The following is a 40496-nucleotide window of genomic DNA, read 5'->3' on the forward strand; positions in this document are numbered from 1 at the left end:
GGCAAATCCTTATTCATTAGAGTTGAACTACAGGTTTCAAGATAGACGTGGTTTATGTATTTTTCTTTTTTCGTATGAAACCACCCTGCTCTCCTACTTCTTTTTGAACTTTGGTTCAAGACAGGGAGAGATTCATCGAATCCATCATTGCTTGATAGCGACCTAACGCCATTAAAGGAAAGTATTGTTGATACAGATGATATTTAAGATAGAAATGACAAGGGAATCCAGTGCCTGTAAAGTCCGCCTCAAACCAAGTACCATCGGGTTGTTGAGTTGCAACTAGATAGCCAATTCCTTGCTCAATAGCCTCAAGCGCTAATTTACCAGTTGCTTCACCTGCTGCCAAGAGGCCAATTAAAGCCCAAGCGGTTTGAGATGCAGTACTATTTCCTTTTCCTTTAAGACTGGGGTCATTATAGCTGCGGCAAGTCTCACCCCAACCACCATCTGAGTTTTGACACCCTACTAACCAAGCTGCTCCCCATTCTATACTGAGTTTATGCTTTTGAGGATCAATCAATGCTAAGGCTGACAAAACGCCACTGGTGCCGTAGATATAATTTACACCCCAACGACCAAACCAACAGCCTTCGGTTTCTTGTTCGTGCAGAAGATAAGTAAGCGATCGCTCTAAATTATCACTATCAATTGCCAAATTACAAGCACCAAGCATTTCTACGACTCTAGCCGTAACATCTGCGGTATTTGGATCAATCATCGCTTTCAAGTCGCCATAGGGGATGGAGTTAAGCCAATCTTGATCGTTATCCAAATCAAAAGCAGCCCAACCGCCTGGTTTACATTGCATAGATGCAATCCAGTTTAACGCCCGTGCGATCGCAGCCTGCTTAATTTTTTCATTGGGGAGTTTCACCAAATGTAAAGCCATCACCACCACCGCCGAGTCGTCTACATCGGGATAAAAGCGATTGTCAAACTCAAAAGCCCAAGCCCCTGGTTTTCCCTGACGATTTTTTACAGCCCAATCTCCGTAATCTAAAATTTGTTTTTGTAATAACCATTCTCCAGCCTTCACCACAGCCGGATGATCTGGGGCAAAGCCAGATTCTACTAAGGCACGTATTGCCCAAGCTGTATCCCACACGGGTGAAATACAGGGCTGTACCCGATAACTATTTTCTGTTTCAATGACAAAGTTATCAATTGCTTGCAAACCCCGCTCCACAATCGGATCGCTTCGGTCATAATCTAGACACCGCAAAGCTAGCATTGAATTCAACATCGCCGGAATAATGCCGCCCCAATCGCCTGTCGCTTCTTGCCGTTCTAAAATCCATTTTTCGGCGGCTTTGATGCCTTCTTCACGAAAGGGGACTAAATTCAAGCTTTCTGCCCACTTGAATCCTTGATCGAGGGTGAGGAATAAATCTGTCCAATCCCCACTTTGGGGTAATTCCCACCGGACTCGATCCACACCTTCAGCGTATAGCTCATCTAGATTGATAGTTGGGTTGGTGATAAAAACAGGTTTGCGATCGCATACAATCAGTAATGGTACTGTACTGGAACGTGCCCAGCTAGACATCTCGTAGATATTAACTGGGAAAGTTTTGGGCAACAACATTATCCAAGGTGGTAGTGAGGGAATACCGCGCCAGTTGTAGCAGCCAATTAAGGCTAGGTGCAACTTAGTAAAAATTCGAGTTTTGCTGATCCCACCCCATTGGAGAATAAAAGCTTTCGCCCGAATCATCGCCGGATCGCTTGCTGGTACACCTAGCAGTCTTAGCGCCATGTAGGCTTCAACTGAAGTGCTAAGTTCTCCGCCATCACCGTAGTAAAGCTCCCAGCCACCATGCTGTCGTTGCTCTTGACGCAGATATGCTTCAACTTTGTGTAAAGGTCTGGTTTGGTCTGTTCCCCAAATCTTATGCAAAAGAACGGCTTCAGCAGTGATGGTGACATTAGATTCTAACTCTGCCCACCAATAACCTGCGGGATTTTGAATCGAAAGCAAATATTGTTGACTAGCTGCGATCGCCGTTGCGACTTGATTGACTTTTACCCTGTCTTGTGTTTGCATCAAATACTATTTAACCTCAACACCCAACACTATTGAATACGGCAATCCGATGAAAAATTTTTTTCCTTTATTGGTAGACATAGTATTGTGTCTGAGTCACTGAGAATTTGCAATAGGTCATGGGTGTAATTGTATTAGGATTGATGCTGTTATCCTTGACAATTTGGTTGGGATTACTATGTTTTTGGGGACAATTTTGGCGGACAGACCAGCAATTAGAGGTAGAGACGTTGTATACAACGTCTCTACAATCGTTACCTGTGGTTTGTGTGGTGGTTCCGGCGCGTAACGAAGCTGAATTAATATCAACTAGTTTGCGATCGCTCCTACTTCAAGATTATCCTGGTTCTTTCAACGTATTTTTAGTAGACGATCGCAGTACAGACGGTACAGCAAATTTTGCCGAAGGAGTTGCACACGCTGTCGGTAAACCCCAGCAAATGCATATTATCTCTGGCGTTTCACTACCTGCTGGTTGGTCGGGCAAACTTTGGGCAGTTGAGCAAGGTATAAAGAGTGCTAGTAAATTCGCACCTGATTATTTTTTTCTGACCGACGCAGATATCGAACATGATCCTAGTAATCTCCGGCGACTCGTTACGAAAGCTGTCCAAGAAGATTTAGACCTGGTTTCGGTAATGGTGCGACTCAGGTGTGAGAGCTTTTGGGAAAAACTTTTAATTCCGGCTTTCGTGTTTTTCTTCCAAAAACTCTATCCTTTTCGCTGGGTCAATGATCCAAACAATCCCACAGCCGCCGCAGCTGGGGGATCTATTCTAATCACCCGTGAAGCTTTAGAGCGAATCGGAGGCATTCAAGTGATTCGCCAAGCTTTAATCGACGATTGCGCCCTAGCTGGGGCTGTTAAGAAGAGTGGGGGACAAAGGGAAAAGGGGATAAACAATGTTTCCAGTCAAGGGCGTATCTGGCTAGGATTGAGTAGCTTGACTCGGAGTTTGCGTCCTTATGACTCGCTAGCGACAATTTGGGATATGGTTGCTCGTACTGCCTATACTCAACTCAATTATTCTCCATTACTCCTCTTAGGCACTTTAATAGGAATGCCTCTGATTTATCTAGTTCCGCCTGTGTGTGTAATTCTAGGAGCAGTTTGGGGCAATTGGGCGATCGCACTTACAGGTTTATTAGGATGGCTATTGATGACTTTTGCTTACTACCCGACGATCCGCTTTTATAAATGTTCTCCGTGGTTAGCTTTTAGCTTACCTGCGATTGCTTTTCTCTATACACTGATGACTTTAGACTCAGCACTCCGTCACTGGCAAGGGCGCGGCGGCGCTTGGAAAGGAAGAGTTTATCCCAACCCTTAACATTTCTGAAGTTTACTAAATTCCCTATTGCTCTGGGAGCAAAATTCGACTTGATCTTAATATCTACGGGTATTGTCCTTGACTGATCAACACTTGTCGAGAAAGCACCCGATTGGGAACATTAAATTGAAGTAACCTTGCAGTCCCTTGACCAATCTGAGTTTTTCCTTCTATCCTGGCATTTTCAAGATAAAAATGTTCATCCCAAACCAGACGGCGGGGATTAAACAATGGAACAATTTCTTAAGTAAGCTGGTCTATAGTAGCGAAATCAGAGCCTTTGTGACGGTTACAGGATAAACATGAAAGTGCCAAATTCTCAACAGTAGTTTCACCCCCATGTTTAACGGCAATAATATGGTCTACTTCATGGGTATAAATAGAAAAGTTTTGATGGATTTGGCAATATTCACAGCGTGCTGAAGCTCTCTGGATAACTAACCTACGAAGTTCCACAGAAATCAAATTAGAAGTCATGTTAGCTGATTGCAGAATAAGCTCGTGCTTTTAATAAAATCATCATCTGCTCTAGCTGCTCGTAAACATCTAATTCTGCTAATTCCATTTGATTGAGTGTTGCAGAGCGATTTTTTTCTAGTAATTCTTGTAGGCGGGTTTGAGATTGAAATGAAACTTTAAAATTAATAATTTCTTCTGGTTTTGGCCCCTTAATTAAAAAATCAATAACTTCTTGATAAACTGCTGGAATATTTGTACTCTCAGGGTTAACTGTTGGCTGAATAGTTATTGGTAGATTAACAACGTCTAGTAATCGCCAAAGCAATTCGGGTAAGCGATTTTGCAGAGGTTCTAAACGTTGAGCCAGTTCATCGGGAATTTGAATGGTGAATTCTGCCATTGGTGCTTTTGTTGCGATTTTGCACTCTTAAGAATATATATTGTATCCTAATTATAGCTTTCAAACCTACCTCTGCATCAGATGCCATTGCTTTGATACGGGCATCACACCCCAAGACTTAGCAGCACGTAGATTTTTTTGGGTCGCCCGCTTTATATTTCATCAGTGATTTGTCCTTCTCAAAAGTGGTCAAGTTATAAGGTAATAAAGCTAAAATTAAAGTAAGCCAAAAGTGGTTGATTTAAAAAAGTCATGACAACCGCAACATCAACAAATAATCCTGTTATTGTCCCCAAAAAGCTGCCTTTTCTGGAATCAATTTGTTGGCAGACAGCCAATGTCTATCGGTTTACTCCAGAAGAAATGCTGAGTCGCTACGAGCGTGGTTGGCAATATCGCAACCTATTTAATAATCTTGAAGGTGAAGAACTCAATTTTCTTCAGGAACTCGCCGGACGCTATAGATCCTGGTTGCAAGTTTATTTATGACCTCCAGATTTGAACACCATAATAAAATTCTCACAGTTCTTGAATGCTTAGATTCTGACATACTTAGGAAGGGTTCTGCTTACTTCGGCTTACCTCGACTTCGCTCGGCACAAGTCGCTCAGTACAAGTACTTCGGTGGCGGAACCCTTCTTGCATTTGAGTTTGAAGAATATCGCTGGAGTAAAGATGTTGACTTTATCGCATCTGTCGGTACAGAAGGCTACAAATACCTGCGGACAGTGGTATTTGATGGTGGGCATGAAGCATTATTTCATGATTTAAGTAAAATCCAAGTTGGACGTAGCACAACTGACCAATATGGAATTCGGATGATCGTTTTTGTAGATAATGTGCCGATTAAAACGGAAATTATTGCTGAAACTCGTTTTCAATTAGACCCACCAAGATATCCAAAGTGGTCACTTGTTCCCTGCTTAAGCTTCAATGACTGTTTTACCTCCAAGCTGCTGTCAAATTCTGACCGTTATGCAGATGACAGCGTTGAGGCAAGAGATTTAATTGATTTAGCAATTCTTAGGCTGCGATCGCCAATCCCTCAAGCATCAATTGAGAAGGCTGAAAAAGCATATCAGGTTATGCGCCCTTTGAAAAGAGCGATCACACTATTTCAGGGAAGACCAGATTACAGAGAGAAATGCTTTCTCAGTCTACAAGTCGATCAAGCTCAAATACCCAAAATTATCGATGGTATTGATTTACTCTCTACAGATTTAGGATTATCTCACACTCCAAGGGCTTTTCGAGAACAACATGATATCTTTGCTGATTTAGAAACACAAATTAAAAAACAAGAAGATTCTTAAAGAGGTCATGCCGACCCATGCCCTAAATCCTTGAAGCTGTTTGTTTAGTACTGGCGGGAACAACAGGCAATGGTTGAGCGGCTTTCAAGACTGCATCCAGCAACCCTGGAAACAGCATCTCTAAATCTTCACGCCGCAGTATGTTGATGTGATGTGTCCCTTCTTTCCGTGTAAAGACTATCCCAGACTCCCGCAAAATCTTAAAATGATTGGACATTGTAGACTTAGCGATCGCAAAATCAAACTTGGCACAGCATTGTTCCCCCTCAGTCGCCAGCAGCCGCACAATCTCTAGCCGCACTGGATCGCCCAATGCATACAACACTCCCGGCAAAGAAATATTTTTTCTATCTGGATGATAAAGAAATCTCATAGTTGCATTATCTCATCAAGTGGCATATATTTTTATTATTCGATATTATCGAATTATAGAATTAACTAGGAAGGCAATTTATGTCATCCATTACAAATGTCACAGAAGCCACATTCAAGCAAGAAGTCTTGGAAAGTGAAATTCCGGTCTTAGTAGACTTTTGGGCCCCGTGGTGCGGCCCTTGCCGGATGGTGGGCCCAGTAGTCGATGAAGTTGCTGCGGAATACGAAGGACAGGTGAAATTTGTGAAGCTGAACACAGATCAGAATCCGACTGTCGCCAGCCATTATGGAATTCGCAGCATTCCGACGCTGATGGTTTTTAAAGGAGGTCGGCAGGTTGATACTGTCGTAGGGGCAGTTCCAAAAACCACATTGAATAAGACCTTAGCACAGCATCTTTAATTTAAGTAAACGGGAGTGGGGAGTGGGGAGTGGGAGGCAGGGGGCAGGGGGCAGGGAGCAAGCGAGATGAGGGAGATGAGGAAGATGGGGAGCAGGGAGCAAGCGAGATGAGTTTTCCCCCTGCCCCCCGCCCCTCTGCCTCTTTTCCATGCCCCATTCCCAATTCCTGAATTCTGTTTCAACTAACGGGGAAAGAGCTAAATGGACTTGAAATTGTATGGTAAATCCGCGCTGGTGAGTGGCTCAACCGCAGGTATTGGTTTAGCGATCGCTCAAGGATTAGCTCAAGAGGGTGCATCAGTGATTGTTAACGGTCGATCTGAGGAAAGAGTAGCCCAAGCGATCGCTAAAATTCAACAAAGTATACCCGAAGCAAAAGTTTCTGGTGTTGTTGCTGACACAGGTACTGCATCAGGGGTAGAGCAACTTTTGCAAAAAGTTCCTCACGTTGATATCCTCATAAACAATGTCGGTATTTATGAGCCAAAAACCTTTTTTGATATTACAGATGAAGACTGGTTAAATATATTTAATGTTAACGTTCTCAGTGGAGTTCGTTTGAGTCGGCAATATCTGCAAAAGCAGCTAGAGCAAAACTGGGGACGGATAATTTTTATCTCTAGTGAATCTGCCATTCAAATCCCAGTGGAAATGATTCACTATGGCACAACTAAGACAGCGCAGCTTGCTGTTGCAAGAGGTCTAGCAGAAATGACAGTTGGGACTGGAGTTACAGTAAACTCCGTCCTACCAGGGCCAACCCGTTCAGAAGGAGTTGAAGACTTTATCACAAATCTGGCCAAGGAACGGGGTATTAGTCCCGATCGAGTTGAGGCGGAGTTTTTTCAAAATGTGCGTCCAAGTTCCTTGATTAAACGCTTTGCAACTAATGAAGAAGTAGCAGCGATCGTAGTTTATCTTTCTAGTCCCGTAGCATCAGCAACTAATGGTGCAGCTTTGCGGGTAGATGGTGGTGTTATTCGGTCGATTGTTTAGGTGTGGGACTGGGGAATAAGGGACAAATGACTAATGACTAAAATAATTTGGAGATATAACCAATGACTACTGATATCAACTTATTTTCTTCCTATCAATTAGGAAATTTGGAACTCCCGAACCGGATTGTGATGGCACCCTTAACCCGAAACCGGGCAAGTGAGGGAAATGTACCATACGAACTGAATGCTACCTACTACGCTCAACGTGCTTCCGCCGGACTGATTATTGCGGAAGCAACACAGGTAACTCCTGAAGGACAGGGCTATCCTGCTACGCCAGGAATTCATTCGTCAGAACAGGTGGAAGGATGGAAATTAGTAACTGATGCCGTACATCAGGAGGGAGGTAGAATTTTTCTGCAACTATGGCATGTAGGCAGGATTTCCCATCCTGACTTACAACCGAATGGAGTTTTACCTGTAGCACCTTCTGCCATTGCTCCTAAAGGTGAAGCATCAACTTATGAGGGGCCAAAACCATTTGTTACTCCCCGTGCTTTAGAAACTTCAGAAATACCGCAGATAGTAGAACAGTACCGTCAGGGAGCGGCAAATGCTCTAGCGGCTGGGTTTGATGGAGTAGAAATTCACTCAGCTAATGGTTATTTAATAGATCAATTTCTCCGCGATCGCACCAATCAACGTACAGATAAATATGGGGGTTCTATTGAGAATCGCGCTCGACTACTATTAGAAGTGACAGAGGCGGTAACTAGTGTGTGGGATTCTAACCGAGTCGGGGTACGTTTCTCTCCCAGTGGGACTTTTAACGATATAGGTGATTCCAATCCCTTGGAGACATTCGGTTATGCGGCTCAAGCGTTGAACCAGTTTAATTTGGCATATCTGCACATTTATGAGGCAACAGAGGCAGACATTAGACATGGTGGGATAATTGTACCCACCAGTCATATACGCGATCGCTTTACAGGTACACTCATCGTCAATGGTGGTTATACCCGTGAAAAAGGCGATGCTGTCCTGGCAAACAAAGCAGCAGATTTAGTTGCCTTTGGCACATTATTTATATCAAATCCCGATTTACCCCGCCGCTTGGCTTTGAATGCACCCCTAAATCAACCAAATCAAGCAACCTTTTATGGTGGCAGTGAAAAAGGATATACAGACTATCCATTTTGGTCAGCTGCTAATGAGGCGGTAGCTCAGGCATAATTCGTAATTCGTAATTCGTAATTCGTAATTATGACTCTTGCTGATGCGTGTCTGATGAAACTCGTTTGTTCTGAAATTAGGAATAATTTTTATTTTTGTTTCATGAATAAATAGAATCATTTGTATCCTAATTAGGAATTACGAATTATTTGGTCATAACTCAACTATCAGGAGAATCTCATGAGTTCCATCACCCAAACTCAACCTTTAGATGTACCAAGTGCGATCGCTAAACGTCGTTCAATCAAAACTTTTAAAGCAGACCCCATCACCCCAGAACTACTAAAGCAACTGGTAGAATTGACCGTGGCAGCGCCCAGCAGCTATAATATCCAGTCTTGGCAAATTATTCTTGTGCAAGATGAGGCGCAAAAGGCGGCATTATCAGCAGCTTCGTGGAATCAACAGCAAATTATCCAAGCACCTGTAACCTTTGTGTTTGCAGCCGATCCTAACGCAGGTGAACACAACTTAACCCCAATTATGGAGCAGGGACTCGAAACTGGAGCATGGAATGAAGGCACAGTAAATTACTTTAAAACCGCCGTCCCACAATTTCAAGCTGGACTAGGCGAAAAGCGACGCGAATATGCGATCAAAGATGCCATCATCGCCGCTACTCATTTGGTGTTAGCAGCAGAAAGTCTGGGATTATCCACTTGTTTTATGAACGGTTGGATTGAGGATAAAGTAAAACAAGTGATTGGTGCTGGGGATAATTCAGATTTAGCGATCGCTGTTGTTGTTCCTGTTGGCTATGCAGCCGAACCACGCTTAAATCCAGGTCGTTTGCCATTCTCTTATAACGTCTCTGTGGATAGAATCGGCAATCCTTATGCAGGGTAGCTTTTCTTAAATGGGGCATAAAGCAAGAGGTAAAAGAGTCGAGTTCTGAGCCTCATTAATGGAGTTCAAAAACTCATCGACGAAGCTCGGAGGTTCATCGACAAAGTTCAAAGACTCGTGAATGAGTCTTTAATATTCATTCACGAGTTCCATTTATACCTACTCGATAAATTATAGATATTGATCTCTGCTCCACCACTCCTAATACTATTCGGTTAAGACAAGAGACGCGATGAATCGCCGTCTCTACAATAATCAGTCTTTTGTAGAGACGGTGATTTATCGCGTCTTTGTGATAATTTATCGCTTAACCTGAACCTATTGCCACCACTCCCTACTCATCATGTCCCTAGCCTCCTTCCTAGCACGTCGTTCGTTTCACTATGGCTGGCTCGTTGCTGGTTTAACATTCCTAGCTTTGCTCGTTGCAGCCGGAATTCGCTCTGCTCCGGGAGTTTTTATAGTGCCTCTCGAACAGGAGTTTGGCTGGAGTAGAGCAACTATATCTTTGGCAATCTCCATTAATTTAGTACTTTACGGACTGATTGGCCCTTTTGCCGCCACGCTTATGGAGCGAATCGGCATTCGCCGGATGATGGTATTTTCACTTGCTATCATTGCTCTCGGTGTGGGTTTAACCACTTTGATGTCAGCATCTTGGCAGCTAGTTTTGCTGTGGGGTGTAGTTGTCGGTTCTGGTAGCGGAGTTATCGCCCTGGTTTTGGGGGCGATTGTTGTCAATCGCTGGTTTTCTGAAAAGCGGGGTTTAGTTCTCGGCATCTTAACCGCTAGTACAGCCACAGGACAACTGGTGTTTTTGCCCATGTTGGCCTCAATAGCCGATCGCTTTGGGTGGCGAACTGCGGCTTTAGCTCTTACTGGTGCAGCACTTCTAATTATTCCAGCGATCGCAGCCTTTATGCGCGATCGTCCGGCAGATGTCGGTTTGCGACCCTTTGGCGACAATACCGAAACTGTAGAAATATCACAGCCGAGAGCAAATTCCATCGCCTCTACCCTCAACGCTCTCTGGTTGGGAATGCATAAGCGCGATTTCTGGCTGTTATTTGGTAGCTTTTTTATCTGTGGCGCTAGCACAAATGGGTTAATTGGAACTCATCTGATTCCTGCTTGTATTGACCACGGTATCCCGGAAGTTAAGGCTGCGGGGCTTTTGGCAATCATGGGACTATTCGATTTTTTTGGTACTACTATGTCCGGTTGGTTATCTGACCGATGGAATAATCGCTACTTATTGTGCTGGTACTACGGACTGCGGGGTTTGTCTTTGATTTTCTTGCCCTTCAGTTTCAATTTTTCCTTCTATGGACTTTCCATTTTCGCCGTCTTTTATGGACTTGATTGGATTGCTACCGTACCACCGACAGTCCGTCTTGTTGCCAATGCCTTTGGTAAAGAAAATGTCGGCGTGATGTTCGGTTGGATTGTCGCAGGACACCAGCTTGGTGCAGCCACAGCAGCATTCGGAGCCGGAGTGTTGAGAACTTGGACGGGTAGCTATTTACAAGCGTTTATTTTATCAGGTATTCTCTGTTTGATTGCCGCAGTTGGTGTACTGCAAATTGGTCAAACTCCCACTAAGGGCAATTCACAGCTATCTTCAGTCACGCTCAATTCTTAATCTATAAATGAAATGTCTTAATCAGAATGGCACTAAGAAAAGCTCTAAGCTAGACAGAATAAGCACTACAGGTTTAAAATATGGCAACAACAGCTTTAATTGTCGGCGCAGGTAGTGGACTGAGTGCTTCTTTAGCCCGCCTATTTGCCAAAGAAGGATTCACGATAGCTTTAGCGGCTCGTCAAATTGAAAAACTCACTCAATTGACTAGTGAAGTTGGCGCAGTTAGTTTCGCTGCTGATGTTTCAAAGCCAGATGAAGTAGAACAATTATTTATTGATATTGATCATAAAATTGGTTCCCCGAATGTTGTCGTTTACAATCCCAGTTTTCGGGTGCGGGGGCCTCTTATTGATCTAGACCCTGCTGAGGTAGCAAAAACCCTAGATGTAACTGCTTATGGTGGCTTTCTCGTCGCTCAAGCTGCTACCAAAAGGTTTTTGAAACTTGGCGGTGGTGCTATATTTTTTACTGGAGCCTCGGCGAGTATTAAGGGTTATGCTAATTCTGCTCCCTTTGCGATGGGTAAATTTGCACTGCGCGGTTTGGCTCAGAGTATTGCTAGAGAATTAGCACCAAAGAATATCCATGTAGCACATTTCGTGATTGATGGGGCAATCCGTTCAGCAGTTCGCCCAGATCCAGTAGATAATCCTGATAGTACTCTTGACCCAGATGCTATCGCTCAAACTTATCTCAGCATTTTACGCCAACCCCGCAGTGCTTGGACTTATGAAGTAGAACTACGTCCTTGGGTAGAGAACTTCTAGCCTAGACTATTGTTACAACATTGGTTTTGCAGGTATGAAAATTGATTTTGGTGCAACTGCTGTTGATTACGCAAAACACCGCGCTGGCTTTCCCAGTTCATTATTTAACAAACTGTCTGAATATGGTATAGGTTTACCAGGGCAAAATATTGTTGACCTTGGTACAGGTACAGGAACACTAGCGCGGGGCTTTGCTGATAGGGGTGCTTATGTAATTGGCATAGATCCATCAGCATCACTTTTAGAACAAGCCAGACAGTTAAGCGAATCAGCCCAAATCAAAGTCGATTATCGAGTCGCAACTGCCGAGAATACCGAGTTACCAGATGCAAGTGCCGATGTAATCACTGCTGGACAATGTTGGCATTGGTTTGAGCGTCCCCGTGCTGTCCAAGAAATTACTCGGATATTGAGAAAAAATGGCTCAATTGCGATCGCACATTTTGATTGGATACCCTTAAAAGGTAATGTCGTTGAAGCCACAGAACAACTGATCAAGGCTCATAATCCCGCGTGGAATCTGGCCGGCGGTAATGGCTTGCATCCCTTGTGGTTACAGGATATTGGCGAAGTTGGATTCCGAGAAATCCGCACATTTTCTTACGATGTATTTGTATCTTATACACACGAAGATTGGCGGGGACGAATTCGGGCTAGTGCTGGCGTGGGAGCCAGCCTGACACCAGAAAAAGTAGAAGTATTTGACCAAGAATTGGCAACATTACTCGAAGCAAAATATCCCACACCAATCCTTCAGGTTCACCATAGAGTTTGGGCAGCGATCGCCAAATCACCGCTATAAACCTAGTCGCCCTTGATAGGTTTGATTCTAGCGATCGCTTGTAGTAACATTTTTGGCAGCCAAAAAAGATAACAATATACTTGTTTTGCCTGACTATAAAGCGAGAATAACTTTCCTTCACTCAATAAAGTATATGGCCGAACTGCTCTGAGAATTTCTGCAAATTTATCTTCAGTCGCAGTTTCAACTGAACCACTTACAGAATAACCTTGTAAATGCGGAGGTAAGCGCCAGTTAATTTTAGGATCTGGCTGATGTATTACAGGCTCAACATTTCCCCGCCATGCAACTCCCATAATTTGCATAGTTTGATACACCATTGTGTTCCATCCTTTCTCTTTGAAGTAGTCCAAGCCTTGTCCTACGTCAGGAGAAGCCAAATCATGAAATAAAATTAAAGCATCTGCTTCTGCAAATTGTTCGCAAATAATTGCATCATTGAGCGGAGCCGGTGCTTCGTGATTACCATCTATAAATATCAATGACCATTTATGTTGAAATTTATTTGCTATCTCTTCTACTTTTTCAGGGCTATATCCTGGTATTAGATTCACAGATTCCTTAACGCCTGCCGACTTTAGTGACTCTGTGACGCTTTCATGAAATAATTGTTCAGATAGCATCGGATCAATTACATCTAGCTCTACTCCTCCTAAAGCCAGATGACAAGCTGACCAACCCATCCAGCAACCTATTTCTAAAGCTTTTTTCCCCTGAAATTTCAAGGCTGTATTGTATAGAATATGAGCTTCATCTCTGCTCACAAATCCTACCTTCTGCCGTCGCTTATCCACGTACCAGTTATGAGTAATATCCCGCCGCAAATAAAGCCAAAAAGATTCATATTTATTGCCTAAAATTATATTAGGAAAATATGAATCTGGCTGGATAGTGGAAAATCCTGATGAAACATAATCTCCTTTTGGCAATAAGTTTCCTTCAATCACTTTTACTGTTTGTTCACTCATAAGTTACTCTCTAAGTATTTGAAATTCTAGGTTGTGGGGTTACAATTCAACTGGTCACGGCAAGAAGTCCGCCACCAACTTTCGGTTTGGTGGCAGGAGAAACGCCGCTCCTACACTAGGAACTAGGGACTAGGGACTAGGGACTGGGGACTGGGAATACATTCCAAAATTGGGGAGGGGTTAAAGACACGAACATAATTTTTCACTTCTTACTCAATCCCCAATCTCTTTTACTTTTCACAGTTTTTGCCCTCTTTTTTCAGATTTTGGGATAAATCCGAAAAAAAGAGATGTCTGCACCATTCACTTAAAAAGAATCGCACAATTTTAGGACAAATAACCATGATTGATCTTTATTATTGGACAACCCCAAACGGTCATAAAATTACGATTTTCCTGGAAGAAGTCGGCTTGCAATATACCATAATTCCTGTGAATATTGCGGCAGGAGATCAATTTAAACCCGAATTTTTGAAGATTTCTCCCAATAATCGCATGCCTGCGATCGTTGATCGTGAACCAGCAGATGGAGGTGCGCCGATTTCGGTATTTGAGTCTGGGGCAATTTTGCTATATTTGGCAGAAAAAACCGGGAAATTAATCCCGCAAGATTTACGCCAACGCACTCAAGTTTTAGAATGGTTGTTCTGGCAAATGGGCGGGCTGGGGCCAATGGCGGGACAAAATCATCACTTTAGCAGCTATGCTCCCGAAAAGATTGAATATGCCATTAAGCGCTACGTAAATGAGACGGGACGCTTATATGCAGTGCTGAATAAGCAACTAGCAGACAGAGAATTTGTGGCTGGCGATTATTCCATCGCTGATATTGCTGCTTATCCTTGGATTGTGCCCCATGAGATCCAAAGTCAAAATCTAGAGGATTTTGCTCATCTCAAGCGCTGGTTTGAGACAATTAAAGCTCGTCCGGCAACAATTCGCGCCTACGAGAAAGCAGAAGCATTTAAAACTCCAGCACTCGATCCAGATAAGTTACGAGATATGTTATTTAATCAGTCGGCGAAGACTATTCAACCTTGAGCGTTCTGGGCTTGAAGAAGAATCCAGAATTTAGAATGGGTGTAAGTAGGTTGGCGCAATTAAAGCTAACTGGCTAAGGCTGTCCTTTGTCACTTGTACTGAGCGACTTGTGCCGAGCGAAGTCGAGGTAAGCCGAAGTATTGGTCATTAGTAAGGGTTTTAAGCCTATTTATGTTTCGTAACTACTTGGGTTTTTCCGCACCAACTTACTTAGCTCATTCTAAATTCTGTTTGATAAAACAATAGGAGGATTGCGTGGGCTGGTTAGCACCGGAAGCAGGAGGTACAGCCGTTTCGCTGTTTATCTTTAGCTTTTTTGTTAGACAGGGAATCGGCGCAGCAGTATTTGGTAGGATTGTGGATAACTTCGGCTACATCTATTGTTTTATTCTGGTTGGTATAGCGATCGCTTTGCTCTCTGTTTGGCTAGTCAAGCAAAAGCAATACAGCGCTTGAAAGTCCGGTTAATCTTAGTTTTAATTCAAGACTTCCCGCATCCCCCGAAGTTCCGATCTTGTTAAAATGTATCGATGTCAAAAAAGCAACATCTCTTAAAGAAAAAACCCGGTTGGTCTTTGGATGAGCGAGATCCAAAGTTCATAGAATCTCTGATGCCTTTGTTGGGCTTTTTGTATAAGTACTATTTTCAAGTTCAAACTAGTGGCTGGGACAATATTCCATCCCAAGAAAAAGTCTTATTTGTCGGTTCGCATAATGGGGGACTCGCAGCTCCCGATATGGGAATGGTGATGTACGACTGGTTCAAACGATTTGGTGCAAAGCAACCCGTTTATGGTTTGATGCATCCCAAGGCTTGGCAGGTTAGCGAACCACTAGCGCAACTAGCTGCCAAGGCTGGAGCAATCATAGCTCATCCAAAAATGGCTTACACTGCTTTGCACTCTGGAGCTAGTGTGCTAGTTTATCCAGGTGGAGCCGAAGATGTGTTTCGACCGCATTATTTACGTAACAAAATCTACTTTGCAGGGCGACAAGGATTTATCAAGTTAGCGTTGCGGGAAAATGTGCCGATTGTACCTGTGATTTCCTGGGGCGCTCACGATACGCTGATTGTACTAGCTGACGGTTACAAAATTGTGCAGCAACTCCACGAATGGGGAATGCCTTGGCTGCTTGGGATTGATCCAGAAGTTTTTCCGATCTATCTCGGATTGCCTTGGGGATTAGCAATTGGCCCATTGCCCAATATTCCATTACCTGTGCCGATGTACACGCGGATTTGTCCGCCGATTGTATTTCAACGTTATGGCCCTGAAGCAGCTAGCGATCGCCACTATGTCAATGAATGTTATGAATTAGTTGTTAGTCAGATGCAACAAGAGTTAGATAACTTAGTTAAGGTAACTGCTGAGTCGAATAGTAGGTGAGGGGAAAGGGGCAGGGGGAAAGGGAGCAGGAGGTAGAAACTCTTTATATCTGATGGCGTGAGTCCTGCATTTTTGACCTCACTTACTTGCAATCTGCTGTAACTCCTAACTTTTGTAGAGACGCGATTAATCACGTCTCTACTCCTAATTATTTTCCTAGCCGCCGCTAACTGGTGGAATCAATACGACTTCATCCCCATCTTGTAATAGGGTATCTGGTTCAACAAATATTAAATTAATCCCGAAGCGGGTGATGTCTCGCCATTGAGAAAGTTCAGGGTGTTCGGTTATGAGGCGATCGCATACTGCTTTGACTGGCATACTATCGGGAAATTCCAGTACCAGTTCCGAAACCTTAAAGGCTTCTTGATAAGCAGCGAACAATTTGACGGTAACGGTGATTGCAGATGTAGACATACAATATACTTTGGCAGTACCAGCAAGTAGTTTAATACTTGACAAGCACCGTGAACTGTTGGGGTTAATTATACATTACTAAGTACATTATTTCATCAGTTCATAACGAAAATTGTCTGTATAAGAAGAATTCAGAAGTCTTGAACCAGAATTCAGCTTGATTTAAGTTATTTCATTCATTACAATAATTCTGTAAATATTTTTATTTAAAAGGGCGGGCAAGATGCCCACCCCACAATAATTACAAATTTTATACCTGTTAACAAACAACCAGATTCCTTAGCGACTGCTGCATAAAACTCGATCGCATTTTTAGTACAGCGTCCTTAAAGCTAATCTTCAACAAGTGTTTTTACCTTTTATCCACTGAATAATCTGATTTTCATGAAACACTAGGATCGTCAGCAGTTTTGATCTCTTTCAATATTCGTTCGACTTGGTTAACTTTTTCACTTCTATTCTGTGCTTTGAAAATATTTAAGGCTTTTTCTAGAGAAGATAGCGCCTCGTCTTTTTTATTTGTCTGCCACAATGCCAGTGCAAAATTAGTCAGGGCCTCGCCATAATTAGGATTGATTTCTAGAGCTTTTTTATATTCAGTCATGGCTTCTTCCCAGCGACTTTGGCTAGCATAAATCATACCGATCGCATTATAAGCTAGAGCGTATTTTGGTCTCAAACGAATGGCTTCTCGGTAGACGCTAATTGCTTCTTCTGATTTCTTTTGTTGAAAAAGCACGTTTCCTAATTGAAAGTGCCCAAAAGCATCTTCTGGGAATTTTTTAACGAATTTACGTAAATTTTCTTCTGCACCTTTAAAGTCTCCTTGATTATACAGAGCATTAGCTTGTTGGATTAGCTGCGATCGCTCTGGTGTATCTGTATCTGAAAATTGTGCTATTTTTTGCGGTTGTCTCTGTGCATCCTGTTCTGGCCTATGCAAAGAAACTTTTGCAGGAACCGCTAACACTAATGGTGATATACCCATTACAGCGATCATACTCAGCATCATGCAGCTAACAGGTTTAACAAATGTTGATTTGTGTTTGCGCTTCACCTTCATTGCCCTGAGTGCCTCAATAATGTCCTATTCTTATAATAATCTGAGGATGCATTAGTAAGTCTGCAATGCGCTAAGAAGTGTGTCAATATACTGACTGCACGGTGTCCTTAAAATTTTAGGGACGGGCGATTGCACCTCTTTCTTTTATAAGAATAAATTTGTATATTCATCCTTATGGATTATTTCTCTGGTCATACCAACTATTTACTCTGGAAATCATATTAGCTATTTCTTCGTCATCAAGTTTTTTTAGTTCCTTATTTTCATTAAATATTAAGCAAACATTATTTGACTCATTAATATTAGGCTCTAAGATCCATTTGTAATAAGCTTTATCATTATCTAATGTAAAGAAAAATAAGCAAACCGGAAATGGAAAATCTCTGAAAAAGTATGTATTTATATTGGTTTTTAATTTAATAATATCGTTATGCTGTATTAACCCAGATGTAGAAACTGTTGCTTTTACTTCTACACCAAAAAGTCTACCACTGGAAACACCATCTTTAGTAATTGTGATTAAAAAATCTAATCCTTTATCTAGTGTTGGCTGAGAAATAATCAAGTCATCCCGACGAGTTAAGTAAACAATGGCAAGAGATTCTGCCCGTTTTTCAATATACCAAGGTGCTGTGGTTTCCATAGTTTTATCTCCAATCTTGGTCAGCAAATTTTGAAACTAAATAACTAGTGTGGTATCTATTCCAAAAATCGTTAACTTCATGCCATAGAAGTTGTCGATTCTGTTTAATAATTTTAAATAGTGTAGAGACGCTCGACAGAGAATTAAGGCTTTCACCATTGGCAGAAACTATGTAACCTGTCTCTTGGATTTCATCAATACCAACTATATAAGTTGGTGCTGGATAAGATGCTAAACCAACTAAACTCTCTTGTCGTACTTTTACCTTAAGACGATTGAGTTTTTTAGTATAACCTTCTCTTGTTGTTTTGACTTGTACAAAAAAGTAAGGAACAGATTTTTCAGATCCTACTAACTCCACTATAAAATCAACGTGCTGCCATTTATCTCCTAAAAATTGCGGTTTGAAAATAGGGCCAGCATTAGAGTGAAATTCCGTCATTAATACTGTAAAAATTGCTTCGCCTCTTTGCCCTAGTGCATCCCTCATTTATATACCTATTTTAGTTTATTTAGCATAGGGTAGACTGTTTTGCCCACCCTAGATTATTAACGCTCTTTTATGACTCTGATGAAAGAAAAAATGTAGGTTGGGTTGAACTTTAGTGAAACCCAACAAAACCAAGGGTTTTTCGTGTTGGGTTTCGTCCCTCAACCCAACCTACTCGTAAATTTATCAAAGCCTTAAAAATCAAGGGTTCTGAATTTTTATTTAACGAGAGTAATAGAAGAGCCTTAAGAGTTGCTGTGTGTTAATTTGTTGTTAACATACTAGGCATGTGAGAAATTTTGAATTGTTTACGTGCCTTCTCGCAATTTATCTAACACGCTTCTATCTTCTAATGTTGAAGTATCACCAGATACCTCTTCCCCAGCAGCTAGATTCCGCAATAAGCGTCGCATAATTTTACCCGATCGCGTTTTAGGCAAAGCGTCGGTAAAGCGAATTTCTCCGGGACGGGCGATCGCACCAATTTCTTTGACGACGTGCAGTTTGAGTTCTTTACTCAGTTCTTCACTTCCCTGATAAGTGCCTTCTAAAGTCACAAAAGCCACTACTTCTTCACCTTTGAGTTCATCCGGTTTACCCACTACCGCCGCTTCTGCAACGGCTGGATGCGAAACTAAGGCTGATTCTACTTCCATAGTACCAAGGCGATGTCCTGATACATTCAGTACGTCATCCACACGACCCATTACCCAGAAGTAGCCGTCTTCATCGCGTCTAGCGCCATCACCAGCAAAGTAAGTGTAGTTACCATCTTGAGGCGGAATGTGTTCCCAATAGGTGCGGCGGAAGCGTTCTGGATCGCCGTAGACTGTCCGCATCATTCCTGGCCACGGATGACGCACCGCCAGATAACCGCCTTCGTTATTGGGTACGGTATTTCCTGACAAATCCACGACATCTGCAATAATTCCTGGGAAAGGAAGAGTTGCCGAACCTGGTTTAGTAGGGATTGCTCCTGGTAATGGTGTAATCATGATACCGCCTGTTTCGGTTTGCCACCAGGTGTCAACAATTGGACAGCGATCGCCACCAATTATTTTCTGATACCACATCCAAGCTTCGGGGTTAATGGGTTCGCCGACGGTTCCTAGCAAACGCAACGAAGACAGGTTTCGCGCATTGGGATGGTGTTCGCCCATTTTAATAAATGCCCGAATTGCCGTAGGTGCTGTATAAAAAATATTAACGCCGTATTTTTCAATGACATCCCAGAAACAGCCAGGATTAGAAGCACGAGGCGCACCTTCATACATCACCGTGGTTGCACCGTTGGAAAGGGGGCCGTAGACAATGTAACTATGCCCCGTAATCCAACCTACATCGGCGGTACACCAGTATACATCTGTATCTTGGAGGTCGAATATCCACTTGGTGGTAATATGGGTATATAAGTTATAACCCGCAGTTGTATGCACTACACCCTTCGGTTTACCTGTACTACCAGAAGTGTAGAGGACAAATAGCATATCTTCACTGTCCATCGGTTCGGCGGGACAATCTGCTGATACTCCTTTTTGTAAATCATGCCACCAATGATCGCGTCCACCCAACTGCATATAAGTTTCTTGTGCGGTGCGCTTGACAACGAGGACATTTTCGACGCTGGGAACAGCACCATCAGCTAAGGCTTTGTCTACCTGTTCTTTGAGAGGAACGATCGCATCTTTGCGCCAACCACCATCAGCCGTGATTACCAGTTTAGCTTGAGCATCAATTAAGCGATCGCGCAAAGCTTCGGCACTAAAACCACCAAATACCACACTATGGGGTGCGCCAATTCTCGCACAAGCTAACATGGCGATCGCAGCTTCGGGAATCATTGGCATATAGATTCCCACGCGATCGCCTTTTTGTACACCCAGTTGCTTCAATACATTGGCGAACTGGCAAACTTCTCGGTGCAGTTGGGCATAAGTGAGGGTACGCGAATCACCTGGTTCTCCTTCCCAAATCAAAGCTGCTTTATTTTTGCGCCAAGTCGTGAGATGTCTGTCAAGGCAGTTGTAAGAAATATTCATCTTACCGCCAACAAACCACTTCGCAAAAGGCGGTTGCCAATCTAGCACCGTGTCCCATTTTTGGAACCATTCTAATTCTGTTCCAGCCAAATCTGCCCAAAATTGTTGCGGATCGGCTTTAGCTTGATCATAGAGACGCTGATAGTCGCCTAAGCTTTTGATATGGGCATTCTGCGAGAATTCACTAGGAGGATGGAAGAGGCGGTTCTCTTGGAGTATAGATTCGATATTTGGTTCAGACATGGTTAGTTATGAGTGCGATCGCTATTATTACTAAAAACTATTCTTAGCTCAGTTGTGCTATAAGGTGTTTAGATTTTCGTTAAGCTAGGTAGAAATTGCCGAGTTATTTAGTTTACATTGCTTTTTATCTACCAAAAACAAGCAATCGAGAAATGTAAAGACGTTACGAGTCGTGAAGCGTAAAGCCCCCGTGTTTTTAACAAGTTCCTCGGGTTTAAGTCCCCCGGTTCTGTAACCAGTAAGTTTTGTGTTGGGGTTAAATCCCCATTACAAAACTTAATTACGAATTACGAATTACGAATTACGAATTATTTTAACCGAGGGATATAAGCGAACAGGATAAATTTATTTATCCATATCTTACCTAATACTGTAAGATAGGTTTATGGCAAAACTAGCACTAACAGTAAAACTTTCTTTTTACCGACTAAACCAAATAAAAGCACTTGAGTTTGAACATATGACAATGGTTAACACTCAAGTTGCTAACGATTTGCTATTAGTCGATAAAAAAGAACGTAAAAAGTTAACTAGTTCTGCTTTTCGTCATATAGAAATTGGTTCAGCCTGGATTAATCAAACAATCCGCAACACTAATGCTAAAACGAAAGTAAAGCATTTTAAGCGGATGTGGCTAGAAGTCAATAACCAAAACTTTGAAATATCCAAGCAAGGCAAATTCTACACCGTTGCTTTTAACTTGTTAAGAGGGCGGAAAGGGCGAATACCTCTTGATATTCATTCAGCTTCGCATACGGATACATTAGATAAGATTATTTCTGGAGCCGCTAAACTTGGTTCGCTGAAATTATGTAAATCTAAAAAGGGTATCTGGTATGTACTGATATCTGTATCGATGGACGTTCCCGATGCAGGTCAAGTCAAAGGTTGGATTGGAGTAGATAGAGGTCAAAATAATATTGCTGTTGCTGCATTACCCAAAGGGTTTGGTAGGTTTTGGAAGGGTGGTCGAGTTAAGGAATTGAGATGTCAGTTTCAACGCACTCGGTGCAAACTACAAAATGCTAAACAACTTAAGGAAGTAAAGCGACTAGAGCAACGTGAAAGCCGTATCATGACCCATATTAACCATGTCATTTCAAAGCAATTGGTACAGTTTGCCCAAGACTTTGGAATGGGATTACGGTTTGAAGATTTGTCTGGTTGCCGTCAAACAATGAAGCAAAAGAAAAAAACAAAATCTGATGCTGCCAATAACCGTGATAGTTGGGCATTCTATCAGCTTGAATTATTTACCAGATACAAAGCGATTCGTGCAGGTATACCAGTTGAGTCTGTACCAGCCCCATATACCAGTAAATCTGATCACCGCAATGGTGTATTAGGAGTACGGAATAGAGATTGGTTTCGGGGTTTTGATGGGTATAGGTGCAATGCTGATTGGAATGCTAGTCAAAATATTGGTCAATGGTTAGGTTTTTCATGCCCTCTGAGTCTTCAGAAACCTGTATTTGCAATGGCTACAGTTGATGCAGAGGGTGCGGTCAATGACAGTCCGTTAACTGGCGAAGCGTCTTAGCGGGTGGATTTATCCCCCGCTAAGACAACCGCTAGAATCGCAGTCAATAAATTGGCTGCGAGTGTCAAATTGCAGCCTATCTACCGCGAATGTTGCAAAATATAAGTAGTCTTGACAAATAACGCCTGAAACTATGACGCTCACCGTCGAAGCTAGTAGCCTATCTCTCAACGATGTTCATCGCTTCCTAAAACTGGAAGAACTTTCCAATGCCTCCTTCACTGATTTCTTAAATTTAGAATCGTTAACAGAGTTTGAACAAGAGGATTTATTGCGAATTAGAAACGATTTTCGTCGTTATCTATCAGCAGGTAAAATTTCTGAGGGGCTAGTTAAATTCTTAACGCTCGCACCCTTAATGCGGTTAGCTGGATTTTACGATGTGCCGATTCGGTTAACAATGGAAGATAGTATTGCGATCGCTGTCGAAGATGAAGACAGAAGAATTACCGGACGGATGGATATTTTAGCAATCAATAGTTTTCAAAGTAATATTGCACCGCCTTTTTGGGTTGTAGTAATTGAAACGAAAAATAGTGCGATTGAAGTTGGTGAGGGTTTACCTCAATTACTCACTTATGCTTTTAAGAGTTTAGAGCAACAACCATCTGTTTGGGGACTGGTAACTAACGGACTGCGTTATCAATTTGTTAATCTAAGACGTGACGAGCAGCCAAATTATCAGTTAATGCCATTATTAAGTTTAAACGAATCTCCAGATGCAATTGAGTTATTGCAAGTTTTCAAAGCCATCTGCAAGTTACCAAATTTTCAGTAAATAAATTGCGGAGCGATCGCTGATGTCTGAACCTGCTACTTTAGAATTAATCTCTGATAAGATTTCAGAGGAGGAAGTGATTTTTCCTCCTGGTGATATACTGAGTGACGAACCACCCTTGGAAAGTGACCTACATCGTGACCAAATCGATTTGCTGATTCGCCTACTTAAATTATGGTGGCGAGAAAGACAAGATTTCTATGCGTCTGGCAATTTGACGGTTTATTACAGTCCTAACCAGAAAAAATCAGAATATTTTCGTGGCCCAGACTTTTTTGTAGTTTTGGGAACCGAGAAAAAAGACCGTAAGAGTTGGGTAGTTTGGCAAGAAGACGGCAAATATCCAAACGTGATTGTGGAAATTTTGTCAAGTTCAACGACAGCAGTTGATAAAGGTTTAAAAAAACAAGTTTATCAAGATACCTTCCGTACACCAGATTATTTCTGGTTTCACCCTGTAACAATGGAACTTCAGGGATTTCATTTAGTTGATGGGAAGTATCAAGAGATTCAAGTAACTACTGATGGACGTTTGTGGAGCCAGCAGTTAGAACTTTATTTGGGGGTTTATGAAGGTAAATTAAGATTCTTCACTACTGAAAATCAATTGATATTATCATCAGAAGAGTTAGCTGAACAAGAACGTTTACGTGCTGAACTTGCAGAAGAACGCGCCCAACAAGCAGAGCAAGAACTTGCTCGATTGCAGGATTTATTACGCACACAGGGCATCGACTTAGAGAATATTTAATTACATCAGAAAATTAATTAAGTACACTTTCAAGTTAAAATCTAGTTATAGATGTGTAAAAAAGCGTTATCTTCTGAAAGTAGGGCATCGTTTGCAAGCAACAGAGATTAAGGATAAGCTAAAGTCACTTACCCTGCAAGCTTCCTCGGTAGATTATAATTTGGCGAGAAGATTAGATGAAATCAATCGTTGGGTAAAGAATATCAAGCCAGGTTCCCTGACTGCAAAACCATTTGTTATTGCATTTCTCTTAGAGGTAATTACGGATTCTACTATTTGGCTGATAATCAAATCCTTACCTTCGGAAGAAGAACAGAAAGCAAAGTTTGAGTTGATGACACCGATTGAGAGATATTGGTACGGTTATTTATTTCCTAGATGGATTAATGCAAGTGACTCCAAGTTTTATATTTGGAAACAAAAATTGATGGCAGGCGAATTTAATCAGGTTGATGATGATATCATTAAGTCAATAGCTCAAGATGTTGTTAGTCGAGAAGGTAGTTTTTGGCAGCGTTATATCGCCGACCTATCAATGGCAACAGACCTAATTGTTAGTAATCGTAACAATCAACCGCTTTGCATTCAAGTTACTAGTGTCTCTGAAGAACTTAATTACCAAAAGTACCAAGCTTGGCAAAATACACTGCGATCGTGGGAAATAGAGAGAGGATTGTTCTTAAGTTATAATCCCAAGGATGCTAATTTTGTCAACCAGTTAGTCAACGTGGCCCTGTATAACAGTGATTACCTTTCTGGTGGCAAATATTTAAAATTTTCATGAACTTTAAGGAATTTGATATTTCCGGTTTGTGTTCAGCCTACATACTTACTTGCTAATTACGGCTTTTATGGCTAACAAAAGAGAAACTCACTGCAACAATCAAGTGGATACATTTGCTGAAGCTTTAGCAACAGCGCGACAAATGCAGCAGAACTGGCTAACTTATGGAGTTAATTTTGTAAATTTTTACGTTGAAGATGTAGATGGAGACTGGCTAGAAACGTGGGGACATGACGAAATTTTAGGTAATTCTCAATTAGATACTATCAAAGAATTTTTGGTAAGTAATGATACTGTAGCTGTTAAAGTAAGACAGCATTTAGGAGAGCGATCGCTATTTGATTTTGCAGTAAACTTAGAAGAATCTTGGAGAATTTCTGAATCTAATGACAGGTTATCTGCTGTAAGACACCTCTTAGCTGGTGAAGAAAATAGTATTGATACAGATGACATCAGGTTCTTGAATTTAGTAAACAGTCTGCTGGTAAAGTTGGCAGAGATTTTGTGAGATTTTGAGTTGCGTAATGGTAGAGTAAACTTTGAACTTAAGGGTTTTCATGTTGCGATTGAGTGGCATATAGGCGATCGCTTTTTCAGACAATCTTTAATAATCTTTTAGATGTGCGATCTTTATGACTATTAGTAGTAAGGGTTGATCTTGAATCTGGTAAATAATGCGGTATTCACCCAAACGAACCTTATACAGCCGTTCGGTGTCCTTCAATGGATAAGCGTCTTCTGGACGTGGATTTAATGCTAGTTCTTCTAACTTTTGTGCTAGTTGTTGCTGCACCACTGAGTTTAATTCTGTAATTTTTTGCACAGACGAAGGTGCTAATGCTACTTGATAGCTCATATCCCTAGCTCCTTTTTAATGTCTTCAAAGGGTGTTGTCCCCACCCCTGCAATTTCCTCTAGTGTTTTATAAGCATCTCTGACATCAGCCTCATCTAACCTTGCTTCAATTAGCTCATGCATCTGCTCTGTTGAGGTAATTTCGATACCTGGTTCTTCTCTAAGTTTGTCCGTTAATGCATGAAAAGCTTCTTGATCGTCTCGATGTTCTAACACATAAGCTCTTAACTCTTGTTTGGTCATCGCTTGAAAATTTTTCCTAGTCATAAATATCTTACCCTCCCATTTGGCAATATTTCTACTTCAAAGCTTTGTCCAGCCAGAATGTAAATGCGTGTTGTCCGTTCATCTAATCTCACCAAGTGAATTGGTAGGTACATCTGAGTTAAATCCTGACACACCTTAAATAATTCAATTGCTTGTTCATTAGTTGGTTTCATTCAGCATTATTAACAAATTAAATTGTAGTAAATTGCTTGCAGACGCTATTTACTTTGTTTTATTTAGGTTGTATACGTATATTTTGGATAAAAATCTTACACAGTTTAAGCAATTATGACTAACGTTTAAGCGTTTGTTGCAAACGTTCAAATGTTTCTTATCAATGTTGCAACAATAGTTACTCAGCTTGAAGTAATAATAAGAAATACTTAAGCAGTTATTACAACTGTTCAATTTTTTCTTATCAATGTTGAAGCAATTGTTACTTACGTTGAAGTATATATAAGAAACGTTTAAGCAATTGTTACAAAAGTTAACTATTTTCTTATCAATGTTGAAGCAGTTGTGACTCCCGTTAAAACTTTGGTTTATAACGTTGAAAGTTTTCCCTTAGCTCGACTTTCACCAGAGAAACTGCATTAGCTTTTAACTCTCTGGAATCTAAACATTTGTTATTGTATCCATCAGTGAAGATGTCGCTGGATAAGGTAGGATACTTTGGAACCAATCACAGCTAGTGCGATCGCAACTCTCGCTTTTACTAAAGCATTTGAGACAACCATCGAGAAATTTACTGAAGCAGCCCTTGGTAAAATGGATGAGCTGCGAAAAAAGATTTGGGGTAAGTTACGGGGAAATCTGAAAGCTGAAACAGCCCTCGTTGCTGCTGAAAAAGGCTCGAAACCAGATTTAGATAAGGTTGCTGCTTACTTACAGATAATTTTACACGAAGAACCGGAGTTTGCTAAAGAAGTAGAAACACTGGCTCGTGAAATTGAGGCTGGTAAGATAGTTGACAAAAGCAATATGACTCAAATCAATCAAGACAATGCCAAGGGATGGCAAACTAAAGTTGAGGGTGGAACAGTTTATCAAGGCGATATTAACATTCATCATGCACCCCCTAATTCTTGAATTGAGCCATCATGAACCAAAGCAACCAGGATAATGCCAAGGGCTGGCAAACTCAGGTTGAGGGTGGAACAGTTTATCAAGGCGATATTAGTATCTACAATTCCCCTACTGGGCAGTTACACTCATCTCCTCCAAATAATATTCCTTATCGGGGTGTCGCCCACTTTGTCGGGCGGGATGAGAAACTTGTAGAACTACATAAAAAGTTGCAGCAAAATGACAACGCGGCAATTTTGGCTGTGGCTGCTATGGGAGGAATCGGTAAAACTGAACTGGCGACACAATACGCACAGCGCTATAAAAACAATTATCCCGGTGGGCTTTGCTGGTTAGATGCCAGAAAACCAAATTTAGCAGCAAAGATTGTGCAGTTTGCTCAGTTTTACATGAAACTGGAAGTACCGCAAACCTTATTGACTTCCCAGGAACAAGCAAAATGGTGCTGGCATAACTGGCAACCACAAACAGGGTTAGTCTTGGTAGTATTGGACAATGTTGACGATGAGACTAACTGGGAAAATTCTCGCCAAGTCCTGCCAACAGATAACCGCTTCTGTATATTGATGACAACTCGGTTGCGAAATCTCGGTTCAACAGTTCAACAAATAACTTTGGATGAACTCTCACCAAACGATGCTTTGAAATTGTTGACAGTTTTGTTGGGCGAAAACGATAGGCGAGTGCAACGGGAACCACAAACGGCAACAAATTTATGTCAATGGCTGGGATATCTGCCTTTAGGTTTGCAATTAGTCGGCGCGTATTTAGCAGAAGATCCAAACTTGTCTTTAGCAGAGATTTTACAGCGATTGCCAGCCCGACAAAAGTCTCAATTGGAAGCCGTATTTGAATTAAGCTGGCAACAACTCGATTATATGACAAAGTATGTCGGCGAGTTGTTGAGTTTATTTGCCCCAGATATCATTCCTTGGCAAATAGTTGAATCTGTCAGTCAGCAGCTAAATTGGGCAAAGGTAGATGTTGACGAGGCGAGAAAGCAACTTTATAAGCGCCATTTAATTCAAAGCGTCGCAGAAGGAGAAAGTTGCTATAAAATTCATCCTTTAATTAGGGAGTTTTTGCAGGGTAAATTGGTAGGGTTAAGCACAGCCGATGACCTCAAAAAAGCCTTTGCCGCAGCATTAGTAGAAATTGCTGAGAAAATACCTGAATCTCTCACCCTTGAGGATATCAAGTCAGTGCAACTGGCAATTCCCCATTTAACTGAAGTGGCACAAAATCTGATTGATGCTGTGCAGGATGAAAATTTATTTTGGGTTTTCACTAGCTTGGGCAAATTTTATGAAGGACAAGGTTTGTATACCCTAGCAGCACCTTGGTATGAGCAAGGATTCTCAACGGTGCAAACCCGTTTGGGAGAAGCACATCCCTCTGTTGCTGCCACCCTAAACAACCTGGCAAATCTCTACAAATCTCAAGGACACTACGACCAAGCCGAACCCCTGTATCTACAAGCTTTAGAACTTTTTAAACTCCTGCTGGGAGAAGCACATCCCCTTGTTGCCACCAGTCTGAACAACCTGGCATTACTCTACAAAAATCAAGGACGCTACGACCAAGCCGAACCCCTGTATCTCCAAGCTTTAGAATTGAGAAAACGCCTGCTGGGAGATGCACATCCCTCTGTTGCCACCAGCCTGAACAACCTGGCAGGACTCTACTATTCTCAAGGACACTACGACCAAGCCGAACCCCTGTATCTCCAAGCTTTAGAGTTGAGAAAACGCCTGCTGCAAAAAGCACATCCTGATGTTGCCGCCAGCCTGAACAATCTGGCATATCTCTACTATTCTCAAGGACACTACGACCAAGCCGAACCCCTGTATCTGCAAGCTTTAGAACTTTATAAACGCCTGCTGGGAGAAGCACATCCCCTTGTTGCCAGCAGCCTGAACAACCTGGCAAATCTCTACTATTCTCAAGGACGCTACGACCAAGCTGAACCCCTGTATCTCCAAGCTTTAGAAATTCGTCAGCAGGTGTTTGGGGTAAATCATCCCAATACGGTTACTGTTCGGCAAAATCTAGAAAATATTCAGGCTAAAAAGAGTGCTAACCGGAAAGTTAAGAACAATACTAACAATTCTTGGTGGCAGAAACTTTTAGGGTTATTTGAGTGAAGCAAAAGTTGTAATCGCCAAAATATCTTCAGATTCTAAATCGTCATAATCTGCCAATATTTCTTCAGCACTCATACCAGAACTGAGCAGTTCCAAAATAAACTCAACTGGATAACGAAGTCCTCGAATACAGGATTTATATTAATTCGTAATTCGTAGTTCGTAATTCGTAATTAATAAAGTTTTACTTAGTCTGGGTTTCAGGGGTTATATCTGTTTCATTATTTTCGTGAAATGGTATTACCGTGGCAGATATTTGGATTATGAGTAATGCGTTGTAGAAGTGCGTCCTTCATAAAAGAAATATTTATAAATTATGATGATATTTTTGTTCTCATATTTTAACCTAGTTTGGGCGTTTAGAGGATGTTTGAAAAGTTTTCTTATCGGTAACAAAACGTTGTAGATCCCCCTAAATCCCCCTTCAAAAGGGGGACTTTGATTCCGGTTCCCCTTTTTTAAGGGGGGCTAGGGGGGATCAGTTAGTGCCTAAAATCACAGCCAACCACTTTTCAAACAACCTCTTAAATCCCCTGCTTCTATCAAGCAGCGCGTTTTGTGTGGGGTCTAAATCCCGGCAACAAAACGTAATTGCGAATTGCGAATTGTTCTAATTCTAGATGCCAAATAACGACGACAAAAAAATAATTGTAGCTACAAATAAATACTTTTAACTTTTAATTTATTTTTTATTTAGGGGTTTACAAGTATAAAATTATACTTTAATATAAATAAGAAAGGCGATCGCCCTCTGCCAAGAATCTGCGATCGCCTTTCTGTAAACCCCCATTCTGGGAGACAATTACAATGATGGCACAAGTACAAAAGTTTGTAAAAAATCAGAAGTTCGCCCAATCAGAATTACAACAGTACTTAGATGGCGAAAACTTAAATACACCCATCCTTAATCAATCTTCTGAAAATCAATTACCGAAAAGAGAACCGATTAAACATCTATTAATAGGTTCTCCAAAAGCAGTTACTAGCACAATTCACTATCTGCAAGTGATTGGCTACGCCAGCACCGGCGATTGGAGTCCGCTATTACCAACCGCCAACCCAGGCGAGGTAATGAGTATTTTAATCCGTCAGATTTTAATGCAATAGGACATATCAAGATGGTGCGTTGCACTGCGCGACAACGCACCCTACTTGAACTTCACCTATCGTAGGGGTTTAGCATATTGCTAAACCCAAAAAGCAGTGATTTTAATCCAATGCGGTTCAGTTAAGGGTTATTGGTATAGATAATTGGTCTTTCAGGACGCGATAAATCGCTTCTCTACATCAGGTTTTTGGGCTTATCTGAACTGTATTGGATTTTAATCAGAATTCTAGATGCGAACTGACAGCAGTCCATTGCGATCGCATTGAGCAAGATGTTAAAACTTTGGGTGTATTGACTTATACGCAAATTACCCCACTGGCACTGCGATCGCATCCATTCAACCCCCTTCAAAATGCACCACAAGCACGTTAAGCTGAATTAGAGTAGCAATTTATTGCGCTTTTTAATATGCAAATCTCTGTTCTTGTCAAATTTTAATTTTTTCTGCTTGAGAAACCCGGAATGCTAGACCGAATTTTTGATTACCTCGACTTTCATTTCAGCCTTGAAGCCCTTATAGTTTTGCTGATCCTGGTGCTTTTAGAGGCGCTGTTATCTGCCGACAATGCGATCGCCCTCGCTGCGATCGCAAAAGGGTTGGAAGACAAGGAACTTGAGCGTAAAGCCCTCAACTTTGGTTTAGTCGTTGCTTATGTGCTACGAATCAGCCTGATTCTCACTGCCACTTGGGTGCAAAAATTCTGGCAATTTGAATTATTAGGCGCTGCTTATCTGCTGTGGTTGGTATTTCAACACTTTACCTCAGAAGAAACAAAAGACGATCACCATCACGGGCCGCGTTTTAATTCATTGTTGCAAGCGATACCTGTGATTGCATTTACAGATTTGGCATTTTCTTTGGATAGCGTGACAACTGCGATCGCAGTTTCTCAAGAAAAATGGCTAGTGCTGACGGGTGCAACAATTGGGATTATTACGCTGCGATTCATGGCGGGATTGTTTATCCGTTGGCTAGACGAATATGAAAACCTAGAAGACGCAGGCTATGTAACTGTAGCGTTCGTAGGCTTGCGCCTGTTGTTGAAAGTGGTGAACGATAATTTAGTTCCACCAGAATGGATCATGATTACTGCCATCTTCCTGATTTTAGGTTGGGGATTTTCTAAGCGTGTTAGCACTGAAGTGCCCGAATTAGAACCAGAGAAGAGCGAAGTCTCGAAGTGAGGGAGATGGGGAGCAGGGAGCAGGGAGCAGGGAGCAAGGGAGCAGGGGGAGATGAGGGAGACAAGGGGGACAAGGGGGAATTATTGAATAGTCTCTTCCTTGTCTCCCCCCTCTTCCTTGTCTCCCTTGTCTCTTTTCCATGCCCAATGCCCAATTCCCAATACTTCGACTTCGCTCAGTACAAGTGCCCCATGCCCAATCCCCACTCCCCTAATCCCTTACTCGTGCAACCAAGGGGTTATGTGTGGTTGCCAATTGACTAATTCTTCATCTTTAAACCATAGGGCTATTTCCTGTTGTGCGGTTTCTGGAGCATCAGAACCGTGAATCAAGTTGCGACCTATATTTATGCCAAAATCACCGCGAATCGTTCCCGGCTCGGATGTTAAGGGGTTCGTGGCACCAATAATCTTTCTGGCAGATGCAACGACACCATCACCTTCCCATACCATCGCTACTACTGGGCTAGAAGTGATAAATTCTACTAGACTACCAAAAAAGGGACGTTCCCGGTGAACACCATAGTGTTGTTCCGCCAGTTCTTTACTGACTTTCAGGAACTTTAAACCAACTAGGGTAAAACCTTTAGTTTCAAAGCGACGGATAATTTCCCCCACTAATCCCCGTTGTACTCCGTCAGGCTTAATTGCTAAGAATGTACGTTCCATTGCCATCTCCCAAAGCTTAATAAAGTTTTTATCTTGTCATTAGTCATTTGTCCTTTGTCATCTGTCATTTGTCCAAGGGTTTTGCACTCTTGACTAATACTTCGACAACGCTCAGTACAAGTGACCAATGACCAATGACCAATCAGAGTTTATCTCAGAAATTATCCTTGGGTACATATACGTTCCCAAATGAATGCGTTAAATTGTTAAGTCGTGGGCGAAAAACAGAGGTTAGGAAGAAATGGGTGTTGAGTCAACTGCTACATCTGACGAGGTGGTACAAGTACCGTCCAATGGACAAAAATCTGAAGTGAAAAATCATAAGCAAAAGAAACTTTTACCACCTAGTACTACCACAGGAAGTTTACCTCGCTCCTGGAAAATTGAGGATAGCGAAGCGTTATACCGTATTGAAGGTTGGGGACAACCCTATTTTTCCATTAGCGCTGCTGGTCACGTCACCGTGTCACCAAAGGGCGATCGCGGTGGTTCCCTAGACTTGTTTGAATTGGTTAACTCCATGAAACAGCGCAACTTGGGACTTCCGATGTTGATTCGCTTTTCTGATATTTTGGAAGACCGAATTGAACGGTTGAATGCTTGTTTTGCTAAAGCGATCGCCCGCTACAACTACCCTGGCGTATACCGGGGTGTGTTTCCTGTCAAATGCAACCAAGAGCGGCATTTGATTGAAGATTTAGTCAAGTTTGGCAAACCTCATCAATTTGGTTTAGAAGCTGGCTCCAAACCAGAATTAATGATTGCCCTGGCTGTCTTAGATACTCCAGGAGCATTGTTAGTTTGCAACGGCTACAAAGACCGAGAATACATCGAAACAGCAATGTTAGCCCAGAGACTAGGGCAAACACCAATCATCGTCTTAGAACAGATTGAAGAGGTTGATTTGGTAATTGATGCCAATCGCCAGTTAGGTATTAAGCCGATATTAGGAGTCCGTGCTAAACTCAGTACCCAAGGCATGGGACGTTGGGGAGCCTCTAGTGGCGATCGCGCTAAATTTGGTTTGACGATGCCTGAAGTCATTGAGGCTGTTGATAAGTTACGGGAAGCTAACCTGCTCGATTCTTTGCAGTTGATGCACTTCCACATTGGCTCACAAATCTCTGCCATTAATGTGATTAAAGATGCCATCCAAGAAGCCAGCCGCATTTATGTGGAATTGGCCATGCTGGGGGCGGATATGAAATACCTTGATGTTGGTGGCGGCTTAGGCGTAGATTATGATGGCTCCCAAACCAACTTCTATGCGTCGAAAAATTACAACATGCAGAACTATGCTAACGACATCGTAGCAGAGTTAAAAGATACCTGTGCAGAGCGCCAAATTACCGTACCAACACTGATTAGTGAAAGTGGACGAGCGATCGCTTCCCATCAGTCAGTGCTGATTTTCGACGTTCTGAGTACCAGCGATGTCCCCCTCGACGCACCAGAACCCCCACAAGAGGGAGAATCCCCAATCATTAATTATCTTTGGGAAAGCTACCAATCAATCAACCAAGAGAATTACCAAGAGTTGTATCACGACGCGGCCCAATTCAAAGAAGAAGCCATCAGCCGCTTCAACTTAGGAATTTTACGCCTCAGAGAACGAGCCAAAGCCGAACGGCTCTACTGGGCTTGTTGTCAGAAAATTCTTAACATCACTAGACAGCAAGAATACGTACCCGATGAACTAGAAGACCTTGAGAAAATCATGGCTTCCATCTACTACGTTAATATGTCAGTGTTTCAATCAGCACCAGATTGCTGGGCGATCGACCAGCTATTCCCCATCATGCCAATCCACCGCTTGGATGAAGAACCAATCCGGCGAGGAATTTTAGCAGACCTCACCTGCGATAGTGATGGTAAAATCGATCGCTTTATTGACCTGCGCGATGTCAAATCAGTTTTAGAACTACACACCCACAAGCCCGGAGAACCCTATTATTTAGGGATGTTCTTGAATGGAGCTTACCAAGAAATCATGGGCAATTTGCACAACCTATTTGGCGATACTAACGCCGTTCACATCCAATTAACGCCCAAAGGCTACCAGATTGAACACATCGTCAAAGGTGACACCATGAGCGAAGTAGTAAGCTACGTTCAGTACGACTCCGAAGATATGGTAGAAAACATTCGCCAGCGTTGTGAGAAAGCATTAGAAGAAAAGCGGATCACCCTAGCAGAATCTCAGCGATTACTGCAAACCTACGAGCAGAGTCTTAGAAGGTATACGTATCTAAATAGTTAAATTGGGAATTGGGAATTGGGCATTGGGCACTTGTACTGAGCGACTTGTGCCGAGCGAAGCCGAGGTAAGTCGAAGTATTGGGCATTGGAAAGAGACAAGATGAGGCGGGAGACAAGGAAGAGATTTATTCAATAATTCCCCCTTATCTTCCTTGTCCCCCTCATCTCCCTTGTCCATCTATCCCCCATGCCCCATGCCCCATTCCCCATTCCCTAATTCGCGTTTGTCCCCAGCAATTCCTCTATCGCTTGTCGCTCAACAGGGGTGTGAGATGGTGGTATCTGACGAGCATCGGTAATTAGCCAGTCTAAAGCAGCCGCTTGGACATCTATAGCGGCCCCAGTTTTATCTACGCAATAACGCCCAAACACTAGCTTATCGACTAACCTGACTCCTGGCCCTAAGCGCGACCATTCAAAAATCACGCTATTTTCTACTGTTGCGCCACTACATATCCAACAATTGGGGCCAATCATCGCTGGTCCGACAATTTTCGCTCCGTCTTCTATTCTTGTCATCCCACCAATGTAAACCGGGCCTGTGATATCCACTTTGTCCCAATTTACGGCGACATTTAAGCCAGTATAAATACCAGGGGCGACTTCATGACCAGGAATTTGTACATTTTTGATTTCACCCAGCAGTACACCACGAATCGCCCGCCAATAGTCTGGGACTTTACCAATATCTACCCATTCAAAGTCCATAGGAATGGCGTAGAAAGGGGCTTTGATTTCTACCAATTTAGGAAATAATTGGCTACCAATGTCATATTCAACACCAGAGGGGATGTAATTAAACACCTCTGGTTCAAAGATGTAAATACCTGTGTTGATGTTGGTGCTGAGGGCTTCTTCAGTTGAAGGTTTTTCTTGGAAAGCTTTGACACGACCATCTTCGTCAGTCACAACCACACCATAGCTAGAAACTTCTTCCTTGGGGACAGATTTTGTAATAATAGTAGCGATCGCCCCTTTAGCTTTATGCCATTTAACCGCCGCAGTTAAATCTAGGTCGATCAACGCATCACCGCACAATACCACAAAGGTATCATCAAAAAACGGTGAGAAGTCTTGGATGCGGCGCATCCCTCCAGCAGAACCGATTGCTTCCCCTACCAGTTTACCGTCATCATCAATTTTGCCTTCAAAGGAATAGGCAATCTGCACCCCAAACCGTTGACCATCACGGAAATAATTTTCTATTTCCTCAGCCAAATGACTGACGTTGACCATAATCTGGTCAAATCCATGTTGGCGTAACAGTTCTAGCAAGAACTCCATCACTGGCTTTTGCAGGATGGGAATCATTGGCTTGGGAATTGTATAGGTAATCGGACGCACACGAGTACCTTTGCCAGCCGCGAGAATCATGGCTTTCATAAAAATTTATTCCTCAACCACAAGCCAGTTTACTTTCATCGAGTGATACTTAATCATCAGTTTTTATTTCTGCTCTAAGTCATCCCCAAAACAGGGATAACAGGAATTTAGCGGTTATTACAACCATCTATATACTTAGATGACAAGCGATCGCTTATCTTTTCAATTTACTCGGATTTTGAGACTGAATCAAAAATCTGTAAATTATCTGTAGGGCTACTTTTCGCTTTTTTAGTTCATCGACTGCTCAAAAGGTTTACTGGTCTTAGCTGAATCTGTAAGTAGCCGAACTTTAATCTCATGGTAAAACTCCTCTTGAAATAGCTCTACTTTCGATTGAGCCGAAAGTAGTAGTAGCGCCCAGAAAACGCTAACTAAATGACTGTGTTTAGACTCATGTCCAGACCCATTTTGGTTGAGAATCTTTGTCTGAGTCCACAATTCTACAAGTTGTTCTAAATTCAACCAATTTTGTTCTGAATTTAGCTCTCTGGACGATAAATTCAACACTTGTTCGAGTTCTCCAGCTACTTCTGTCAGATTTTCTTGGTGAGCTAACTCCAGCGCCTCCCGCATACTTTGAACACTAGGCAAACGTCTCGGACGGATAGGTTTGCTAACTTTTTCTACTAGTTTTAGCTGGTTTGCCATAATCTGCAATTGCTTAATTAACTCTTGCAGAGTCACCCGGCGCTTTGGTGGCGGCATTGCCGATGCACGACGACGCAATTGCCGTTCTAATGGTAAACGAGGGCCATGATGTGATATTCCGTCTTCATCTTCCAGCATGGCATCAGCTAATACACCATCTTGAATATTTCCTACTGTTGACAATTGCATCAATGTATTAGCTTTGAATAATACCAGCATTGATGCTGATAAAAATGCCTGTCCAGATTGAGACAAATCCGCTTCATAGCCTCTTCCTATTGACTCCGGTGCCATCAGTTCTAAGTAACGGTCAATCACCTCAATTACTTGGACATCCCAAGGGTCAATTTCTCCTTGTTCAGCTTGGTAAATCAGGAGTGTGATTGTTTCTAATAGCTCGGAAGCTTCCATCAACGGGTTCTAAGTTAATTAATGAGAATCGAAAGACTATAAATTCAACAGTAAACTCATTGACTCTTGGCAAAGCGTGTACTTTAGACATTCGCTTGTGCTTCTTTTAATTAGGAATTGCCTGCTGGCAGTATCCTCTGAAATTTGTAATCAATCACCATTGTGAATTGTGAGATCAGAATGTGCAACTTTTGATATTGGGGATTGGGGATTGGGCACTTGTACTGAGCGACTTGTGCCGAGCCTGTCCTGAGCGTAGCCGAAGGGCGGAGCCGAGGTAAGCCGAAGTATTGGGCATGGAAAAGAGACAAGGGAGACAAGGAAGAGGGGGGAGACAAGGAAGAGACTATTCAATAATTCCCCCTTGTCCCCCTTGTCTCCCTCATCTCCCCCTGCTCCCCCCAGCTAAGAGCTCCCCTGCCGTCCTAATCAGGGGGCGGGTCATGAGCAATGGTGACAGTTGATACAAAATCACTCGGTTTGCCGCTCTTAATCGCATCAAAAGTGCCTTTAATAGTACCAGCAATGGGAACAGCAACCAGCGTTCCTAACAGCCCAGCAATCTCAAATCCCATCAAAATAGCTACAAAAATCCAAATGGGATTCAGTCCGATAAAGTTGCCGAGTAACCTGGGAGCTAACAGGTTATCTTTAAGCTGTTGCATAAGAATTGCCGCGATCGCAACTTGAACTGCTAACCACCAATTTTGCAGTAGTACTAAAATCGTCACTAGACCAATGCCAAGAGATGCCCCGATAAAGGGAATAAGTTCTGAAATCCCAATTAATATGGCAAACAACAGCGCAAAGGGTACTTTCATGATTAAGAAAATTGGTGTCAGGGTTAGCATCATGAATAGTCCTAGCAACAACTGACTAAGGAAGAAGTTCTGGAAATTTAGGCTTAAGGATGCGGTAAGAGGCTCTCCAATATTAGAGGGCAAAACATTGACCAGACCATACCAGACGCGATCGCCATATAAAAGCATATAAAATGCAAGCACAATGACTAACACTACGTCAAGTAATCCTGATAACAGTGTCCCAGCAAATCCCACTGCCCCAGTAGCTAGCTGTTGCACCAGATTCTGAATGTTGGCATTGATTTGACTGCTTACAACCCTGAGATCAATCGGCAAACGCCGTTGTTTTGCCAGCATCTCAAACTGCTCTAAGTTTGCTTGACTAGCGCCTAACCAATCAGGGATCTTATTTAACAGTTGGATTGTTTGGTCAATGATCAACGGCACTAGGGTGACACCCAGAATCCCAAACAGGGTTAATGTTGCTAGTAAAACTATGATTACCGCCTGAGTGCGCGTGATTTGGGCCCGTTCAAAGAATTTAACTGGATAATTTAGTAGAAAAGCTAAAATCGCCGCAATGCTCAAGACGGTAATGGGATGCTGGAAGTATCGAAAAAGCACGGACAGTAGCCAGACATTAAGAGCGATAATTGGACCGCTCAGACCATAAATTAACAGGCGTTGAAGGGATGCCGAACGGCGCATTTTATGCAACCTATTTTAGATATTTCTGAGAGAATTTGTAAAATTCTGGATGGTACTGATTATCATCATAGATATTTTTACCAAGTATATGTATAAGTGTATCTGATAGCAAGGAAGTAAATCAAAATGGACAAAATCGTAGCTGACCTCCGCAAAGACTACACCTTGGAAGGTTTGAGCGAACTCGAAGTAGACCTCAATCCTTTTATCCAATTTAAAAAATGGTTCGATCAGGCTCTAGCAGGTCAACTCCCCGAACCCAATGCCATGACCCTTGCTACCGTCACACCAGATGGTAAGCCCTCAGCCAGAATGGTGCTACTGAAAGATTTTGATGAACGGGGCTTTGCTTTCTTCACCAACTACAACAGCCGCAAAGGACAAGAACTAGCAGAAAATCCTCTGGCGGCTTTAGTCTTTTGGTGGGCAGAACTGGAACGTCAAGTTCGGATTTGTGGGTATGTAGAGAAAGTTTCCGAAACTGAATCCGACCAGTATTTTGATACTCGCCCTCCTAACAGTCGCCTGGGTGCGTGGGTATCTAATCAAAGTGAGGTGATAGAAAGTCGAGAAGTTCTAGAGCGACGGTTACAGGAGTTTTACAGCAAATATGAAAATCAAGAGATCCCCCGACCGCCTCATTGGGGAGGTTTACGAGTGATCCCTACAGAAATTGAGTTTTGGCAAGGACGCTCTAGCCGCTTACACGATCGCTTGCTCTATAGCCGTTTAGATAATGGCACTTGGAAAATTGAGCGGTTGTCACCTTAAACAATTCGTAGTTCGTAATACTTCGGCTACGCTCAGTACAAGTTCGTAATTCGTAATGACGCTTTCTACGAAACGCTCCCTGTAGCTTGCTTGTCTAGTAGGGGTACGCGGACTCGCTAATGTCTGTCACAAAACATAATTACGTTCGCGGAGCGTGCCGGAGGCTCTATTACGAATTACGAATTAGTAATTATGATAAATGCATTACCACTGAGCGATCGCATCTTGAATTGCTGCCCTTGCTTCTGATAGAGATTGGGTACGGGCATCATCACCTTCGTTCAGGCTATTAGCGTTAATAAATTGAATGTCTGTAAGCCCAATCAAGCCGAAAACCGCACGCAGGTATGGTTCTTGGAAGTCGTAAGCAGCGTAAGGAGATGTGGCGCTAAAGTCAGCGCCGCGAGCTGTAATAATCACCGCCTTTTTACCTTCGACTAACCCTCTTAAACCGCCTTGAGCATCTATAGCAAAAGTCCGGTTAATGCGAAAGATTTGGTCGATATAAGCCTTAAAAGTGGAAGGGATATTGAAGTTATACATTGGCACTCCGAAGATGTAGCGATCAGCAGCCAAAAACTCATCAATCAGTTCGTCAGAAATCCTAATTGCCTCAGTTAATTCTGGAGTATGGGTTTCTAGTGGTGAAAATGCCGCTGCAATCCAAGCTTCATCAACGTGAGGAATTGGGTGACGCCCTATATCTCGATAGGCGATCGCATCTTCAGGATGCGTTGCTTTCCAACTACTGACGAATTCTTTAGATAGTTCTCGTGAGTGCGATCGTTCAGCACGGGGGCTGGAATCAATATGTAGAATGTTTACCACCAAATATCTCCTGATTAGTTAAGATTTACTCTTTGACTTTTTTTGAGTCTAAATTCAAAGCATTACATCAGATACTAAAAGTAACTAGTTACTAAAGTAAAGTAGTTACTTTATAGTAACTATTGGAAAACTTTGGCGAACTTATCGATGTCTGTCTCTAAAAATTCTGATGCTTGCCCAATCAGCATTCTGATGTCTTTACTATCAGGCCCTTGGACAATGTATATACTGTGGGTGTTGTGTAATAGTGGGCCTACTCGCTTTGGTGCATTGAAGCGGCAAGTAGATGGTATCTCTACCAAAGTTTTAACAGAAAGACTGAGGATGCTTGAGGCAGCAGAGATTATTTATCGCCAATATGAGCCGACTGTTCTACCCCAAGTAACTTACGGTTTGACAAAACGGGGTCAGGAACTTATTGAAATCCTTCATCAACTCAATGTACTTGCTGAACGCTGGTATGGCAGCGAACAACGGGAATAGGGAATGGGGGATGAGGGGGATGAGGAAGATCAGGGGGAATTATTGAATAAATCTCTCCCTTGTCTCTTTCCAATGCACAATACTTCGACTTACCTCGGCTTCGCTCGGCACAAGTCGCTCAGTACAAGTGCCCAATGCCCAATACTTCGACTTACCTCGGCTTCGCTCGGCACAAGTCGCTCA

The 40496-nt window shown here is 42.4% G+C and carries 46 protein-coding genes; 26 read left to right on the plus strand and 20 right to left on the minus strand.

The features are described 5' to 3' along the window. Positions 1–115: 115 nt before the first annotated feature. The gene (gene shc, locus HWQ36_RS12235) at positions 116–2047 is read right to left on the minus strand and encodes a squalene--hopene cyclase (protein WP_292702575.1); all 1932 of its coding nucleotides are present in this window, start codon (positions 2045–2047) and stop codon (positions 116–118) included. 119 nt (positions 2048–2166) lie between these two features. Between shc and HWQ36_RS12240 the strand changes: the two genes are divergently transcribed. Beyond that, positions 2167–3378: a glycosyltransferase gene (locus HWQ36_RS12240; RefSeq protein WP_292702577.1), complete on the plus strand. Its 1212-nt coding sequence runs from the start codon at positions 2167–2169 to the stop codon at positions 3376–3378. Positions 3379–3441: 63 nt separating this feature from the next. Here the strand turns inward: HWQ36_RS12240 and HWQ36_RS34360 are convergent, their stop codons facing one another. The 3 genes from HWQ36_RS34360 to HWQ36_RS12250 are packed head-to-tail and all read right to left on the minus strand — an operon-like array spanning position 3442 to position 4237. Beyond that, positions 3442–3609, minus strand: coding sequence for a hypothetical protein (locus HWQ36_RS34360; protein ID WP_366828892.1), 168 nt, complete (start codon positions 3607–3609; stop codon positions 3442–3444). Positions 3610–3621: 12 nt separating this feature from the next. Continuing rightward, entirely contained in the window at positions 3622–3855 is a 234-nt protein-coding gene (locus tag HWQ36_RS34365) for an HNH endonuclease signature motif containing protein (RefSeq protein WP_366828894.1), read from the minus strand. A gap of 1 nt (position 3856) precedes the next feature. Beyond that, complete coding sequence (locus HWQ36_RS12250; RefSeq protein ID WP_292702579.1) at positions 3857–4237, minus strand: hypothetical protein; 381 nt, start codon at positions 4235–4237, stop codon at positions 3857–3859. Between the two features lie 252 nt (positions 4238–4489). Here HWQ36_RS12250 and HWQ36_RS12255 point away from each other — a divergent pair, with 252 nt between their 5' ends. Both HWQ36_RS12255 and HWQ36_RS12260 read left to right on the plus strand, forming a co-directional pair. Then, positions 4490–4726: a hypothetical protein gene (locus tag HWQ36_RS12255; RefSeq protein WP_292702581.1), complete on the plus strand. Its 237-nt coding sequence runs from the start codon at positions 4490–4492 to the stop codon at positions 4724–4726. After that, a complete protein-coding gene (locus HWQ36_RS12260) occupies positions 4723–5550 on the plus strand; it encodes a nucleotidyl transferase AbiEii/AbiGii toxin family protein (RefSeq protein ID WP_292702583.1) in 828 nt (275 codons plus the stop codon). Before HWQ36_RS12255 ends, HWQ36_RS12260 begins: the two co-directional genes overlap by 4 nt. Before the next feature lie 22 nt (positions 5551–5572). On the opposite strand, the gene HWQ36_RS12265 is transcribed toward HWQ36_RS12260, so the two are convergent. Beyond that, positions 5573–5923 (minus strand): helix-turn-helix transcriptional regulator, encoded by a 351-nt coding sequence (locus HWQ36_RS12265; RefSeq protein ID WP_292702586.1) that lies wholly within the window; start codon positions 5921–5923, stop codon positions 5573–5575. An 80-nt stretch (positions 5924–6003) separates the two neighbouring features. Here HWQ36_RS12265 and trxA point away from each other — a divergent pair, with 80 nt between their 5' ends. The 7 genes from trxA (at position 6004) to HWQ36_RS12300 (ending at position 12558) form a co-directional block, all read left to right on the plus strand. Continuing rightward, positions 6004–6327, plus strand: a complete 324-nt coding sequence (trxA, locus tag HWQ36_RS12270; protein ID WP_012412473.1) for a thioredoxin — start codon at positions 6004–6006, stop codon at positions 6325–6327. Positions 6328–6528: 201 nt separating this feature from the next. Continuing rightward, the gene (locus HWQ36_RS12275; RefSeq protein ID WP_292702596.1) at positions 6529–7323 is read left to right on the plus strand and encodes an SDR family NAD(P)-dependent oxidoreductase; all 795 of its coding nucleotides are present in this window, start codon (positions 6529–6531) and stop codon (positions 7321–7323) included. 62 nt (positions 7324–7385) lie between these two features. Continuing rightward, positions 7386–8498, plus strand: coding sequence for an alkene reductase (locus tag HWQ36_RS12280; RefSeq protein WP_292702598.1), 1113 nt, complete (start codon positions 7386–7388; stop codon positions 8496–8498). A 180-nt stretch (positions 8499–8678) separates the two neighbouring features. Then, complete coding sequence (locus HWQ36_RS12285) at positions 8679–9344, plus strand: nitroreductase family protein (RefSeq protein ID WP_292702601.1); 666 nt, start codon at positions 8679–8681, stop codon at positions 9342–9344. 343 nt (positions 9345–9687) lie between these two features. Next, on the plus strand, positions 9688–10986 hold the full coding sequence (locus tag HWQ36_RS12290) for an MFS transporter (RefSeq protein ID WP_292702603.1): 1299 nt from the start codon (positions 9688–9690) through the stop codon (positions 10984–10986). Between the two features lie 80 nt (positions 10987–11066). Next, complete coding sequence (locus HWQ36_RS12295) at positions 11067–11756, plus strand: SDR family NAD(P)-dependent oxidoreductase (protein WP_292702606.1); 690 nt, start codon at positions 11067–11069, stop codon at positions 11754–11756. Positions 11757–11790: 34 nt separating this feature from the next. After that, on the plus strand, positions 11791–12558 hold the full coding sequence (locus HWQ36_RS12300) for a class I SAM-dependent methyltransferase (RefSeq protein ID WP_292702608.1): 768 nt from the start codon (positions 11791–11793) through the stop codon (positions 12556–12558). A 2-nt stretch (positions 12559–12560) separates the two neighbouring features. Here the strand turns inward: HWQ36_RS12300 and HWQ36_RS12305 are convergent, their stop codons facing one another. Then, positions 12561–13526, minus strand: a complete 966-nt coding sequence (locus tag HWQ36_RS12305) for a class I SAM-dependent methyltransferase (protein ID WP_292702611.1) — start codon at positions 13524–13526, stop codon at positions 12561–12563. Between the two features lie 342 nt (positions 13527–13868). Here HWQ36_RS12305 and HWQ36_RS12310 point away from each other — a divergent pair, with 342 nt between their 5' ends. The 3 genes from HWQ36_RS12310 to HWQ36_RS12320 all read left to right on the plus strand — a co-directional run bounded on the left by HWQ36_RS12310 (position 13869) and on the right by HWQ36_RS12320 (position 15955). Beyond that, entirely contained in the window at positions 13869–14567 is a 699-nt protein-coding gene (locus tag HWQ36_RS12310) for a glutathione binding-like protein (protein ID WP_292702614.1), read from the plus strand. A gap of 255 nt (positions 14568–14822) precedes the next feature. Next, entirely contained in the window at positions 14823–15023 is a 201-nt protein-coding gene (locus tag HWQ36_RS12315) for a hypothetical protein (protein ID WP_292702616.1), read from the plus strand. A gap of 74 nt (positions 15024–15097) precedes the next feature. Beyond that, entirely contained in the window at positions 15098–15955 is an 858-nt protein-coding gene (locus HWQ36_RS12320; protein WP_292702618.1) for a lysophospholipid acyltransferase family protein, read from the plus strand. 156 nt (positions 15956–16111) lie between these two features. Here HWQ36_RS12320 and HWQ36_RS12325 read toward each other — a convergent pair whose 3' ends face one another. The 5 genes from HWQ36_RS12325 to acs form a co-directional block, all read right to left on the minus strand. After that, the gene (locus tag HWQ36_RS12325; RefSeq protein ID WP_292702620.1) at positions 16112–16372 is read right to left on the minus strand and encodes a MoaD/ThiS family protein; all 261 of its coding nucleotides are present in this window, start codon (positions 16370–16372) and stop codon (positions 16112–16114) included. A 382-nt stretch (positions 16373–16754) separates the two neighbouring features. After that, positions 16755–17435, minus strand: coding sequence for a tetratricopeptide repeat protein (locus tag HWQ36_RS12330; protein WP_292702622.1), 681 nt, complete (start codon positions 17433–17435; stop codon positions 16755–16757). 172 nt (positions 17436–17607) lie between these two features. Then, complete coding sequence (locus HWQ36_RS12335) at positions 17608–18078, minus strand: DUF4365 domain-containing protein (RefSeq protein ID WP_292702623.1); 471 nt, start codon at positions 18076–18078, stop codon at positions 17608–17610. A 4-nt stretch (positions 18079–18082) separates the two neighbouring features. Continuing rightward, the gene (locus HWQ36_RS12340) at positions 18083–18568 is read right to left on the minus strand and encodes a DUF4365 domain-containing protein (protein WP_292702625.1); all 486 of its coding nucleotides are present in this window, start codon (positions 18566–18568) and stop codon (positions 18083–18085) included. Between the two features lie 308 nt (positions 18569–18876). Beyond that, positions 18877–20850, minus strand: a complete 1974-nt coding sequence (gene acs, locus HWQ36_RS12345) for an acetate--CoA ligase (protein WP_292702627.1) — start codon at positions 20848–20850, stop codon at positions 18877–18879. Between the two features lie 385 nt (positions 20851–21235). On the opposite strand from acs, the gene HWQ36_RS12350 reads away from it, so the two are divergent. From HWQ36_RS12350 to HWQ36_RS12370, 5 genes are all read left to right on the plus strand, one after another. Next, entirely contained in the window at positions 21236–22390 is a 1155-nt protein-coding gene (locus HWQ36_RS12350; RefSeq protein WP_292702629.1) for a transposase, read from the plus strand. A 133-nt stretch (positions 22391–22523) separates the two neighbouring features. Beyond that, complete coding sequence (locus HWQ36_RS12355; RefSeq protein ID WP_292702632.1) at positions 22524–23168, plus strand: restriction endonuclease subunit R; 645 nt, start codon at positions 22524–22526, stop codon at positions 23166–23168. A 22-nt stretch (positions 23169–23190) separates the two neighbouring features. Continuing rightward, entirely contained in the window at positions 23191–23919 is a 729-nt protein-coding gene (locus tag HWQ36_RS12360; RefSeq protein WP_292702635.1) for a Uma2 family endonuclease, read from the plus strand. A 91-nt stretch (positions 23920–24010) separates the two neighbouring features. Next, on the plus strand, positions 24011–24703 hold the full coding sequence (locus HWQ36_RS12365; RefSeq protein ID WP_292702637.1) for a hypothetical protein: 693 nt from the start codon (positions 24011–24013) through the stop codon (positions 24701–24703). A 67-nt stretch (positions 24704–24770) separates the two neighbouring features. Continuing rightward, positions 24771–25211: a hypothetical protein gene (locus tag HWQ36_RS12370; RefSeq protein ID WP_292702640.1), complete on the plus strand. Its 441-nt coding sequence runs from the start codon at positions 24771–24773 to the stop codon at positions 25209–25211. A gap of 96 nt (positions 25212–25307) precedes the next feature. Here the strand turns inward: HWQ36_RS12370 and HWQ36_RS12375 are convergent, their stop codons facing one another. Genes HWQ36_RS12375 through HWQ36_RS12385 form a run of 3 tightly spaced genes read right to left on the minus strand, consistent with a single transcriptional unit; the run spans position 25308 to position 25998 of the window. Further along, the gene (locus HWQ36_RS12375) at positions 25308–25559 is read right to left on the minus strand and encodes a type II toxin-antitoxin system RelE/ParE family toxin (RefSeq protein ID WP_292702643.1); all 252 of its coding nucleotides are present in this window, start codon (positions 25557–25559) and stop codon (positions 25308–25310) included. Beyond that, entirely contained in the window at positions 25556–25825 is a 270-nt protein-coding gene (locus HWQ36_RS12380; RefSeq protein WP_292702646.1) for a hypothetical protein, read from the minus strand. Before HWQ36_RS12380 ends, HWQ36_RS12375 begins: the two co-directional genes overlap by 4 nt. Further along, positions 25822–25998, minus strand: a complete 177-nt coding sequence (locus HWQ36_RS12385; RefSeq protein ID WP_292702648.1) for a hypothetical protein — start codon at positions 25996–25998, stop codon at positions 25822–25824. Before HWQ36_RS12385 ends, HWQ36_RS12380 begins: the two co-directional genes overlap by 4 nt. Positions 25999–26497: 499 nt before the next feature. Here HWQ36_RS12385 and HWQ36_RS12390 point away from each other — a divergent pair, with 499 nt between their 5' ends. Together HWQ36_RS12390 and HWQ36_RS12395 are read left to right on the plus strand one after the other, a co-directional pair. Then, the gene (locus HWQ36_RS12390; protein ID WP_292702650.1) at positions 26498–26914 is read left to right on the plus strand and encodes a hypothetical protein; all 417 of its coding nucleotides are present in this window, start codon (positions 26498–26500) and stop codon (positions 26912–26914) included. A gap of 11 nt (positions 26915–26925) precedes the next feature. Further along, positions 26926–29055, plus strand: coding sequence for a tetratricopeptide repeat protein (locus tag HWQ36_RS12395; RefSeq protein ID WP_292702652.1), 2130 nt, complete (start codon positions 26926–26928; stop codon positions 29053–29055). Here the strand turns inward: HWQ36_RS12395 and HWQ36_RS12400 are convergent. Next, complete coding sequence (locus tag HWQ36_RS12400) at positions 29044–29184, minus strand: DUF433 domain-containing protein (RefSeq protein WP_292702685.1); 141 nt, start codon at positions 29182–29184, stop codon at positions 29044–29046. The genes HWQ36_RS12395 and HWQ36_RS12400 overlap by 12 nt on opposite strands. A gap of 678 nt (positions 29185–29862) precedes the next feature. On the opposite strand from HWQ36_RS12400, the gene HWQ36_RS12405 reads away from it, so the two are divergent. The 3 genes from HWQ36_RS12405 (at position 29863) to HWQ36_RS12415 (ending at position 31348) form a co-directional block, all read left to right on the plus strand. Continuing rightward, positions 29863–30162, plus strand: coding sequence for a hypothetical protein (locus HWQ36_RS12405; protein WP_292702655.1), 300 nt, complete (start codon positions 29863–29865; stop codon positions 30160–30162). A 208-nt stretch (positions 30163–30370) separates the two neighbouring features. Continuing rightward, positions 30371–30535, plus strand: coding sequence for a hypothetical protein (locus HWQ36_RS12410; protein ID WP_292702658.1), 165 nt, complete (start codon positions 30371–30373; stop codon positions 30533–30535). A 90-nt stretch (positions 30536–30625) separates the two neighbouring features. Next, positions 30626–31348, plus strand: coding sequence for a TerC family protein (locus HWQ36_RS12415; protein ID WP_292702660.1), 723 nt, complete (start codon positions 30626–30628; stop codon positions 31346–31348). A 218-nt stretch (positions 31349–31566) separates the two neighbouring features. Here the strand turns inward: HWQ36_RS12415 and ndk are convergent, their stop codons facing one another. Then, on the minus strand, positions 31567–32016 hold the full coding sequence (gene ndk / locus HWQ36_RS12420) for a nucleoside-diphosphate kinase (RefSeq protein WP_012412496.1): 450 nt from the start codon (positions 32014–32016) through the stop codon (positions 31567–31569). Between the two features lie 241 nt (positions 32017–32257). Between ndk and speA the strand changes: the two genes are divergently transcribed. Next, the gene (gene speA, locus HWQ36_RS12425) at positions 32258–34276 is read left to right on the plus strand and encodes a biosynthetic arginine decarboxylase (protein ID WP_292702667.1); all 2019 of its coding nucleotides are present in this window, start codon (positions 32258–32260) and stop codon (positions 34274–34276) included. 212 nt (positions 34277–34488) lie between these two features. Here the strand turns inward: speA and HWQ36_RS12430 are convergent, their stop codons facing one another. The 3 genes from HWQ36_RS12430 to HWQ36_RS12440 all read right to left on the minus strand — a co-directional run bounded on the left by HWQ36_RS12430 (position 34489) and on the right by HWQ36_RS12440 (position 38231). Beyond that, positions 34489–35658: an NDP-sugar synthase gene (locus tag HWQ36_RS12430; RefSeq protein ID WP_292702669.1), complete on the minus strand. Its 1170-nt coding sequence runs from the start codon at positions 35656–35658 to the stop codon at positions 34489–34491. 231 nt (positions 35659–35889) lie between these two features. Further along, positions 35890–36720 (minus strand): ScpA family protein, encoded by an 831-nt coding sequence (locus tag HWQ36_RS12435; RefSeq protein ID WP_292702672.1) that lies wholly within the window; start codon positions 36718–36720, stop codon positions 35890–35892. Positions 36721–37145: 425 nt separating this feature from the next. Next, a complete protein-coding gene (locus tag HWQ36_RS12440) occupies positions 37146–38231 on the minus strand; it encodes an AI-2E family transporter (protein WP_292702674.1) in 1086 nt (361 codons plus the stop codon). A 126-nt stretch (positions 38232–38357) separates the two neighbouring features. On the opposite strand from HWQ36_RS12440, the gene pdxH reads away from it, so the two are divergent. Further along, entirely contained in the window at positions 38358–39002 is a 645-nt protein-coding gene (gene pdxH / locus HWQ36_RS12445; protein ID WP_292702677.1) for a pyridoxamine 5'-phosphate oxidase, read from the plus strand. Positions 39003–39206: 204 nt separating this feature from the next. On the opposite strand, the gene HWQ36_RS12450 is transcribed toward pdxH, so the two are convergent. Next, positions 39207–39830, minus strand: a complete 624-nt coding sequence (locus HWQ36_RS12450) for an FMN-dependent NADH-azoreductase (protein WP_292702679.1) — start codon at positions 39828–39830, stop codon at positions 39207–39209. Positions 39831–39977: 147 nt separating this feature from the next. On the opposite strand from HWQ36_RS12450, the gene HWQ36_RS12455 reads away from it, so the two are divergent. Next, entirely contained in the window at positions 39978–40313 is a 336-nt protein-coding gene (locus tag HWQ36_RS12455; RefSeq protein WP_292702682.1) for a helix-turn-helix domain-containing protein, read from the plus strand. The last annotated feature ends 183 nt before the right edge of the window (positions 40314–40496 follow it).

The organism is Nostoc sp. NMS2 (assembly GCF_017115105.1).
Classification (GTDB): domain Bacteria; phylum Cyanobacteriota; class Cyanobacteriia; order Cyanobacteriales; family Nostocaceae; genus Nostoc.

Excerpts from the sequence above, each read along its gene's own strand:
- speA (WP_292702667.1), top strand. The coding sequence starts at position 32,258 with ATGGGTGTTGAGTCAACTGCTACATCTGACGAGGTGGTACAAGTACCG.
- acs (WP_292702627.1), bottom strand. The coding sequence starts at position 20,850 with ATGTCTGAACCAAATATCGAATCTATACTCCAAGAGAACCGCCTCTTC.
- HWQ36_RS12320 (WP_292702618.1), top strand. The coding sequence starts at position 15,098 with ATGTCAAAAAAGCAACATCTCTTAAAGAAAAAACCCGGTTGGTCTTTG.
- HWQ36_RS12370 (WP_292702640.1), top strand. The coding sequence starts at position 24,771 with ATGGCTAACAAAAGAGAAACTCACTGCAACAATCAAGTGGATACATTT.
- HWQ36_RS12405 (WP_292702655.1), top strand. The coding sequence starts at position 29,863 with ATGATGGCACAAGTACAAAAGTTTGTAAAAAATCAGAAGTTCGCCCAA.
- HWQ36_RS12290 (WP_292702603.1), top strand. The coding sequence starts at position 9,688 with ATGTCCCTAGCCTCCTTCCTAGCACGTCGTTCGTTTCACTATGGCTGG.
- HWQ36_RS12330 (WP_292702622.1), bottom strand. The coding sequence starts at position 17,435 with ATGAAGGTGAAGCGCAAACACAAATCAACATTTGTTAAACCTGTTAGC.
- HWQ36_RS12455 (WP_292702682.1), top strand. The coding sequence starts at position 39,978 with ATGTCTGTCTCTAAAAATTCTGATGCTTGCCCAATCAGCATTCTGATG.
- HWQ36_RS12375 (WP_292702643.1), bottom strand. The coding sequence starts at position 25,559 with ATGAGCTATCAAGTAGCATTAGCACCTTCGTCTGTGCAAAAAATTACA.
- HWQ36_RS12335 (WP_292702623.1), bottom strand. The coding sequence starts at position 18,078 with ATGGAAACCACAGCACCTTGGTATATTGAAAAACGGGCAGAATCTCTT.
- HWQ36_RS12415 (WP_292702660.1), top strand. The coding sequence starts at position 30,626 with ATGCTAGACCGAATTTTTGATTACCTCGACTTTCATTTCAGCCTTGAA.
- HWQ36_RS34365 (WP_366828894.1), bottom strand. The coding sequence starts at position 3,855 with ATGACTTCTAATTTGATTTCTGTGGAACTTCGTAGGTTAGTTATCCAG.
- HWQ36_RS12260 (WP_292702583.1), top strand. The coding sequence starts at position 4,723 with ATGACCTCCAGATTTGAACACCATAATAAAATTCTCACAGTTCTTGAA.
- HWQ36_RS12355 (WP_292702632.1), top strand. The coding sequence starts at position 22,524 with ATGACGCTCACCGTCGAAGCTAGTAGCCTATCTCTCAACGATGTTCAT.
- HWQ36_RS12350 (WP_292702629.1), top strand. The coding sequence starts at position 21,236 with ATGGCAAAACTAGCACTAACAGTAAAACTTTCTTTTTACCGACTAAAC.
- ndk (WP_012412496.1), bottom strand. The coding sequence starts at position 32,016 with ATGGAACGTACATTCTTAGCAATTAAGCCTGACGGAGTACAACGGGGA.
- HWQ36_RS12360 (WP_292702635.1), top strand. The coding sequence starts at position 23,191 with ATGTCTGAACCTGCTACTTTAGAATTAATCTCTGATAAGATTTCAGAG.
- HWQ36_RS12285 (WP_292702601.1), top strand. The coding sequence starts at position 8,679 with ATGAGTTCCATCACCCAAACTCAACCTTTAGATGTACCAAGTGCGATC.
- HWQ36_RS12385 (WP_292702648.1), bottom strand. The coding sequence starts at position 25,998 with ATGAAACCAACTAATGAACAAGCAATTGAATTATTTAAGGTGTGTCAG.
- HWQ36_RS12240 (WP_292702577.1), top strand. The coding sequence starts at position 2,167 with ATGGGTGTAATTGTATTAGGATTGATGCTGTTATCCTTGACAATTTGG.
- HWQ36_RS12430 (WP_292702669.1), bottom strand. The coding sequence starts at position 35,658 with ATGAAAGCCATGATTCTCGCGGCTGGCAAAGGTACTCGTGTGCGTCCG.
- HWQ36_RS12280 (WP_292702598.1), top strand. The coding sequence starts at position 7,386 with ATGACTACTGATATCAACTTATTTTCTTCCTATCAATTAGGAAATTTG.
- HWQ36_RS12310 (WP_292702614.1), top strand. The coding sequence starts at position 13,869 with ATGATTGATCTTTATTATTGGACAACCCCAAACGGTCATAAAATTACG.
- HWQ36_RS12435 (WP_292702672.1), bottom strand. The coding sequence starts at position 36,720 with ATGGAAGCTTCCGAGCTATTAGAAACAATCACACTCCTGATTTACCAA.
- trxA (WP_012412473.1), top strand. The coding sequence starts at position 6,004 with ATGTCATCCATTACAAATGTCACAGAAGCCACATTCAAGCAAGAAGTC.
- HWQ36_RS12395 (WP_292702652.1), top strand. The coding sequence starts at position 26,926 with ATGAACCAAAGCAACCAGGATAATGCCAAGGGCTGGCAAACTCAGGTT.
- HWQ36_RS12265 (WP_292702586.1), bottom strand. The coding sequence starts at position 5,923 with ATGAGATTTCTTTATCATCCAGATAGAAAAAATATTTCTTTGCCGGGA.
- HWQ36_RS12300 (WP_292702608.1), top strand. The coding sequence starts at position 11,791 with ATGAAAATTGATTTTGGTGCAACTGCTGTTGATTACGCAAAACACCGC.
- HWQ36_RS12305 (WP_292702611.1), bottom strand. The coding sequence starts at position 13,526 with ATGAGTGAACAAACAGTAAAAGTGATTGAAGGAAACTTATTGCCAAAA.
- pdxH (WP_292702677.1), top strand. The coding sequence starts at position 38,358 with ATGGACAAAATCGTAGCTGACCTCCGCAAAGACTACACCTTGGAAGGT.
- HWQ36_RS12380 (WP_292702646.1), bottom strand. The coding sequence starts at position 25,825 with ATGACTAGGAAAAATTTTCAAGCGATGACCAAACAAGAGTTAAGAGCT.
- shc (WP_292702575.1), bottom strand. The coding sequence starts at position 2,047 with ATGCAAACACAAGACAGGGTAAAAGTCAATCAAGTCGCAACGGCGATC.
- HWQ36_RS12440 (WP_292702674.1), bottom strand. The coding sequence starts at position 38,231 with ATGCGCCGTTCGGCATCCCTTCAACGCCTGTTAATTTATGGTCTGAGC.
- HWQ36_RS12325 (WP_292702620.1), bottom strand. The coding sequence starts at position 16,372 with ATGTCTACATCTGCAATCACCGTTACCGTCAAATTGTTCGCTGCTTAT.
- HWQ36_RS12275 (WP_292702596.1), top strand. The coding sequence starts at position 6,529 with ATGGACTTGAAATTGTATGGTAAATCCGCGCTGGTGAGTGGCTCAACC.
- HWQ36_RS12250 (WP_292702579.1), bottom strand. The coding sequence starts at position 4,237 with ATGGCAGAATTCACCATTCAAATTCCCGATGAACTGGCTCAACGTTTA.
- HWQ36_RS12295 (WP_292702606.1), top strand. The coding sequence starts at position 11,067 with ATGGCAACAACAGCTTTAATTGTCGGCGCAGGTAGTGGACTGAGTGCT.
- HWQ36_RS12340 (WP_292702625.1), bottom strand. The coding sequence starts at position 18,568 with ATGAGGGATGCACTAGGGCAAAGAGGCGAAGCAATTTTTACAGTATTA.
- HWQ36_RS12255 (WP_292702581.1), top strand. The coding sequence starts at position 4,490 with ATGACAACCGCAACATCAACAAATAATCCTGTTATTGTCCCCAAAAAG.